This is a genomic window from Cellulosimicrobium sp. NPDC055967 (assembly GCF_042269845.1).
Classification (GTDB): domain Bacteria; phylum Actinomycetota; class Actinomycetes; order Actinomycetales; family Cellulomonadaceae; genus Cellulosimicrobium.
The window spans coordinates 171802-227432 of record NZ_JBHJYJ010000005.1 but is presented as its reverse complement, the minus strand read 5'-3'; the positions used below and the strand labels follow the sequence as shown (position 1 = coordinate 227432).

The window sequence follows — 55631 nt, the reverse complement described above, 5'->3', positions numbered from 1 at the left end:
CCCGCCGAGGATGACGGACACGAACGACCGGTTCATGGCCTGGCACATGATGTAGCTGAGGATCGCACCGGAGGACCCGACGAGCGCTCCGGTGACGATGAGCAGGTCGTTGCCGAGCATGAAGCCCGCCGCGGCGGCGGCCCAGCCGGAGTACGAGTTGAGCATCGACACGACGACGGGCATGTCGCCGCCGCCGATCGACGCGACGAGGTGCCAACCGAGCGCGAGCGACACGACCGTGAGCAGGAGCAGGGGCCAGATCGACGGCGCGACGACGAACCACACCACGAGCCCGAGGCTCACGACGAGCGCCGCGAGGTTGAGCAGGTTGCGGCCCGGGAGCTGGAGCGGGGCCGATCGCGTGCGCCCGGACAGCTTGAGGAACGCGACGACGGATCCGGTGAACGTCACCGCGCCCACGAGCACGCCGAGGGAGACCTCGACGAGGTGGGCGACGTCGTCGGCCCCGGCGGCGTGGGCCGTGAGAAAGGAGTTGAAGCCCACGAGCACGGCCGCGGCCCCGACGAAGCTGTGCAGGATCGCGATGAGCTCCGGCATCTGCGTCATCTCGACGCGGCGCGCGCGCCACGTCCCGACCGCCGCGCCCACGAGGAGCACGAGCGCGATGAGCAGCGCGGTGACGAGCACGGGCCGGGCGCTCGTGCCGAGCGCGAGCACGATCGTCGCGGCCAGCGCGAGGACCATGCCGACCATGCCGAGCACGTTGCCGCGGCGTGCGGACTCCTGCTTCGACAGCCCCGCGAGGCTGAGGACGAACAGGACGGCGGCGAGGACGTAGACCGCCTGGGCGACGGACGTCGCGGTCATCGGGCCACCCCCTGCGCGCGCGCCGGGACGTCCTTGCGGAACATCCGGAGCATCCGGTTCGCCACGAGGAAGCCACCGAAGATGTTGATGCTCGCGACGGTCGCGGCGAGCAGCGCGAGCGTCGTCACGACCCAGTCGTCGGACCCGATCTGCAGGAGCGCGCCGACGAGGATGATGCCGGAGATCGCGTTGGTCTGGGCCATGAGCGGCGTGTGCAGCGAGTGCGTGACGTTCGAGATCACGTAGTACCCGACGATCACCGCGAGCGTGAACACCGTGACGTGCCCGACGAGCGACGGCGGCGCGAACGACAGCGCGAGTGTCACGAGCACCGCGGCGAGCGCGGCGCCCACGGTCCGGCGACGGCGGCGCAGGCTCGCGGCCGACGCCGCCTCCGCGGCGGCCCGCTCGCGCGCGGCGGCCTCCAGCGCGGGGTCGGGTGGTGGCGCGGTCGACCCCGGGGCCGGGGTCGCGCTCACCGCGACGGGCGGCGGCGGCCACAGCACCTCGCCGTCGCGCGCGACGGTCATGCCGCGCTGCACGGGGTCGTCGAGGTCGAGCGCGAGCGTGCCGTCCTTGCCCGGCGTGAGCAGCTCCAGCAGGTGCACGACGTTCGTCCCGAGGAGCTGCGACGTGTGCTGGGGCAGACGCCCGGCGAGGTCGGTCCAGCCGACGACCACGACACCGTTCTCCGTCACGACGCGCTCGCCCGGCACCGTGAGCGCGCAGTTCCCGCCGCCCGAGGCCGCGAGGTCGACGACGACGCTCCCGGGTCGCATCCCGGCGACCGCCTCGGCCGTGAGGGTCCGCGGGGCACGGCCGCGCACGAGCGCCGTCGTGATGACGACGTCGGCCTCGGCGGCCTCGCGCGCGTACACCGCGAGGGCCGCCGCCTCCTGCTCGGGCGTGAGCGGCTTCGCGTAGCCGTCGGCCGACATGCCCTGCTGCGCGGCAGGCTCGCGCACGGCGGTGCCGCCCATGGACTCGATCTGCTCGGCCGCCTCGGAGCGCACGTCGAACGCGCGCACCTGCGCGCCCAGGCTCGCCGCCGCGCCGACCGCGGCGAGGCCCGCGACCCCGCCGCCGATGACGAAGACCTTCGCGGGCGGCGTCTTGCCCGCGGCCGTGACCTGCCCGGCGAACATGCCGCCGTACTCGCCCGCCGCCTCGACGACCGCGCGGTACCCCGCGACGTTGGACAGCGTGCTGAGCACGTCGAGGGCCTGCGCGCGCGAGATGCGGGGCACGGCGTCGAGCGCGAGCGCGGTGACGCCGCGGGTGGCGAGGCGCTGCACGAGGTCGGGGCCGTTCGCGGGGCCGAGCATCGCGACGAGCGTCGCGCCCGGGCGCAGGAGGGCGACCTGCGCGTCGGTGGGCGCGTTCACCGCCGTGACGACGTCGGCGCCCCACGCGGTCGCGGCGTCCACCACGCCCGCCCCGGCCGACTCGTACGCGGCGTCGGAGAACGTGGCCCCCGCACCGGCGTCGTGCTCGACGACCACCTCGTACCCGAGCGCCCGCAGGCGCTTGACCGTGCGCGGAGTCGCGGCGACGAGCCGCTCCCCGTCCCTCACCTCGCGGGGGACACCGATCCTCACGTGCGGGCTCCTCACCTCGTCGAGCGTCGTGGGCGCCCGCGCGACCGGAGACGACGGCGGGTGCGCGGTGAGCCTATCGGGGGCCGCCGTCGTCGTCCCGGGTCCAACGTCCCCGGGCGGGCGCGCCTCGACCCGGCCGGCGCGCGTCGCGACCGTGGAGGGGACCGGCGGGGAGTTCTCACCATCGCGCGAGGTGGCGTCCCGGGCGCCGGGTCCGCGAGGATCGGGGCGCCATCCGCACCGACCTCAGGGGGAACCATGCGCCGCACCACCGTCCGTACCGCCGTCCTCGCGCCCGCCGTCGCGCTGTGCGCCGTCGCGCTCGCCGCGTGCTCGGTCAACGCGAACCTCACCGTGCCGGCCTCGAAGATCGCGCAGGACGCCGAGGGCGCGCTGGCCGAGATCGGCGAGGCGGACGTCGACTGCGGCGAGGAGAACGTCGACCTCGTGGACGGCGAGGTCGTCGAGTGCGAGCTCACCGACCCGGCGTCCGGGAACGTCTACGACACGACCGTCACGCTGTCCGACGTCGACGGGACGAAGTACCACGTCGACGTCAAGGTCGCCGACGCCCCGCAGGGCTGACGACGGCGGACCGACGGTCGGCTACAGGTCGCCCTTCCTCTGCAGGTACCGCATCGCGGCCCAGCCGATCGGGATGCGGGCCCAGTAGGTCGCGACGCGGAAGAGCACCGTCGCGGACGTCGCGAGCGCGGCGGGGACGCCCGCGGTGGTCAGGCCGAAGATGAGGGCGGCCTCGATCGCCCCGAGGCCGCCCGGTGTCGGGACGGCCGCACCCGCGGCGTTCCCGACGAGGTAGATGACCGCGACCTCGACGAGCGAGAGCTCCTGCCCGAACGCGGCGAGCGCGGCGTCGAACGCGAGCACGTAGCCGAGCGTCATGACGACGTTCCCCGCGATGCCCAGCGCGAGCCGCCCGGGCTGACCCAGCATCTCGGACAGCCGGGGCCACACCTGCTGGATCGTCGGGCGGATCTTGGCGAGCACCCAGGCCCGCACGGCCGGGACGAGGAGCGTCGCGAGGACGGCGAGCGCGACGCCGCCGATCGCGAGGAGCACGGTCGTCGAGGGGAGCTGGACGAGCCCGCCGTCGCCGGTCGCCACGGACAGCACGACGAGGAGCAGGATCGTCACGACGAACTGCGACACCTGGACGAGCGCGACCGTCGCGACGGCCACCGGGGTCGAGATCCCGCGCCGGGTCAGGAGCCGGAGGTTGAGCGCCGCCGGGCCGATGCCGGCGGGCGCGGCGAGCGCGACGAACGATCCCGCCGCCTGGGTGAGCGTGACGCGCCAGAGCGGCAGCCGCTTCGACGCGAACGCGACGAGCGTGAGCGCGGCGCCGAACCACGTGACGATCCCGAGCAGGAACGAGACGGCCGCCCACCACGGGTTCGCCGAGGAGACGGCCTCGGTGATCTGGTCGAAGTTGATCGTCGTGACGACGACCGTCACCGCGACGATCGTCAGGGTCAGCGTGAGGATCGTCCGCGCGCCGAACCGGGTGATGCGCTGCGGCTCGATGCTCGCCTCGGGCAGCCGCTCCACCAGGGCGGCGCGCAGCTCCTTGAGCAGCTCCTTGTTCTGCCGGATCTCCTCGCGCGTGCTCGGCGGCAGCGCGACGGGCTGGAGCAGCGGGCCGATCGCGGCGATGTCGTCGTCGGGCAGGACGCTCACCGCGGACTCGACGGCCCGGCGCGCCCCGACGCGCAGCGCGAGGAGCGCGACCATCTGCGCCAGGTCCATGCGGCGCGCGAGCTCGGACGACGCGATGTCGCCCTGCTCCCACCCGGTGAGCCAGACCTGCGGGGCGCCGGTCGCGGGCTCGCGCGAGACGAGCATGACGTCGGAGGTCAGCGCGCGGTGCGCGATGCCCGCCGCGTGCGCGAGCCGGAGCTGGCGCCACGCCTCGTTGAGCACCGAGCCCGTGAGGTCCTCCACGGGGAGGTCGCGCAGCGAGACGGCGCCGGTCGCGTGCTCCTGGACCAGGACCATGGAGTCGGCGGACTCGGCGACGCCGAGCAGCCGCGGGGTGCGGACGCCCGCAGCGCGCGCGGCGTACGACAGCAGCGCGGTGCGCTCGGCCGCCGCGCGCAGCGAGATCGCGGCTCGTCCCTCGCTGCCGCGCAGCCGCAGCGACCGCCAGAACCGGGCGAGGAAGCCGACGACCTGCCGGTCGCCGTCGAGCACGACGAGGTCGCGCCGCACGCCGTCCTCCGCGAGCATCGCGTAGACGCGGTTGTCGCCCGCACGGGTCAGCGCGATGGCGGCCGAGTCGGACGGCGCGTCCTGGGCCTCCGCCGCGGCGGAGCGCCCGTCCGCCGCGTCGGCCCCGTCGGACGCCGGGGTCTCGTCGGGCGTGGCCGACCCGAGGTGCTGCGCGGCGAGCGCGGCGTCCGCGGTGAGGACCGTCCCGGCGTCGTCCGCGGCCCCCGGTGCGCGCAGGACGCCGACGTGCACCTCCGCGGTGATGCGTCCCTCGGCGTCCACCTCGGTGATGGGGTCGTCCGCGGCCTCGGCGAGCTCCTCGTCGTCGGTGACGTCGCGGACGCGCACGAGGGCCGTGGGGGAGAACCCGGCGCGCCGGACGCCGGCCACGAGCTCGGGCCCGTACGCGCGCTCGCTGCGCACGCCCGAGACGTACCGCACGGCGAGCCCGGCGATGCGCCCGAGGAGCAGCGTGATGATGATGCCCGGGAGCGACACCTGGCCGGTGATGAGCACGACGCCGATCGCGATGAACAGCAGGTTCCACGACCACTTGACGGTGCGTCGCCGGGTACGGGTGCCCGCGGCCGTGAGCAGCCCGCCGATCGCGGCGACGTAGCCCGGGATCGTCAGGCGCCACTCGCCCCGCGAGTACACGGAGAGCCCGCGGACGAGGTCGTCCGAGCCCCACGCACGCAGCGCCAGCACGGCCAGCACGCCCAGGAGCAGGCCGAGCGCGGCCGCGACGATCGACTCGACGACCTGGCGCCCCAGCCGGCGGACGCCGAGCTCGGTGAGGACCGCGATCGGCACGAACAGCGTGATGAGACCCTCGAGCACCGCGACCGGGATGAACAGGATGTTGTACAGGAGGTCCGAGAAGCTGCGGACGTCCTCCGCGACGCCGGCCGTGGTGCCGTGCGCGTACACCGACATGAGCAGGACGACGACGACGCCCACCGTGCACAGCACGAGATTGACGAGGTCGATCGGGTGCCGGACGCGCTGCTCGGCCGTGTCGACGACGCGAACCGTCCCCGCGTCGTCGTGCGCCCGACGCGCGAGCAGGGCCTCGAGCGCGCCCGTCTGGGGGCGGGGCTCCGCCTGCTCGGGCCGGGCCAGCGAGCCGACCTCGACGACCGCGCCGACGTGGGGAGCGGCGCGCTCTCTCGGCTCGGGGGCGGGGGAGGCCATGCGAGCGAGTCTAGGTCGGGGCCCTCGGGGAGGCGCGGTATTTGGCCGATTCCTCCGGGTGATTCGCCCCGTTCGCCCGCATGCTGGACGGCTCGCGGCCCCCGCTCGGCGGGCGGGTGTGAGCAAGGCCTCCCTAGCATGGGCGGAAGACCGGACCCGGGAGGTCGGCATGGCACGTGGCACGACGACGGAGCGCGGCACCGCGGACGGGTCCGACCGTCCGGACCGCCCCGCGACGCCCGACGCGAACGGGCAGGAGCGCAACCCCTTCCGCAAGGTGTGGTGGCTGCCCGTGGTCCGGGGGACCCTCCTCGTCGTCCTCGGCCTCCTCCTCATGATCGAGCCGCTGGAGCAGCTCGGGACGCTGCGCGTGGTGCTCGGCGCGTTCCTCGTGGCGGACGGCGTGCTCGTCGCCGTGCAGGGGTTCGTGCACCGCCGGCAGGTCGGGTCGGCGTGGTGGCTCGCGCAGGCGGGCGTCAACGTCGTGTTCGGCGTCGTCGTGGCGCTCTGGCCCGACCTCACCGCGACCGCGCTCTACTACGTGCTCGCGGTGTGGGTGCTCGTGCTGGGCATCACGACGATCGCCGGGGCCGCCGCGCTCGTCCGCAACCGCGACCTGGGGTGGGCCTGGATGCTCGCGGTCGGGATCGTCTCGGTGCTGTTCGGGGTCCTGCTCGTCACGAGGCCGCTCGACTCCTTCGACGTGCTGCGGCTCGTCGCCGTCGTGTTCGCCCTCTACGCGTTCGTGACCGGGGCGATCCACGTGGTGTCGGGCTTCGCCGTCCGCGCCGTCGCGCGCGAGCTCGCGGACCTGCGTGCACAGGCCGTCGCGGCGGGCGTCGTCGTGACGGGCGGGTCCGTGCTCGGCGCGCCCGCCGCCCACCCGGGCGTCGAGCCGCCGTCGGCCACGGGCGGGGCGACGCCGCGCGACCCGAGCGCGGCCCCGTCGCCGTCGCCCTCGCCGGCCCCGTCGCCCTCGCCGGCCCCGTCGCCCTCGCCGGGGCCGGAGTCGGCGCCCGGGCCGTCGCGGGAGTCGGAGCCGGGCGAGCCCGGGGGAGCGGGACGGCTGCCCTAGCATGTGACCGCTGTCCGTCGAGAACGAGGAGCACCGGTGGTCACTGCGTACGACATCCTGTTCGGCCTGACCCCGCAGGACGCGGTGGACGGGTCACCGGTCGGGACGACGGCTCTGCTGCAGCCGCCCGTCGCGCCCTGGGGCGAGGCCGCCTGGGGGTGGATCGGCGACGCGGGGCCGGGGATCGAGCCGCGGACGTGGCCGCGGAGCCCGAGCACCGGGCTGCCGATGCGGCACGCCGTCACGCTGCGGCTGGCGGCCGAGTACCAGCGTCGGGGCCCCGGGTTCCCGGGCGTGGCGTACTTCCTCGGCGGGGGGCAGTTCGCCACCGAGCACGACGCGAGCGACCCGGAGGACCCGTTCGTCGTGGACCTGCGCGCGGCCCGGCAGCACCCGCAGGCGCTCGTGCTCAGCGACATCATCGGCCAGAGCTTCGCCCTGGTCTGGCTGACCGAGCAGGAGCTCGCCGCCGGTCCCACCGCCGCACCGCCCGACACCCGCCGTCCCGGGGAGCACGTCGCGACGGACGAGGGGCAGAACGCGTGGGACCCGCCGCTCGGCACGCGTCGCGGCGAGGACGTGACGGTCACCCGGTGGGCCTACCTCGTCCCGAGGGTCGACGACCCGAACGCGGGTCTCGCCCCGGGCCGGGAGGAGGACGGCTGGGTCTCGCCCTGGGACGAGGACTGGACCGGGCTGCCGGAGGAGGAGCGCCCCTGGGTGGACGACCACCTCGGCGGGACGTCCGAGGCGATGGTCGACTCGCTGGAGGGCGACTTCACGCCGCACTACCTGGAGCTGTCCACGCCGACCTGGGGCGTCGACTACGGCAACCGCGAGACCCACCTGGTCGACCTGGAGACCGGCGCGTTCGGGATCGCCTGACCGCGGCGTCCCAGGAGTCGCGAAGCGGCGCCGCAGCCGTCACGCGAGGCCCAGGGACTGCTTCCACTCCAGGGGGAGGAGCGCGTACCCGACGAACGCGACGACGTCGAGCAGCGTGTGGGCGATCACGAGCGGCATGACGCGGTGCCTGCCCCAGCGCGACGTGTAGAACCACGAGAAGACGACGCCCATGACGACGTTCCCGACGAACGGGCCGAACCCCTGGTACAGGTGGTACGACCCGCGCAGGAGCGAGCTCCACACGACGAACTTCACGCGGCCCCAGCCGAGGTCGCGCGTGCGCTCGAACAGGTAGCCGACGGCGATGACCTCCTCGAGCAGGCCGTTCTGCAGCGCCGAGAGGATCAGCACGGGCACGGTCCACCACGCGGCGTTGAGCGCCGACGCCTGCACCTCGACCGTGATGCCGAGGAGGCGGCCGAGCGCGTAGAAGCCCAGCCCAGGGATGCCGATGGCCGCGGCCAGCGCGAACCCCCACCCGACGTCGCGCAGCGGCCGGGCGCCGTCGAGCCCGATCGCCCGGACGGCCGAGCGGCCGCGCGCGCTGAGCAGGTACAGCGCGAGCGCGACGGGCAGCACCGCGAAGAAGATTCCGACGAGCTGGTAGGTGAGGTCGAGGTAGGGGCGCGCGGACTGGCTGACGTTGAGGCTCGCCGACTGGTCGCGCAGCGGGGTCCCGGCGGTGAGGCGCGCGACGATGTTGATGATCGCGTAGACCGCCGACTTGCCGAGGCTCAGCCCGAGGACGATCCAGATCTCCGCGCCGATGCGTCGTCGCGTCGCGCGGTCCGGGCGGTCGTGCGCGTCGGCGGTGACGGCGTCGGCCGCGCGGGGTGCCGCCGTCGGGCCGGGCGCGGGCGGCGGCTCGGGCGCGGTCGCGGGGGTGGACGCGGTCAGGTCGGGCACCGTCCGGTTATAGCACCGGTCCCCGGGCGCGGGCTCGACGCCGCCTGAGCGTGCGCTGTCCGCCGAGCACGAGCCTGCTCCGCGTCGACCACGAGGTTCTTGTCGTTCTCGGCCCCAGAACGACAGCAACCTCGTGCTCGGCGGGTCCGGGTTGATCGCTCGGCGGGTCAGGGGTTGCGCGGGCGGCCCGGGCCGCGGGGCGGGCGGACGTCGCGGGGGAGGCGGCCGGCGTCGTCGAGCGCGCGGCGCAGCAGCATCTCGATCTGCGCGTTGACGCTGCGCAGGTCGTCGCCGGCCCAGCGCGCGAGCGCGTCGTGCACGGCGGGGTCCAGGCGCAGGAGCACCGACTTGCGCTGCGGCCGCTGCGCGGGGCCCTCGCCCGTGCCCGACGCCGGCTGCTCGGCCTGCGGGGGCGCGTCGCCCTCCGGCGTGGCCGGCTCCCCGCCTGCGGGGACGCCGCGGCCCGACGACGGCTGGTCGCCGTCGTCGGGCGCGTCGCGCTTCTCGGGCGGCGTGGGCCCGACGGGCGTCACTGGTACAGGGACCCCGTGTTGACGACGGGCGTCACGCGGCTGTCGCCGCACAGCACGACGAGGAGGTTGGAGACCATGGTCGCGCGGCGCTCGTCGTCGAGCGTCACGACGTCCTCGGCCTCGAGGCGCGACAGGGCGTCCTCGACCATGGACACCGCGCCCTCGACGATGCGCGACCGCGCCGCGATGATCGCGCCGGCCTGCTGGCGCTGGAGCATCGCCTGGGCGATCTCCGGGGCGTAGGCGAGGTTGGAGATGCGGGCCTCGATGACCTCGACGCCCGCCACGACGACGCGCGCCGCGACCTCGGCGGCGGTCCATCGAGCGACCCCCGCCCCCGCCCCCGCCCCCTGTCGAGCACGACATGAGGGCCGTTATCGGGCGGATAACAACCCTCATGTCGTGTTCGGCGGGTGCGGGTGCGGGTGCGGGTGCGGGTGCGGGTGCGGGGAGGGGTGGGAGGGGGTTGCGCGATCGGTGTCGGGCGTGCCAGGCTACAAACAGGTTTGCAGCGCAAAGTAGTTTTCCCACCTCCCGAGAGGGCACCATGACCACGGACCAGGGCGACGACCGCCGCGACGGGACCGCCGAGCCGGGCGAGCCGGCGCTCGACGTCGCCGAGACGCTGCGCCTCATCCGCGAGCAGCAGGACCGCGCGCGCCGGGCGACCGAGCCCGACTCGCGGCTGCTGTTCCTCGCGTGGGGCGTCGCCTGGCTCGTCGGGTACCTGTGCCTGTGGGCGAGCGCGGTCCGCGTCGTCGACGGGACCGCGACCGTCCGCATCACGACCCGCATGGGTCAGGTCGTGGGCGCGCAGCCCGAGCCGTGGGCGTTCTGGGTCTTCTTCAGCCTCATCGCGGCCGCCGTCGCGTTCACGATCGTCCACAGCGTCACGCGCACCGCGGGGACGCGTGGCGTCAGCGCCCGCACCGGGGCCATGTACGGGTGGTCGTGGATGCTCGGCTTCGTCTGCTACGGGTTCGTGCTCGGCGGGCTCGCCCGCGCGGGAGCGTCGGAGGAGGTCATGTCGCTCGCGAGCAACGCGTTCGCGTGCGTCGTCGTTGGCCTGCTGTACCTCGGCGGTGCCGCGGCGTTCGGCGACCGCGGTCTGTTCGTGCTCGGGGTGTGGATCCTGCTCACGGCCGCCGTCGCGACGTTCGCGGGGCTTCCGCTCACCTACCTCGTCATGGCGCTCGCGGGCGGTGGCGGGTTCCTCGTCATGGCCGCGATCGAGCACGTCCTGCGCGTCCGACGGCGGCGCCTCGCCACCCGAGCAGCGCCCGCCGGGGCGTCGGCGGAGGGCGCGGCCGATGCCTGACGCCGAGCTCGACCCCGTCATCCACGCCCCGGCGCGGCTGCGCGTCGTCGCGACGCTCGCCACCCTCCCGACCGGGGACGAGCTGTCCTTCCCCAAGCTGCAGAAGCTCCTCGACATGACCGCCGGGAACCTCTCCACCCACCTGCGCAAGCTCGAGGACGCCGGTTACGTGTCCGTCACCAAGACCCACGAGGGCCGCACCCCGGCCACCTACCTCGCTCTCACCGCCCGCGGCCGTGTCGCCTTCGAGGACTACACGACCGCCCTGAACACCCTCCTGAAGGGAGCCGCAGGATGAGCACCGACCACGCCCCGCGCAGCGGGGCCTCCCGGGCCGCCCGGACCGACCCCGCGGCGTCGGCCACCGACCCCGCTCGACCGGTCGTCGCCGTCGACCACGTCACGCGCCGCTTCGGCACGGTCGTCGCGCTCGACGACGTGTCCCTGAGCGTCGGGGCGGGCGAGCTCGTCGGCCTGCTCGGCCCCAACGGCGCCGGCAAGTCGACGCTGCTGTCCCTGGTCAGCGGGCAGCGCCGGCCCGACGCCGGGACGGTCCGCCTGCTCGGCGGCGACCCGCGCGACGCGCGGAGCCGCGTCGGCCTGGGCCTCACCCCGCAGGAGACGGGCCTGCCCGCGACGCTCAAGGTGCGCGAGGTCGTCGACTTCGTCGCCGGTCACTACCCGGACCCCGTCCCGACCGTGGAGCTGCTCGACCAGTTCGGCCTCACCGAGCTCGCGGGCCGCCAGACGGGCGCGATGTCCGGCGGGCAGAAGCGCCGCCTCGCCGTGGCGCTCTCGCTCGTCGGCCGCCCGCGCGTCGTCCTGCTCGACGAGCCGACGACGGGCCTCGACGTGAGCGCCCGCCAGGCGCTGTGGGACGCGATCCGCGCGTACCACGCCGACGGGGGGACGGTCCTCCTGACCAGCCACTACCTGGAGGAGGTGCAGGCGCTCGCGCAGCGCGTCGTCGTCATCGACCAGGGCGTGGTCAAGGCCGACGACTCGCTCGACGCGATCCTGCGCCGCGTGTCGCTGCGGCGGGTCGTGGTCGGGTCGCCCTCGGACCTCGCCGACCGGCCCGGCGTCGTGCGGTCCGACCGCCTCGGCGACGGCCGCCAGGAGCTCTACACGCCCGACGCCGACGCCCTCGTGCGCGGGCTCGTCACCTCGGGCGTCGACTTCCACGACCTCGAGATCCGGGGCGCGAGCCTCGAGGAGGCGTTCGAGCAGATGGTCGCGCGCGACGCGGCCCCGACCACGGAGGCACGGGCACGATGACCACCACGACCATCCCCGGCGGCGCCACCGCCGCGACCCTCCCCGGGCCGCTGCGCCTCACCTGGCTGCACCTCAAGTACCAGTTCCTCGAGACCGTGCGCGTGCCGGTCGCCGTGCTGGGCAACCTGCTGTTCCCCGCGCTCGCGATGTTCTTCTTCGTCGTGCCGCAGAAGGAGGTCGCGCAGAACCCGGTGGCCGCGACCACGGCCGTCGCGTCGCTCGGCCTGTTCGCGATCTGCTCGGCGAGCCTGTTCACCTACGGGCTCGGCGTCGCGGAGGACCGGCAGCTCCCGTTCGACCCGTTCGTGCGCTCGCTGCCCGCCGGCCCGACGCCGCGCATGGCGGCGCGCGTGCTCAACGGCGGCATCTTCTCGCTGTTCGGGCTCGTGCCGCTCATCCTCATCGGCTGGCTCTTCACCGACGCGAGCGTCACGTGGAGCCAGCTCCTCGCGGGCGTCGGGACGGTGCTGCTCGTGTCCGTGCCGTTCGTGCTGCTCGGCATGGCGATCGGCTACTCGCTGTCCGCGAAGGCGGCGCTGCCGGTGGTCCAGGTGATCCTCTTCCCGCTCGCGTTCGCCGGCGGCCTGTTCCTCCCGCCGTTCCTCTTCCCCCCGTGGCTGGACGCCATCTCCATGGCCACGCCGACGCGCGCGGGTCGCGACCTGCTCGTCCAGGCGCTCACGGGCGAGCCGGCGTACGGTCTCGCGTGGCCCGTGCTTCTCGGCTGGACGGTGGTCTTCGCCGCCCTCGCGGTCGGCGCCTACCGCCGCGACGAGGGCCGCCGCTTCCGCTGACTCCCCCCGGCGCCGAACACGACATGAGGGTCGTTATCCCCGGGATAACGACCCTCAGGTCGTGTTCGGCAGCGGGTGGTGTCGGGCTCGGCGCCCGGCAAGGCCGGGTCGCGTGGGGTGGGCCCTGGGGTCAGGCGGCGCGGCGCAGGCGCAGCGAGTTCCCGACGACGAGCACCGAGCTCGCGGCCATCGCCGCCCCCGCGATCATGGGGTTGAGCAGGCCCGCCGCCGCGAGGGGGATCGCCGCGACGTTGTAGGCGAACGCCCAGAACAGGTTCTGCTGGATGATCCGCAGGGTCCGGCGCGAGAGCCGGATAGCGGTGGCCGCGCTGCGGAGGTCGCCACGCACGAGCGTCAGGTCACTCGCCTCGATCGCGACGTCCGTCCCCGTGCCCATCGCGAGCCCGAGGTCCGCCGTCGCGAGCGCGGCGGCGTCGTTCACGCCGTCCCCGACCATCGCGACGACGCGCCCCTCGCCTCGGAGCCGCGCGACGACGTCGACCTTCTGGTCGGGGAGCACGCGCGCGACCACGTCGGACTCCGCGATCCCGACGGCGCGCGCCGCCTCGCGGGCCGCGCCCTCGCCGTCGCCCGTCAGCAGGTAGGGCCGCAGGCCGAGGTCGCGCAGCTCGCGCACCGCCTCGGCCGACGTCGGCTTCACCGGGTCGCGCAGCACGAGCACCGCGCGCGCCCGGCCGTCCCACGCGACGACGACGGCGCTCGCCCCTGTCGCCTCGGCGGCCGCGAACGCGTCGTCGAGCGCCGGGTCGGGCGACACGCCCTCGCGCGCGAGCCACGACGGCTGCCCGACGAGCACGCGCCGCGCGGTGAGCCCGCCGCCGTCGCCCAGGGAGAGCCCGGAGTGCGCGGTGCGGACGACGGCCTCGACCCCGCCGCCCGGGGCGCTGCGGAAGTCGAACGCCTGCAGCGAGCCGATCACGACGCCGTCGGCCCCCACCGGTGCGTCCCCGCCGCGCGATGCCGGTGCGGCCACGCGGCGCGCGGCCTCGGTGACCGCCCGGGCGATCGGGTGCTCGCTCAGCGCCTCGACCGCACCTGCGTGCCGCAGGGCGTCGCGCGCGTCGTCGACCTCCCGGCGCGACCTGTCAGCGTCTCGTCGCGCCGGAGCGCGACCGTGCGCGGACAACGTTTCCAGCGGCACGCTGCCCGACGGCGTCACGACCGCCTCGAGCGCCATCGCGCCCTGGGTGACGGTCCCCGTCTTGTCGAGCACGACGGTGTCCACGCGCCGCGTCGACTCGAGGATCTCCGGCCCCTTGATGAGCACGCCGAGCTGCGCGCCGCGTCCGGTGCCGACGAGCAGGGCCGTCGGCGTCGCCAGACCCAGCGCGCACGGGCACGCGATGATGAGCACCGCGACGGCGGCGGTGAACGCGAACTGCGTGCCCGCACCGGCGATCAGCCAGCCCACCAGCGTCGCGACCGCGAGCACCAGCACGACCGGCACGAACACCGCGGAGATCCGGTCCGCGAGCCGCTGCACCGGCGCCTTGCCCGTCTGCGCCTGCGTCACGAGCCGTCCGATCTGCGCGAGCGTCGTCTCCTCGCCCACGCGCGTCGCCCGGACCAGCAGCGCACCCGCCGCGTTGACCGTCGCGCCCGTGACGTCGTCGCCCGGGCCCACGTCCACGGGCACCGGCTCACCCGTGAGCAGCGAGGTGTCGACCGCGCTCGACCCCTCCAGCACCACGCCGTCCGTCGCGACCTTCTCGCCCGGCCGCACGACGAACACGTCATCCACCGCGAGGTCCGCGACCGGGACGCGCTCGGTGACCCGTGCGCCGTCGGCACCCGTGCGAGGGGAACCGTCCGACCCGAGGAGCACCCGCTCGGCGTCCTTCGCGCCCAGCTCCAGCAGCGACCGCAGCGCGTCCCCCGCACGGCGCTTGGACCGGTGCTCCGCGTACCGGCCGGCGAGCAGGAACGTCGTGACGACGGCCGCGACCTCGAAGTACAGCTCGGGCGTGCCCATCGCGTCCCGGGACGGGATCAGCGTCGGCTGCATCCGCATCCCCTGCTCGCCCGCGCCGCCGAGCAGGAGCGCCCACAGCGACCACAGCGTCGCCGCGACCACGCCGAGCGAGACCAGCGTGTCCATCGTCGACGCGCCGTGCCGTGCCGCCCGGAACGCCGCCGTGTGGAACGGCCACGCGCCCCACGTGACGACCGGCAGCGCGAGCGCCGCGACGACCCACTGCCAGCCCGTGAACTGCAGCGCCGGGACCATCGACAGCGCGACGACCGGCACGGTGAGCACCGCCGCGACGCGCAGACGCTGCAGCAGCACGGCGCCCCGGTCGGGTCCGGTGGCGACGCGGCTGGAGGTGCTCGGGCCACCGTCCGGAGCCCTCGTTCCTCGGGCACCTCCCGGCTCTCGGTCGCGATCCCCCTGCGTTCCCACGCTCGCCCCGGAGTCTCGCTCGGTCAGACCCGCCACGCCGTTCGCGTCGTCCCGCCGCTCGGTCGCCTCTGCGCCGGCCTCCCCGCGGTCCGCCGAGGTAGAGCCCTGGTCCGCCGGAGGTGAACCGTGGTGCCGTGAGACAGCACCCTCGTCCACGGGGGTGAGATCACGCCGGGTGGTGACGCGGGCGGTGTAGCCGGCCTTCTCGACGGCGGCGACGAGGTCGGCGTCGGTGACGTCGGCGGCGAGGACGACGTGCGCGCTCTCGAGCGGGAGGTTGACGGTGGCGGTGACGCCGTCGACGCGGTTGAGCCGCTTCTCGACGCGCGCGACGCAGGACGCGCACGTCATGCCCCCGATCGCGAGGTCGACCTCGGCGGACGGTCGACCGTCGGCGGCGCCGCCCGGCGGGGTGGCGGTCGTCGGGGTGGGCGTGGGCTGGGCGGTCATGCGGGTGACTCCTCGACGGGTGCTCGGGTGGAGGTCACCGACGGCGGTCCGGGTGGCGGACGTCGCGGCGTGCGGCCCGTGCCGGTGCGGACGGGCGGCGTGGGTGCGCGTCGCGGTGGCGACGGTCGGCCCGTGGGGTGGTGCCCGACGGCGGAGGCGGCCTCGTGCGCGCGAGGCACGCTCCGGCGTCGGGCACCGTGGCGGTGCGACCTGTCAGCGACCGCTCGCGCGATACGGCGACGACCTGCCGACAGGTCACCCGGGGATGGCGCTGTCAGCAGGAGGTCGCGTCGTGCCGCGACCGGGTGCTGACAGGTCGCGCGCGGGTTAGGAGCGGGGCGGGACCTGGAGGTCGTAGGTCTTCGTCACCGGGGCCGCGGCGTCCGTGGACGTGCTCGGGGCGGTGCCGCAGCCGCACGCGCACGCGTGCGCCTCCTGCTTCTCCGCCGCCTGCTCGGCGTACTGGGCGGCCAGCGCGTCCTCCTGGACCTCGAGCGACGCGACCTCGTAGCCGGCCTCGTCCACGGCCTCGCGGAGCGCGGCCTCGTCGAGCGGGGCGTCGGAGAAGACCGTGACCTCGGACGCGCCGCCGACGCGCAGCTCGACGCTCACGTTCTCGACGCCGGCGACGGCCTCGAGGTCCTTGGTGACGTGCGCGACGCAGTTGCCGCAGGTCATGCCGGTGACGGCCAGGGTGGTGACGGTGCTCATGGTGCTCCTCGGTGGTGGGGTGGGTCAGCTGCGGACGAGGCGGGCGATGGCGTCGGCGGCCTCCTTGACCTTGGCCGCGCCCTCCTCCTCGGACTGGCGCGCTGCGTCGACGACGCAGTGGCCGAGGTGGTCCTCGACGAGGCCGATGCTCACGGCCTGCAGCGCCTTCGTGACGGCGGAGACCTGCGTGAGGATGTCGATGCAGTAGACGTCCTCGTCGATCATGCGCGCGATGCCGCGCACCTGGCCCTCGATGCGGCGCATGCGCTTGAGGTACGCCTCCTTGTCGGACGCGTAGCCGTGCGGACCGGTGTGGGCCGCGTGCTCGTGCTCGACGGCCGGGGCCTCGGTGGTGTCGGTCATGCTCTCCTCCTCGTCCAGGGCGCGGTGCCGCGACCGCGGCGGGTCGATCGTCGTCCTATACCCCACCAGGGTAACCGATCCATACCCCCTAAGGGTACGCGCGCCCCGGGCCGTCCGACGACGACGGCCTGACACGTGTCATGCCCGGGCGGTGACGGGTCCACCTCCTGCGGTGAGAGGGCGCACTGTCGACGCGCCGGTGCCGCCGGGAGGCTGGAGGCACACCCCGACGAGAGGCGCACCATGACCGACATCATCACCGGGCTCCAGGAGCTCACCCAGGGTCTTCCGCCCCTGCTGCGCTGGGTCGGGGTCCTGCTCGCCGGCGCGATCCCCTACGTCGAGGCCGAGGGGGCGGCGATCCTCGGGGTCGTCGCCGGGGTGAACCCCGTCGTCGCGATCGTCGCCGCCGTGGTGGGCAACGCGATCGCGCTCGCCCTCGTCGTCTGGCTCATCGGCGCCGCACGGTCGGGCGTCACGCGGGGGCGCACCGCCGAGCGGTCGCCCCAGCGGCAGCGGATGCGGCAGGTGTTCGACCGCTACGGCGTGCCCGGGGTCAGCCTCCTCGGGCCCCTGCTGCTGCCGAGCCACGTGACCGCGGCCGCCATGGTGGGATTCGGGGCGCCGCGGGCCCGCGTCTTCGCCTGGGGGGTCGTCGCGGTCACGGCATGGGCGGTCGTGCTGGGCACGCTCGTGCACCTCGGCGTCAGCGCGGCGGTCGCCTGACGCGGATCCCGGCTCCCGCCCGACGGCGGCCCGCCGGCCGGTCACGGGCCGCGGGTCACGCTGCTGTCACGGCCTCATCACGATTGCGGCGCTCGTCGCGCGAGGCCCCTGACGCACCACATACCCTCCCAAGCATGGGCAGGGGAGCAGGAGCGGGACGGGCGGTCCGCGCGGTGTCGATCGCGCTCGCGCTCGCGGGGGCGAGCGTCGTCGCGGCGCCCCCGGCGAGCGCGTGCGCGTGCGGCGGCCTCGTCGACGGGCCCGCGTACGACACGTCGGTCTCGCAGGAGACGGCCGTGCTCCAGTGGGACGGGACGACCGAGACGATGCTGCTGGAGCTCGACGCGCTGTCGAACGCCCCGGAGGTCGGGCTGCTGCTGCCGACCCCGGCGCCGGCGGAGGTCGCGCTCGCCGACCCGCAGGTCTTCCGCGAGCTCGACGACCTCACCCGGCCGCGCGCCGTCGTCTCCGACTACCGGTGGTGGCCCGAGCTCGGGTTCGGAGCCGTCGGCAGCGACGGCGCCGGCGCGCCGGCAGGGGTCGCGGTGCTCGACGAGGTGCGGCTCGGCCCGCTCGACGTCACGACGCTCGGCGCGACCGACCCCGGCGCGCTCGGGTCGTGGCTCACCGAACGGGGGTTCCAGCTCCCCGAGTCGGTCCAGACCGCTCTCGCGCCCTACGTGAGCGAAGGCTGGTCGTTCGTCGCGGCCCGGCTCGCGCCGGAGGAGGCGGCCGCGTTCGACGGGACCCTGCAGCCCCTGCGCGTCACGTTCGCGAGCGGCTCGCTCGTCTATCCCATGCGCATGTCCGTCGTCGCCGACGACACCCAGAGCACGCGCACCTACGTCCTGGCCGACCACCGGGTCGACCGCACCGACGCGACCGCCGCCGCGCTCGAGCCCACGCTGCGGTTCGCGGGCCGGGTCGACCCGGCGACGGTGGGCTCCGACGAGCTCGCCGCGCTCCTCGCCGCCGGCAGCTTCGTCACGTCGCACGAGCAGGTCTTCCGCGACCCGGGGACCGAGATCGTCTCGGACTTCACCTTCGAGCCGGCCGGGGCCGACGTCGCGTACGCGACGACGTACGCCGTCGTGGCCGACAAGCGGATCGGCCCGTTCTTCGCGGGCCCCGTCCTCGCGTTCACGGCGGTGCTGACGCTGGCCGCCCTCGTGGTCTGGTCGGGCCGACGCCGGCGCGCACCCGCGCCGGCCCTCGCACCGCGGCCCGCGCGGGCCTGACCGTCCGGCCCGAGCGGGCGAAACGCGCGCTTCGCCGCGACACGCGGGATTTCTGGGTGTTCCATGGAGGCGAAGCGGGAGGCGACACAGGCCCCAGTCCGCCGGTGAGCCGGCCCGTCACCTAGCACGGGGAGTGACCATGACGACGCAGGACCCGATCCTCACCGCATTCTCCAGCACCGCGAAGCAGGTCTGGTACTGGCCAGTGCTCCGCGGGGTGCTCGCCATCCTCTTCGGCATCGTCGCCCTGGCGTGGCCGGACAAGACCGCGGCCGTGATCATCTGGGTGATCGGCATCTTCGCGGTCGTCGACGGGATCGTCGAGATCATCGAGGGCATCCGGCGCCGCGGCACCGGCAGCGGCACCGCGTTCCTCGTGACCATGGGCGTTCTCAGCCTGGCCGTCGGCATCGTGCTGCTCGTCTGGCCGGGCAAGACCGCGATCGTCCTCACGTGGATCGTCGGCTTCTGGGCCGTCGTCTACGGCCTGTTCCAGACCGTCGCGAGCCTCGACCTGCGCAAGGTCCCCGGCAGCGGGTGGGGCTGGGGCGTCTTCGCCGGTCTCCTGGGCCTCGTCTTCGGTCTGCTCGTGCTGTTCAACGTCGACGCCGGGCTGGTGTCGATCGTCTGGATCCTCGCGATCTTCGCGATCCTCTGGGGCGTCATGCTCATCGCCTTCGGCATCCAGGTCCGCTCGCTCGGCCGACGAGCCGGCCAGGCCGCGACATACTGACGCGCCCTGTCCCGCGCGCCCCCGCGCGGCCCCGCGCTGCCGAGCACGCGATCCCGCGCCGTCGAACACGACGTCGGTGTCGTTATCCGCCGGATAACGACACCAACGTCGTGTTCGACGCCTGCCCGGGCGGCGCCCGGGGGCGAGAGGGTCAGGGGGTCAGGCTGGGGTTGACTCCGCGGCGGCTCGGGCCGCGGCGGGGAAGGCGTCGAGGATGCGGGAGACGGCGGCGTCGTCGTGGGCGGCGGAGACGAACCACGCCTCGAACACCGACGGCGGGAGGCTCACGCCGGCGTCGAGCATCGCGTGGAAGAACGCGCGGTACCGGAAGGTCTCCTGCGCCTGGGCCTGCGCGTAGTCGCGCACCCCGGCGCTCGCGGCGAGCTCGCCGAAGAACACGGAGAACAGGGACCCCGCGCGCTGCACGCGGTGCGGGACCCCCGCGGCGTCGAGCGCCGCGCCCACGGCCGACGACAGCACGCCCGCGACCTCGTCCACGCGCGCGTACACCGCGTCGTCGGCGAGACGCAGCGTCGCGAGACCCGCCGCGACGGCGACCGGGTTCCCGGACAGCGTGCCCGCCTGGTAGACGGGCCCGAGCGGCGCGAGCCGGTCCATGACCGTCGCCGGACCGCCGACCGCGGCGACGGGCATCCCGCCGCCCACGACCTTGCCGAACGTGAACAGGTCGGGCGTGTACCCGTCGGCGCCCTGGCCGCGCAGGACGGCGTTCTCGAGCCCCCACCACCCGCTCGGCCCGACGCGGAAGCCCGTGAGCACCTCGTCGAGGACCAGCAGCGCACCGTGCGCGGCGGTGATGCGGCGCAGGCCCTCGTTGAAGCCCTCCGCGGGTGGGACGACGCCCATGTTCGCGGGCGACGCCTCCGTGATGACCGCAGCGATCTCCGACCCGCGCTCCGCGAACGCCGCCTCGACCGCGGCGAGGTCGTTGTACGGCAGGACGAGCGTCTCGGCCGCGGTCGCCTCGGTGACCCCGGCCGAGCCGGGCAGGGCGAGCGTCGCGACGCCGGAGCCCGCCTCCGCGAGCAGCGCGTCCACGTGCCCGTGGTAGCAGCCGGCGAACTTCACGACGACGTCGCGCCCGGTCACGCCGCGCGCGAGCCGGATCGCGGTCATCGTCGCCTCGGTGCCGGTCGACACGAGGCGCACGCGCTCCGCGGCGGGCACCCGACGGCGGATCTCCTCCGCGAGCTCGACCTCGCCGAGCGTCGGCGCGCCGAACGACAGCCCGCGGGCCGCCGCCTCCTGGACCGCCGCGACGACGTCGGGCTGCGCGTGCCCCAGCAGCGCGGGGCCCCACGAGCACACGAGGTCGACGTACTCGCGCCCCGCGACGTCGGTGACGTACGGCCCCCGGGCCGAGGCGAGGAACCGCGGGTCGCCGCCCACCGACCCGTAGGCGCGGACCGGCGAGCTCACGCCGCCCGGGAGCACGCCCTGCGCGCGCACGAACGCGGCGTGGTTGTCCGCCCCGCCTGCGCCCGGGGCGCCGAACAGCGCCGCGTTCTCCGCCTGCACGGCCTCCGCCGTCCCGAAGCCTCCGGTGTCCGTCATGCCCGCGTCCTTCCGTCGTTCTCGTCGAGCCAGCCCGCGAGCTCCGTCGCCCAGTAGGTGAGGATCACGTCTGCGCCGGCGCGCTTGATGCCGAGCACCGACTCCGTGATCGCGCCGCGCCGGTCGATCCACCCGTTCGCGGCAGCGGCCTCGATCATCGCGTACTCGCCCGACACCTGGTACGCCGCGACGGGCACCGCCGACATCTCGGCGACCGCCGCGAGCACGTCGAGGTAGGACCCGGCGGGCTTCACCATGACCATGTCCGCGCCCTCGGCGAGGTCGAGGTCGGCCTCGCGGAGGCCCTCCCGGGCGTTGCCCGCGTCCATCTGGTACGTGCGGCGGTCGCCCTGGAGCGCCGAGTCCACGGCCTCGCGGAACGGCCCGTAGAACGCGCTCGCGTACTTCGCGGAGTACGCGAGGATGCCGACGTCGTCGAACCCCGCGGCGTCCAGCGCCTCCCGGATCACGCCGACCTGGCCGTCCATCATGCCCGACGGCGCGACGACGTCCGCGCCCGCCCGCGCCTGCGCGACGGCCATGGAGGCGTAGCGGTCGAGCGTCGCGTCGTTGTCCACGACCACGGACCCGTCGCGGCCGGTGGTGAGCACGCCGCAGTGCCCGTGGTCGGTGAACTCGTCCAGGCACGTGTCGGCCATGACGACCGGCCCGCCGCCGGCGTGCTCGCGCGCCGCCTCGACCGCGACCCGGATGCCGCACTGCAGGATCCCGTCCTCGGCGTCCGCCTGCGTCCCGGTCGCGTCGCGCTCGGCGGGGATGCCGAACAGCATGACGCCGCCGACGCCGGCACGGGCCGCGTCGCGCACGGCGTCCGCGAGCGTCGCCTCCGTGTGCTGCACGACGCCCGGCATCGACGAGATCGGGCGCGGCGCGTCGAGGCCCTCCTTGACGAACAGCGGCAGCACGAGGTCCGACGCGTGCACGCGCGTCTCGGTGACGAGCCGCCGCACGCGCGGGCTCGTGCGCAGGCGGCGCGGCCGGTGGTGCCCGGCAGGCAGGTGTGTCACGAGGGGTCTCCTTGGTCGGTCGCGCCGGTCGCGTCGGTCGCGTCGGGGTCGTCGGGGGCCGGGGGAGCGGCCGGGCCGTCCGACGGGACGGTGGTCAGGGCCGCGTCGACGGCGGCGGCGAGCGCGGCGTCGGTCGGGCGCTCCGCCACGACGTCGAGCCGCAGCCCGACGGCGCGCGCCGCCCGGGCGGTCGGGTCGCCGATCGCGACGCCCGCCACGTCCTCGCGCGGGCCGAGCTGCCGCGCGACCTCGCGTACGACGCTCCCCGACGTCAGCACGACGGCGTCCACCTCGCCCCCGCGCCACGCCGCCACGACCTCCGGCGCGAGCACGTGCGTCACGGTGCGGTAGACGGTGACGACGTGCGGGACGTACCCGAGGTCGTGCAGGCCGTCGTGCATCGTCGGCGCCGCGAGGTCTCCCTGCGGGAGCAGCACCAGGCCTCTACCTCGCGAGGTAGAGCCCTGGGCAGGCGAGGTAGAGCCCTGGTCGGCCGAGGTAGAGGTTTGGTCTGCCGGGGTAGAGGCGTGGTCGGTCGAGGCGAGGGACGCGAAGGAGGCGACGAGGCCGCGGGCCGAGTTCTCCGACGGCTCGAGGTCGACCTGGACGCCGACGGCTTCGAGGGCGCGGCGGGTCGCGGGGCCGACGGCGGCCCACCGGGACCGGCGGGCGGCGTCGGCCAGGTCGAGGCCCTGGCGGGCGACGGACGCCCGGAGCTCGTCGATCGCGTTGACGCTCGTCACGACGACCCAGGCGAAGTCGCCGTGCGCGAGGCGAGCGACGGCGCCGTCCACGGGGGCGGTGTCCTCGACCCGGGCGCGCTCGATCGCGGGGCTGACGAGGACGCGCGCACCGGCGTCGCGGAGCGTCCCCGCGAGCCCGGCGGCGCGCTCGGGCGCGCGCGGGACGAGGACCGTCCGTCCGGCGAGCGGTGCGCCCGTGGCGTGCGGGACCGTCGCCGGTCCGGCGGTCTCGGTGCCGCCGCGCGGGGTCGGCCGCTCCGGCGGGGTCGGCTGCGGGGTCCGCTCCGGCGGGGGCGGGACGACGGGCGCGGGGCCGCGCGACGGGTCGCGCAGGGGGCCCGGGCTCATTCCGCCTCGCCGCGGTAGCCGCCGTCGCGGAGCTGCTCGCGCGCGGTCTCGACGGCGCGGTCGGGCGACGGGACGGCGTCGGCGTCCGTGGCCTGTCGCGTCGTCGCCTGGGCCGTCCCGGTCACGGTCCCGGAGTCGGACCCAGCCCTGGCTCCGGGCCCGGAGCCGGTCTCGCGGAGCGGGGCGAGGCGGGCGGCGCCGTCGGCGAGGAGCGCGTCGGCGACGCGGACGCCCAGCGCGCGGGCGGCGTCGTCCCGCGCGTCCGGGGACGACGCGCCGACCGGCACGGTGGTGCGGCCCGAGTGCGTGAGCTGCTCGGCGCCGTCGACCCGGGCGACGACGGCGGTCAGCACGACCTCGCCGTCCTCCACCACGGCGTGCGCACCGACCGGGGCCGCGCAGCCGGCCTCGAGGCGCGCGAGCAGCGAGCGCTCGGCGAGCACGGCGAGGCGCGTCGGCTCGTGGTCGAGGTCGTGCAGCGCGCGGGCGAGCACGGGGTCGTCGAGCGACGCCGTGCGCACCTCCACCGCGAGCGCGCCCTGCCCGGCGGCGGGCGCCATGATCGCGGTGTCGACGACCTCGGACACCGCGTCGAGCCGGCCGAGCCGCGCGAGCCCCGCGTAGGCGAGCACGACGGCGTCGAGGTCGGCGTCGGGGCCGAGCGCCCGGGCGAGGCGCGTGTCGACGTTGCCGCGGATGTCGACGACGTCGAGGTCCGGCCGCACGGAGCGGAGCTGCGCGGCGCGGCGTGGCGACCCGGTGCCGACGCGCGCGCCGCGCGGGAGCGTCGTGATGGTGAGGCCGTCGCGGGCGCACAGGACGTCGCGCGGGTTCTCGCGCTCCGGCGTGACCACGGTCAGCCGGGGGGCGGGCTCGGTCGGGAGGTCCTTGAGGGAGTGGACGGCGACGTCGCAGCGCCCGTCGAGCAGCGCCTCGCGCAGCGCGGTGACGAACACGCCGGTGCCGCCCATCTGGGCGAGCGAGCCGGTGAGGACGTCGCCGTCGGTGCGGACGCGGACGAGCTCGACGTCGCGGCCGGTCAGCTCCTCGAGGCGGCGGGCGACGTGGCCGGACTGGGTGGTGGCGAGGGCGCTGCCGCGCGTGCCCACGCGGAGGGGAGGGGTACCTGCAGGGCTCACGGTCCCAGTCTCTCCCCACTTCGGCATTCCACGGAAATGCGCACGTCACGGTGCTGGGAATGCGCGCGGGAGTGACGTGGTCCTGACGCGGGGTCAGGAACTTCCGGACACGATGTCAGGACAATTCGCGAGCGCATTTGACGCCGCATTTCTCGGGATTCCGGTAAGGATTGCCTCAGTCGAGGACGGCGAGGCCCCGGGCGCATTCCTGGGCGTGCCCGACGATCGCCGCGAGGCCCGTGCCGGCGATCCAGCCACCCGTCACGCCGAGCCCGGGGACGGCGTCGACCCGGGCGACGAACGCCGCCACCTCGCGCCGGAACGCGGGGGTGGGCGGGGGCAGCGCGCCGTTCCAGCGCGTCACGACGTGCCCGAGCACACGGCCGTGCAGGTCCACGCCGAACAGCCGCGAGGCGTCGGCGACGACGCGGTCGAGGTCGGGCTCCGTCGTCGCGCCGATGCGTCCGTAGCTGAGCCGCACCACGTGGTGGCCCGGTCCGACGGCGGCGCGCACGCGCTCGCGCAGCCACGGCCACTTCGCCGTCGAGTGCGTCAGGGCCTTCGCCTCGACGTCCGACGGCGGTGCGGCCCGCCCGGCGTCGCGGTGCGGTGGCGCGACGAGCAGGCCGGTGCCGCGCGGCGCGTCGTCGAGCTCGGGCGCGCGCAGCAGGAGCGTCACGAGCCGGACGTCCGCGCCGGGCTCCGGGTCCGGCAGCAGGTCGGCGGCGGTGCCCACGAGCGGGCCGAGCGCGTCCACGAGCGCCGGGGTCGTCACGACGAGGCGCGGCGCCGCGAGCTCGACCGGCCCGTCCGGCGACTGCGCCCGCACGACCCAGGTGCCGGGGCGGGGGGTCGGACCCGCGTCGGGACGGCTCGCGTCCCGGCGGACGACGTCCGTGACCTCGTGGCGCACGCGGACGTCGGTCCCGACGGCGAGCTCCTCGACCAGCCGGTGCATGCCGCCGTCGATCCCGCGCACGGCCGAGCCGGCCGGGGCGAGCGCGCGCAGCGACGCGACGGCGCGCGCGAGCGAGCCCTCGCGCTCGAACGCCTCGCGCAGCCCCGGCGCGACGGCGGCGACGTCCAGCCGGTCGAGCGGGGCCGAGTGCACCCCGGCCGCGACGGGCGCGACGAGCCGCTCCGTGACGCGCGTCCCCATGCGCGAGCGCGCGAACGTCTCGAGCGTGCGCAGGTCGGTGAGGCGGCGGGGCAGGACGCGGTCGAGGCTCGCGCGCAGCGCCCCGCCGACGCCGACCGCGCGGCGGACGTCGCGGGACCACGGGTGGGCGGGGATCCCGAGCACGCCCGCGCGGGGCAGCGGGTAGGCGCGGCCCGCGGCGTAGCCCCAGGCGCCGTCCCCCGACGGCTCGACGACGTCGAGACCGAGCGCGGCGACCAGGTCGCCGACGGCCGTGCCGCGGGCCGCGAAGGACTCGGCGCCGAGGTCGACGCGGACACCGTCGAGGCCGGGCAGGTCGCCGCCGCGGACCGGCCCGCCGGGGACGTCCGCGGCCTCGAGCACGGCGACGCGCAACCCCCGCTCGCGCAGGGTCCGGGCCGCGGTGAGGCCCGCGACCCCCGCGCCGACGACGATCGCGTCCACCCCCTCGGGGACGGCCCCGGGGGAGGTGCGGGACGTCGTCGGCTCGGTGCTCACCGTCGGGTCGCCTCCTCGTGCGCGTCGTCCTGTCCCGTCCAGTCTGCGCCGAGCGCGTGGACCAGGCCGACGACACGCGTGAGGACGTCCGGGTCGGTGTCCGGCGGCACGCCGTGCCCGAGGTTCACCACGTGCCCCGGCGCGGTGCGCCCGCGCCGCACGACGTCGCGCACGTGCGCCTCGAGCACGTCCCACGGCGCGGCGAGCAGGGCGGGGTCGACGTTGCCCTGGACGGGCACCGGGCGGTGACCCGCGGCGAGGAGGCGCGCGGCGTCGTCGAGCGGCGTGCGGTAGTCGACGCCCACGGCGACGTCGCCCACCCCGGCGGCCGTGACGGCGTCGCGCATCGCGGGGAGCAGGTGCTCCGTGCCGGTGCCGAAGTGCACGACCGGCACGCCGAGGTCGGCGACGTGCGTGAGTGCGCGCGTGCTCGCCGGGGCGGCGCCCGCCGCGTAGTCCGCGCGCGAGAGCGAGCCCGCCCACGAGTCGAAGAGCTGGGCCGCGCTCGCGCCCGCCTGCACCTGGGCGCGCAGGAACGTGCCGGTGAGGTCGGCGGCCCAGTCGACGAGGCGCTGCCACGTCTCCGGGTCGCCGCGCAGCAGGGCGCGCGCGGCGAGGTGGTCGCGCGACGGCCGGCCCTCGACGAGGTAGGCCGCGAGCGTGAAAGGCGCCCCGGCGAACCCGATGAGGGGGGTCGTGCCGAGCGCGTCGACGGTCAGCGCGACGGCCTCCCGGATCGGGGTGAGCGACTCCTCGGTGAGCTCGGTCTCCACGAGGCGCGCGACGTCGTCGGGCGTGCGGTACGCCTGGCCCATGACCGGGCCGACGCCCGGCGCGATGTCGACCTCGACGCCCGCGAGGCGCAGCGGCACGACGATGTCCGAGAAGAAGATGCCGGCGTCCACGCCGTGCCGGCGCACGGGCTGCAGCGTGATCTCCGACGCGAGGTCGGGGCGCAGGCACGAGTCGAGCATGCTGACGCCCTCGCGGGCCGCGCGGTACTCGGGCAGCGAGCGGCCCGCCTGGCGCATGAACCACACCGGTGTGATTTCCGGGCGATTTCCCGTCGTGCCCGCGCGCAGGGCCTGCACGAGCGGCGAACGGTCCGTGCGGCCGTCGGTCAGGGGATGGCCCGGGGAAAGGGCGACAGGAATCACAGCTACCGATTCTGCCCCGCCCCCGGCGGAATGATTAAATCGGAGGCACTGTGGCTCTTCTCTCCCTCACGGCCAGCCACCACGAGCTCGACCTCGACGCCCTGGAACGACTCTCCACCGGGGCCCACTCGATCGGCGGCTCCGCGGTCGCGGCGTGCGACGTGATCACCGGTGCCGTCGTCCTCGCGACGTGCAACCGGTTCGAGCTGTACCTCGACGTGGACGCGCCCCTCCACGGGGCCGGCGTGCAGCACGCGACCGAGCACGTCGCGCGGATGGTCGCCGACGCCTCGGGCGTCGCGCCGGACGAGGCGCTCGCGTCGTTCCGCACGCGGGCAGGGACCGAGGTCGCCGAGCACCTGTTCGCGGTCGCGTCGGGCCTGGACTCGATGGTCGTGGGCGAGCGCGAGATCGCCGGCCAGGTGAAGCGCGCCCTGGAGACCGCGCACGCGGACGGCGTGACCTCCTCGACGCTCGAGCTGCTGTTCCAGACGGCGTCGCGCACGTCCAAGAAGGTCAGCACGTCCACGACGCTCGGCGGCGCGGGCCGCTCCGTCGTCGCGCTGGGCCTCGACCTCGCGGCGGCCGAGCTGCCGCCGTGGCACCAGGTGCGGGCCGTGCTCATCGGGACGGGGTCGTACGCGGGCGCGAGCCTCGCGGCGCTGCGCGCGCTCGGGTGCGACGACGTGCGCGTCTACTCGCAGTCCGGCCGCGCCGAGGAGTTCGCCGCCGCGCGCGGCGTGGAGGCCGTGACGGACCTCGTCGCGGCGCTGGAGGACGCGGACCTCGTCGTGTCGTGCAGCGGCGCGCGCGGGCGGGTGCCGGCCGACGACGTCGCGCGGCCGGGACGGGCCGCCGACCGCCGCGAGCAGGCCATCGAGCACGTGCTCGACGCCGCCGCGGTGGTGCGGGCGCGCGAGCGCGCCGCCGTCCGGGCCGGGGACGAGCCGCTGACCCGCCCGACCGTCGTGCTGGACCTCGCGCTGCACCGCGACGTCGACCCGCGCGTCGCGGACGTCGAGGGCGTGCTGCTCTACGACCTCGCGACGCTCGCGGCACACTCGCCGTCGATCGCGTCGGAGCTCGTCGCGCAGGCCCGCGCGATCGTGGACGACGCGACGCGCGCGTTCGAGGAGACGAGGCTCGGCCGCGCGGCGGACACGGCGGTCGTCGCGCTGCTCGCCGACGCGGAGCGGCGCATCGCGCTCGAGGTGGCCGACGTCGTCGCGCTGCGCGAGGCGGACGGCGACCCGGTCGAGCAGGAGGAGGCCGACGAGATTGCGTGCGACGTGCGCCGTCGTGTCCACGCCGACCTGCACCGCGCGATCGTCGAGGCCCGCGCGGAGGCCGTCGCGGCCGCCCAGGCGGAGGAGCGCGCCGTCGTCGCGGACGCGCAGGCGCTGCTCGACGCCGGCGCGCCGGCCTCGGAGACCTTCCCCCACCACGCGCCCGATCCAGGCTCGGCCAGCTCGGCGGGCACGCCGGACCAGCTCGGGTTCAGGAACGTCCCGGCCGCTGCGGGATCTCCGACCACGACGACGTCGAGCAGGGGACCTGCCCGCGCCTGACGAGAGAGCTCGTCAAGAGCTCGGAACCACACTGTGCGATCCCGTCCTCGATCACTGGCTCCAGCACCGTCCCGTGTTCTGCGAGCGTGCGCTGTCGTCGTGATGCTCGGTACGGTCCTGACCCTGCTGGCAGTGCCGTCCGGCGCCGTGTCCTGGACCGGCCCGGGCCGAGTCGGTCGCCTTGGCGCGTGCGGAGCGGCGCGTGGTGGTCGCCGACGACGAGAGCCTGGTCGGGGGCGTGACCTCCGAGACCTGACCGGGTGAGATGGTGACCGGATACCGGGCGAAGGCTTCCGGCGCGCGCCCGAGGCGCTACGCTCCCCGCGAAGGCGGGGGGCGGTCCCCGCCGGGACGAAGCAGGTCACGAGCGGCACGACCGCCCGAGTCGACGGAGAGCACGATGGGATTCATCAAGGCCTTTGCCGGTGCGCTGGGCGGCACGCTCGCGGACCAGTGGAAGGACTTCCTCACCCCGCCGAGCGGCCTCGCGCCGACGGCGGCGCTGTTCCCTGCGGTCGCGCAGGGTCAGAACGCGGGTCGCGGGTCCAACACCAAGGGCTCCTCGAACATCATCACCAACGGGAGCCGGTTCGTGGTCCCCGAGGGGTACGCGCTGCTCACGTTCCAGGACGGTGCGCTCACGGGCCTCGTGGCCGAGCCGGGCGGATACGTCTTCACCTCGACGGACCAGAACTCGCAGTCGATCTTCGCCGGTGACGGGATCCTCAGCCCGCTCGTCACGACGACCTGGGAGCGCTTCAAGTTCGGCGGCCAGCCGGGCTCGCAGCAGCTCGGGTTCTACGTGAACCTCAAGGAGCTGCCGAACAACCGGTTCGGGACGCAGTCGGAGATCTACTGGAACGACGCGTACCTCGGCGCGCAGGTCGGCGCCGTGACGCGCGGGACCTACTCGATGCGGATCGTGGACCCGATCCTCTTCGTCAAGCAGTTCGTGCCGCTCACCTACCTGAGCGCCGACGCCCGGGTCTTCGACTTCTCCGACCTCGAGAACGACGCCGCGAGCCAGCTCTTCACCGAGGTGGTCGGCTCGCTCGCCGCCGCGTTCTCGAGCTACACGAACGACCCGGACAAGGGCAACCGCATCACGCGGATCCAGAGCGACTCCGTCGGCTTCGCGCAGTCCCTCGCGGGCGCGGTCGAGGAGGGGTACCAGTGGATCTCGCAGCGCGGCCTCATGATCGTCAAGGTCGCGCTCGCCGCGATCGAGTACGACGAGGACACGCGCGCCCTGCTCAGCGACGTCAAGAAGGCCGACGCGCTCGCCGGCGCCCGCGGGAACTCGTTCCTCCAGCAGGCCGCCGCACGCGGCATCCAGGCCGCCGGGGAGAACCCGGGCGGTGCTGGGGGCGGCGCCAACCTCGCCTTCCTCGGCATGGGGATGAACGCCGCGGGCGGTGCCATGGCCGGGCTGCAGCAGCCGGTCCAGCAGGTCGCGCCGCAGGCCCCTGCGGCCGCGCCTGCCGAGGACCCGGTCGCGAAGCTCACGCAGCTCAAGGCGATGCTCGACCAGGGCCTCATCACGGACGCCGACTACGAGGCCGCCAAGGCCAAGGTCCTCGGGCTCTGAGGTCCCCACGATGACCAGCCACCCCACCGGGCCGGTACCGGACGGTGTCCCCCTCCCCGGATCCGGCCCCGCAGTACCCGCCGACGGCGGCCCGAGCGTCGTCCGCACCGACACGGGCGCCAAGGACGGGCTCGTCCGCTGCTCGCGCTGCGGGGCTACCGACGTCTCCTACGACGTCGCGCGCGGCACCCTGACGTGCGTGTTCTGCCGGTTCACGTGGTCGGGCACGGAGACGCTCGCCGACCTCGGCCTCGACGGCAACATCGGGGCGCTGCAGGGCATGGTGATCGGCTCGGGCAGCGCGGACATCGTGCCTGACGTCGACGAGGTCCTCACGTTCCGCTGCGGCGGGTGCGGCGCGGACGTGGTCATCGACACGGCGCACGGCACGCAGGCCCGGTGCCACTGGTGCCGCAGCGTGCTGTCGATGAACCAGCAGGTCGCGAACGGTGCGGTGCCCGACGTGCTGCTGCCCTTCAGCGTCCCGAAGGAGCACGCGGTCGGGCACATCCGGGACTTCGTGCGCCGGCGCCGCTTCTACGCCCACCCCCGGTTCCGTGAGGAGTTCGCCCCGGAGACGGTCGTCGGCGTGTACATGCCGTACCTCGTCACCGACCTCAACACCTCGGCGCGGCTCGCGGGGCAGGGCGAGCACCTCGTCCGCAAGTACACGGTGACCGTCCGCAACAGCGACGGCGAGTCGACGCAGGAGACCCGCTACGACTTCGACGTGTTCGACGTGGTGCGCGAGTTCACCCTGCACGTGGACGACCTCACGGTCGAGTCCTCCGCCGACCGCCGCGACCACGAGAACGAGGACCGCACGAACAACGTCATCAACACGATCCTGCCGTTCGACGTCGAGAACGCGGTCCGCTACGACTCCCGCTACCTCTCCGGCTTCACCGCAGAGAAGCGGGACACGGACATCGCGGAGGTCCGCGACCTCGCGCTGAACCAGACGCGGGACATCGCGCGGCTGCGCGCGCGGGAGATGATCGAGTTCTACGACCGCGGCGTGCGCTGGGACGACCAGAGGCTCGACGTCGTGGGCGAGCGCTGGGTGGCCGCCTACCTGCCGGTCTGGCTGTACTCCTACCACGAGAAGGACGACAAGGGCCGCTCCCTGCTCCACTACGTCGCCGTCAACGGGCGTACGGGGGAGACGATGGGCTCGGTCCCGATCAACCACCGGCGGCTCTTCGCCGTGTCCTGCCTCGTCGAGCTGGTCGCCGCGGTGTCCGCGCTCGCCTTCTGGATCGGAACCTGATGCTGGCCCTCTCCTCCGAGCTGATCCTCCTCGCGGCCGAGTCGTCGGGCGACGACACCGGCGCCAAGGTGTTCTTCACCTGCGTGCTGCTGTTCGCCGGCCCGGTCTTCTACGGCCTCATGGCTGCGCGGTACCGCAACGCCGAGAAGCGGCACGACCACCGCCGCGACACCAAGTCCGTCGCGTTCGACGTCCGCGCGCAGGACACGCACGTGCGGCGGGTCATCGGGAGCTCGAGCAGCAAGATGTCGGGCGCGAACCACAGGTCGTGACCACCGAGGACACTCCGGGCGACGTGCGCCGCTAGGCTCGGCGGGTGAGCACCACGACGCGCCTCGGCGTCCTCGACATCGGCTCGAACACCGTGCACCTCGCGGTCGTGGACGCCGCGTACACGGCACGGCCCGTCCAGACGGCGGGGGCGCGTACGGTCGTGCGCATCATGCGCTACCTCCAGCCCGACGGGTCGTTGTCGCCCGACGGCGTGGCCGCGATGCTCGCCGCGGTCGACGACGCGATGGTGCTCGCCCGGGAGTCTGCGGTCGACGAGATGCTGCCCATGGCGACGTCCGCCCTGCGCGACGCGACGAACGGCCCCGAGGTGCTCGCCGCGATCGGCGAGCGCGTCGGCCAGCCGGTGCGCGTGCTGTCCGGGGAGGACGAGTCGCGCCTGACGTTCCTCGCCGCGCGCCGGTGGCACGGCTGGGCGGCGGGGCGTCTCCTCGTCCTCGACATCGGTGGCGGGTCGCTCGAGATCGCGTCCGGCGTCGACGAGGAGCCCGACCTCGCGGCGTCCCTCCCGCTCGGTGCGGGCCGCACGACGATGGCGTTCCTGCCCGACGACCCGCCCGCCCCCGAGCACGTCGAGGCGCTGCGCGAGCACGTGCGTGCGACGCTCGCTCCCACCGTCGCGGCGTTCCAGGCCCTCCCTGCGCCGGACCACGTCGTCGCGACGTCCAAGACGTTCCGCTCGCTCGCGCGTCTCACCGGCATGCAGGTCGAGTCCGTCGGTCCCGACGACCGGTGGCGCATGCGGCGCGCACAGCTCGCCGACTGGGTGCCGCGCCTCGCGCGCATCACGGCGGAGGGCCGCACCGCGCTGCCCGGCATCACGCCCGAGCGCACGTTCCAGATCGTCGCCGGCGGCGTCGTCGCCGTCGAGACGATGCGCGCGCTCGACGTCGACGAGGTCGAGATCTGCCCCTGGGCCCTGCGTGAGGGTGCGATCCTGCACCGCCTCGACCACTTCTGACCGCGACGACCGGCGCGACCGCGCGGTCCGGGAGCGGCAGCGTCGCGGCCAGGAACGGCTCGGTGCCCAGCCCGCGACGAGACGTGGTCGACGGGAGCTCGACGCGTCAGCGGCGCGTGACCGTCCCCGGGAACGCCGCGACGTCGTCGTTCGCGTAGTCGCCGTCGGCGCCCTGGTTGATGTCGGAGATCAGCTGGACCAGCTCGAGGTCGCTGCGGGGGCCGCGGGCCAGGTTGAACGCGATCTGCTCGGAGCTGAGCGGCTTGCCGTCCGAGTCCGTGGTGAAGGCCTGGCCCGGGGGCGGCCCGACGGACTCGTAGTTCTTGACGGTGTCGATCGAGGTCGACCGGAACTGGTCCATCTGGTCCTGCGTCAGCGAGATGGTCACGGTGTCGCCGGGGCGGATCGTCTGGGGGGAGTCGATGCCGGAGAACTCGCGCATGTTCAGGTACTGGGCCGACATGTCGTCGGCCGTGATGTCGTACGAGTACGTGCGCGCCGAGAGGTCCTCGTTGCCCGAGGCGTCGAACGCCTGCGACATGCGGAAGTCGCCGCGGTCGCCGTACGTCGCGGTGAGGAGCTGCTCCGTGCTGCCGTCGGGGTTGGTCGTCGCGACGAGCGACCCCGTGTTCTGGCCGATCTCCCACTCCGCGCCCCCGACGGGCGTGTCGAAGCCGACGGTCGACGTCGAGTCGAACTCGACGCGCTCGATCTTCGTGGTGCCGGAGATGCCGGTCGACGGGTCCGCCGGGATCTCGCCGGTGACGAGGTACGTGTCGTACGCGGCCTGGCCCTGCGGCGTCGACAGGTCGAACTCGGCGCTGCGCAGCGACGCGCCGTCGAGGGACGTCGTGTTGCCGAGCATGACCTTCACGGCGTCGAAGTCGAGGCCGAACCCCGCGTGGTTCGCGACGGCCTCGGTGGGGCCCGCGGTCACGCGCACCGTGTCGTCGCCCGTGCGCTCGATGAGGCTCGTGACGCCGCTCGCGTCCTTGACGGAGGACTCGACCGCGATGTGGCGGAACGCCGCGTTGAGCTCGGTCTCCGAGTAGCTGCCGCCGTCCATCGTGACCGACGAGCCCACTGGCATGCTCCGGGGGTCGAACGGGTTGATGCTCCCGGGGTCGGTGACGCCCGCGCCGTCGGGCACCTTGACCGTGTACTCGGACGTGACGCCGGTCGTGTACCCGCCGCTGACGCCCGTGCCGCCCTTGTCCACGCCGCCCTCGACGCCGATCGACACGTCGGACTTCGACGTGTACGTGGTGAAGCCGTCCTCCGACTTCTCGCCGACCGTGTACTCCGCGCCGCCGTTGACGCCGAACGAGATCTTCGACCCGTTCGTCGTCTTCATCCAGTCGGAGAGCGAGCCGCTGCCCGAGTACGTGGTCTCGCCGCTCTCCGGGTCGTGGGTCACGCCGAACCCGACCTTCGCGTCGGTGCCCTCGGTCGCCGGGTTGCCCAGGCTCCCGTTGTCGGTGCCGGACTCGTGGTCCCCCTTCACGGTGACCTTGGGGCCGCCCGGGCTGTCGTCGCCCGAGGCGCCGCCCCCGCCACCGCCGGGCCCGCCGCCGGAGCCCGGGCCGCCCCCGGAGCCGGGCCCGCCGCCTGGCCCGCCACCCGGACCGCCGCTGCCGCCCGTACCGTCGGAGCTCGCGCTCTCCTGCTGGTCGGCGTTCTTGCGGACCTTGTCCGCGGCGTCCCGGAGGGTCGCGGTCGCGGCGGCCAGCGCGGGGCCCAGCTCGGCGGACCAGCGGCCGCGGAGCTCGTCGCCGTCCGGGCCGGCCCAGCGCGCACCGCTCACGGTCGAGTCCAGCGTGCTGCGCGTCGTGGTGAGCGCCTCGGACGCCGTCGTGAGGCTCTGCGCGAGCGCGCGCAGCTCGCCGATGTCGGCACCGTAGAACCCCATGGTCGTCCCTCTGTCGCTGCGGATCGTGCCTCCGGAGCGTACGCGGGCGGGCGCCTCGGCGTCTCGCCCGGCTCATGGTGCGAGGTCCCCATGGGGCTGCACGGCTCTGCGCGGCGACCACCGTCGCCGACGGTCGCGGCGCCGGCCGCCCGCCGTCAGGCGGAGAGGACCCCGGTGAGCCGGTCGAGGACGATCCGGCCCGCCGGCGGGACGCGGTGCGCGTCGGCCGGAGTCAGCCACGCGAGCTCGGCGATCTCGGCGTTCGGCGCCGGCTCGGGGGACCCGGGAACCGGCTCCGCGTACATGCAGTGCATGCGCACGACCCGTCCGCCGAGCCCGTGCCCGGGCGCCTCGGCGACGAAGCCGGGCCGGACCGACGTCGGGTCGAGGCGCACGCCCAGCTCCTCGCGGATCTCGCGCACCAGCGCCTCGGCGTCCGACTCGCCGGGCTCGACCTTGCCGCCCGGCATGAAGAAGCGGTCCTTGCCGGTCGTGCGGACGGCGAGCAGGCGCCCGTCGCGGACGTTCACCCAGCCGACGGTGCGCAGCGGCGGCAGGGCGGCGGGGTCGGGGGAGGGCGGGTCGGTGCGGGGAAGGTCGTGCGGGGTCACGCCCCCACTGTGCCATCGGCTCGCGATGTCCGAGGACCCCCGACGGCGCGTGGCGCACCCAGCGAGCCACGCGCCGTCGGGCCTGCCCCTCGCGCGGCCCCAGTTCCGGCGAAGGGCGATCGTGCCGGGCCAGGCCCGGCACAGACGATCGTCACACCGACCGGCGAACCCTGCTCGTCGCAGCCCGTTCCCGCCCCGTTCTAACGCCGAACACGACATTGCTGCCGTTATCCGGGCGATAACGGCAGCAATGTCGTGTTCGAGGGCGAGCAGGGTCATGCTCGACCGCGTCGGGTCACCAGGACGCGTTACGCGCCAGCTCGAGCGCGACCTCCTGCCACCACTGTCCGGCGGGCGGCCCGCCGTTGCACGACCCGTCGCTCTCGCCCGGCAGCTTGACCCACAGCAGGGCGTCGAGGTGCGTGCCGTCGTCGACCGCGCGCGGCTGGTCGCCGAGCGCGCGACCGCGCGGGTTGCACCACTCGCCGTTGCTGCCGTTGCCGTTGCGCGACGTGTCGACGACGAACGACACGTCACCGCCGAGCAGCGCGGCGACCTGCTCGCCGTACGCTCGCGACTCGGCCGTCGTGCGGTAGTTCGACGTGTTGAGCGCGAACCCGACGGCGTCGTCGAGGCCCACCTGCTGGAGGCGGGCCGCGGCGGTCGCCGGGCTCAGCCACGCGGAGTGGCCCGCGTCGACGTAGACGCGCGCACCGGCGTCGGTCAGGATGCGCGCCGCGTCGCGCAGCATGCCTACGCGGTCGCCCTGGCCGGAGCAGTCGCCGAGCTGGGCGAGGGCGTCGGGCTCGAGGACGACCCACGGCTCGCCGACGATGCCCGACGAGACCGTCTCGACCCAGCTCCGGTACGCCGCCTCGGCGGTGCCGCCGCCCGAGTGCGAGCCGCAGTCGCGGCCGGGGATCGCGTAGATCGTCAGGAGCGGCGTCGCCCCCTCGGCCGCGGCCGCGCTCGTGAACGCGGCGACCTTGGCCCGCGACACCTGCGCGTCCGCGTCCGTGATCCACGTCGACTGCGGCGTGCGAGCGATCTTCGCGAGCAGGTCCCGGTCCGTGCCCGACGCCGCCTGCCAGGCCTCCCACGCCTGGTTCGTCTCGTCCACGTGGAACGTCACGTCGCCCGGCGTCTCGGGCGGGTCGGTGGGGTCGGTGGGGTCGGTGGGGTCGGGCGGGGCGTCGCCGCCGCACGCGACGCCGTCGAGCGTGAAGCTCGCGGGCACGGCCGGAGCGGACGCGGCCGTGCCCACGAGGCCGAACGAGGCGCTGCCGCCCGTGGCGAGGGACGCGTTCCAGCCCACGTCGCCCACGGTGACCCGGCCGCGGTCGTGCCCGAGCGTGCCGTTCCAGAGCTGGCTGATGCTCTCGCCCGCCGGCAGGTCCCAGGCGAGCTCCCAGCCCGAGCGCGGGGCGCCGAGGTTCGTGACCGTGACGTCGGCCTGGAAGCCGCCGGACCAGGAGCTCGTGATGCGGTAGTCGACCGTGCAGGCGGCCGAGGACACGGCCGCGCCGGTCGTCGCGAGCGCCGCGCCGGCGGTCGCCGTGGCGCCCAGCGTCGCGAGGGTCGCGACGGCGGCGACCAGCGTCGCCGCACGGGGTCGTCGGGTGGGGGAGGTCGGTCTCATGCTCGGGGCTCCGTCGCCTCGGGGTCAGGACACCGCCACGGTAGGGACTGTCGGGGAGCGGCCGGGAGGGTGCGAAACGTTTCGCGCTACGGCGCGTCGTACTCCATAGGTTTGCCGCGAGGGTATGGTCGTCGCCATGGCATCCAGACCGCTCCAGGAACCCGCGTTCCTCGTCCTGTCCGCGCTCGCGGCCGGTCCGCTGCACGGGTACGGCATCGCGCAGGACGTCGAGTCCAGCTCCGACGGCCGCGTGACGCTGCGCGCCGGGACGCTCTACGGCGCGATCGACCGGCTCGTCGCCGCCGGGCTGGTCGAGGTCGACCACGAGGAGGTCGTCGACTCGCGCCTGCGCCGCTACTACCGGCTCACCACGGACGGCGGGACGCGCCTCGCCGCCGAGGCCGAGCGCGCCGAGGCCCAGGCGCGCCGCGCGCTCGAACGCCTCGGTGCCCGGCGTCGCGCGTCCGCGGTGGCGCGCGACGGCGCCGCGGCGCGCCCCGCCCGCGGCGTCGCGGGAGGCCTCGCCGACGGCGGGGCGGTGCCGGCATGAGCGGGGACCGCGAGCGCCACCTCCGCGCCGCGGGCGACGGGACCGACGTGCCGGGCGCCGCGAGCCCGACGACGGAGCCCGGCGCGACCGTGCTCGTCGCCCCCGTGCTCGTGCGGGACTACCGCCGCCACCTGCGGCTCTTCCCGTCCACCTACCGGCGGGCGCACGAGGCCGAGATGCTCGGTCACCTGCTCGACGGCGCGCGGCCGGGAGAGTCGCGCCCGACCCGCGCCGAGCGGTGGGACCTGCTGCGCGCCGCCGCGCGCGAGTGGACCCTCGCGCCCCTGGGCCCGACCGAGCGGCAGCGTGCCGCGGCGGCCGTCGTCGTGCTTGTCGCGCTGACGGCGGTGCTCGCCGCCCCCGCGTCGCAGGACCTCCTGCGCGTCGGTCTCGCACTGGGGGACGAGTCGGCGGGGCAGGTGGTACCGGCGTGGCTGGCCGTCGCGACGGCGCTCGTCGCGGTGCCCCTCGCCCCGGCGTGGCTGCTCTGGGCCGGATCGGTCGTGGCCCTGGCCGCGCGCCTGCGACGAACAGGGCTCGTGCTCGCCGCGCTCGCCGCCGCGGCGGGGGTCGTCGCGGTCGGCTCGCTCGTCGCGGCGGAGCGCGCGTTCGACGCGTTCCGGGAGGTCGGGTGGGTTGTCGCCCTCCTGGCTTCCCTCGGGGCCGTCGCCGCTCGGGCGCGGCAGACGGGGCCCATCCTGGGCGCGCGTGCGGGTGTCGCCGCGCTCTGGCTGACGGCGGTGTCGCTCGCGGTCTCCGTGCCACGCAGCGCGACGGTCGTCGCGGAGGAGGGCGTCTGGGTCACCGCCCCGGGCCATCCCTTCACGCTGGCGGCGGAGGTCGTGATCCTCGTGGGGGTGGCGGTGCTGCTGGTGGCGGTCCGCCCCGTGCGGCAGGCCGCTCCGGTGCTGGCCGGCGTCTTCACCGCACTGTCCCTCAGCGGTTCGGACGTCTTCTGGTCCGGCGCGCTCGACACCACGGCCGTGAACCTGGGCAACGTGCTCGGGGCGGTCGCGCTGTCGGCCGCCGCCACGATCGTGGCCCGGTGGGTGGTCAACCGCCTCGACGAGCTCGCCGCGTCGCGGGCCGCGCACCGCGCGCTCCTGGCCGCGTCGGGCTCCGGCACGGCGGTCGCCGCATGACCGCGGCAGACGCCCCGGCCTCGGTCGCGGAGCCGCTGGTCCCTCCCGTGCTCGTACGGGACTACCGCCGCCTCCTGCGGCTCTTCCCGTACACCTACCGGCGGGCGCACGAGGCCGAGATGCTCGGCCACCTGCTCGACGGCGCGCGCCCGGGGCAGTCGCGCCCGACCCGCGCCGAGCGGGCGGACCTGGTGCGTGCCGCCGCCCGGGAGTGGCTGCTCGCGCCGCTGGGGTCGACGCCGCGCCAACGACGGGCGGCGACCGGGCTGCTGTTCGTGCTGATCCCGGCCGTGCTCGTGGTCATGGCGTCGCGGGTCGTCGCGTTCGCCGCCGCGATCGTCCGGGCGATGCTGGGCACGGAGGGCCACGCGCCGCTCGTGGCGACCGTCCCGACGGCGCTGATGTGGGCCCTGTGGGTCGTCGCGGTCGCCCTCACGCTCGTCGGCGCGCGACGCGTCGGCCTCGTGGTCGCGGTGCTCGCCGCCGGGGCGGGTGTGGCGGCGCTCGTCGTGTCGGTCGCGGCGGGCAGCGTCTATGCCGCGTACCTCGACGCACCGTGGGTTCTCGCGCTCGTCGCGTACGCGGGAGTGCTCGCCGCGCGGCGGACGTGCCGGGTCGGCGCCGAGCCGGTGGCGCTCCGGGCAGCGACGGTCGGCGCCATGGCGCTCGTCCTCGGCGCCTTCGTCGCTGCGACCTACTCCGACGCGGCGCACCTCGGGACGCCGTGGTGGTCGGGCGGCGCCCTGGCCTCGTGGACGCTCCAGGCGCTCGCCGCACCGGTCGTCCTGCTCCTCGGCGCCGCCCTCCTGTGGCGCCGGACGCGCCAGGCGGTCCCGGTGCTCGGCGGGCTTGCGCTCGCGATGGTGCTGAGCCGCTCGACCTTCTTCTGGTCCGGCACCGTGAGCATCCAGACGGCGGACCTCGGCAACGTCCTCTGCCTGCTCGGGCTCGCGACCGCCGCGACGCTCGTGCTGCGCTGGGCCGTCAACCGTCTCGACGAGCTCTCCGAGGCGCGCGCCTCGCACCGTGCGCTGCTCGCCGCGACGGGAGGGACACCGGGGCCGGACGCGCCGCGCCCGGGCGAGCCGACCGCCGTCTGACCCGTCCGCCGCCGACCACGACGCTGCGCGCTCACGAGAACGACATGAGGGCCGTTATCCATCGGATAACGGCCCTCATGTCGTGTTCGGCGTCGGTCTTGTCAGTCCAGGTAGGCCGACACCAAGTCGGCCGCCAGGCCCGTGTAGGTGGCCGGGGTGAGGTTCGCGAGGCGCTGGGCTACGTCGTCCGGAAGGCCGAGGCCCGCGACGAACTCGCGCAGGCGCGCCGCGTCGACGCGCTGGCCGCGCGTGAGGTCCTTGAGGCGCTCGTACGGGTTCTCCATGCCGGGGACGCCCGCGACGGACGCCGCACGCATCGCCGACTGGATGGGCTCGCCGAGCACCTCCCAGTTCTCGTCGAGGTCCGCCGCCATGAGGCCGGCGTTGGCGGCGAGGGCCTTGAGGCCGCGGCGCACGTTGTCGATCGCGAGCAGCGAGTGGCCGAACGCCGGGCCGACGTTGCGCTGCGTCGTGGAGTCCGTGAGGTCGCGCTGGAGGCGGGAGGTGACGAGCGTCGCGCCGAGCGTGTCGAGCAGCGCGGAGGAGATCTCGAGGTTCGCCTCGGCGTTCTCGAACCGGATCGGGTTGACCTTGTGCGGCATGGTCGACGACCCGGTGGCGCCGGGGACGGGGATCTGCGTGAAGAACCCGAGGGAGATGTAGGTCCACACGTCGGTCGCGAGGTTGTGGAGGATCCGGTTGAACCGCGCGACGTCCGCGTACAGCTCGGCCTGCCAGTCGTGCGACTCGATCTGCGTCGTCAGCGGGTTCCACGTGAGCCCCAGGCCCTCGACGAAGTGCTTCGACACCGACGGCCAGTCCACGCCCGGGACGGCGACGGTGTGCGCGCCGTACGTGCCCGTCGCGCCGTTGAGCTTGCCCAGGTACTCCGCGGCGCCGATGCGGCGGAGCTGGCGGCGCAGGCGGTGCGCGAGGACGGCGAGCTCCTTGCCGAGCGTCGTCGGCGTCGCGGGCTGGCCGTGCGTGCGCGAGAGCATCGGCACGTCCGCGTGCTCGCGCGCCATGTCCGCGAGCTGGTCGGCGAGCGCCGTCGCGGCGGGCAGCCACACGTGCTCGACGGCGCCGCGCACCATGAGCGCGTAGGACAGGTTGTTGACGTCCTCGCTCGTGCACGCGAAGTGCACGAGCTCGCCGACGCCGGGCAGCACCGTGTCGGGGCCCAGCGCGTCGGGGGCCGCGGCGAGGCGGCGCTTGACGAAGTACTCGACGGCCTTGACGTCGTGCACCGTCTCGCGCTCGATCGCGGCGAGCTCGGCGATCTCGTCGCCGCCGAACGTCGCGGGGATGCGGCGCAGGTAGGCGACCTCGGCGTCGGAGAGCTGGGGCGCGCCGGGCACGACCGGGCGGACCGCGTTCTCGTCGACCGCCTGGACGCCGTTGCACAGCGTGATCAGCCACTCGACCTCCACGTGGACGCGCTCACGGTTGAGCGCGGCCTCACTGAGGTGGTCGACGAGCGGGGCGACCGCGGCGCGGTAGCGGCCGTCGAGCGGTCCGAGCGCGACGGGCGGGGTCACCTCGGCGAGCGACACGCGGGCAGGGGCGTCTGCGGCAGGGTTCTCGGGCACGCCCCTGATTCTCCCACGCGTGCCCGACGGCGGCCCGCGCCTCCCGCAGTCCGGGCACGCGGTCCTGGGCGGGCGAGCGATCCGGTGGGCGTCGCGCGGGGTGTGGCCGTCCCCAGGGACGTTGCGCCGTGGTCCCGTCCACAGGGGCATGCTCGATCGTGACGGGCGCCGCGCGGCGCTGCGTACGGTCCCCGCCATGTCCTCGTCACCTCCGCCGCCCCCGCCGTGCGTCGCCGCGCCGTTCGGCGTCACGCTCGCCCGGACCCGGGTCCTCACCGCCCAGGACGACGTCGCGCGGGCCGGTGCCGCGCTCGTAGCACCGGGCCTGCCGTGGGCGGGCCACGCGCGCGCGTCGTACGACGACGCGGCCGCCGAGCGGCGCGCCGGTCTGCTGCGCCTCGGCATGCTGCTCGACAGCTGCCTCGTGCGCCTCGACACGCTCACCGTCCTCGCGGAGGCCGAGGCGGAACGGATCCGGGCGGAGCTCGCCGCGACGGGCGCGCTGTGAGCGGCCCCCGCCCGGCCCCCGTGGTCGTGGTGCGCGGCGGGACCGAGCCGACCGCGGTCGAGACGGCGGCGGTCGTCGCGCAGGCGGTGGCGCTGGGCGCGCGGGCGGACCTCGTCGCCGCGACCGTGACCGCGCTCCGGGACGCGCGGGACTCCGTGGACGTGACGACCGCGAGCCCCACGTCGTTCGCGGGTCGCCTCGCGGCACCGGCGCCGCTCCAGGCCACGTCGGGCTGGGACGTCCACGCCACGCCGTGCTGGTCGGCCGAGGTGCGTGCGGCGCGCGCCGCCGCGCTCGAGGCCTTCGACCTCGCGATCGGTGTCGCGGAGCAGCAGGCGGGAGGTCTTCGGTTCCTCGCGGCGCGACTGCACCAAGCCGTCCGCGTGTACGACGACGGGGACGCCGCCGCGGCTGCGCTGTGGCAGGACCTCGCCCTCCTGGTCGGGGGCGGCATGAGCCCGATCGGTGCCGCCGCGACGGGGCTCGGCCTCGTCCTGAGCGCGGGATCCGTCGGGTTCCTGCGCTCCGTCCTCCTCGGTCGGCCCTCGTTGGGCGCGTTCGGCTCCACCGGAGGGGCGTACCACGCGGCCACGATCCGTGCGCTGAGCCGCGTGATCGGTCTAGCCGACAAGGACCGTGCCTGGTACCAGATGCCCACCACCGGCAACGCGGCGTCCGTGCTGCGCGGGTTCATGCAGCCGCTGCGGGACAGATTCCTCCCCGACCCCGAGGTCCGCCTGGTCGACACGGGCCGCGCGCTGCCGACGCCCACCGACATGCGCTCGGCACTCGGAGCGGTGTCGGCGCTCGACACGGACTCGACGCTGAGCATCCAGAGGATCGTCAAGGACGACGGGACACCGACCTGGGTCGTCGCCATCCCTGGCACGCAGATCTCAAGGACCAATCTCCGCACCGTCTTCAACATGACGTCCAACTACGACCTCGCGGACGACGACCTCGCGGTGCGGGCCCGGGCCGACAGCGTGCGCGCCACGATCGAGGCGATGCGGCAGGCCGGGATCGAACCGGGTGACGACGTCGTGCTCGTGGGGCACAGCCAGGGCGGCATGGTCGCGACGACGGTCGCGGCGGCGACCGTCGGCACGTACACCGTGCGCCATGTCGTGACAGCGGGGTCGCCCGTGTCCAACCACGGGCTGCCTCCAGGGATCAAGGCCACGCACATCGAGACGCAGGGTGAGGGCGTCTCCGACACCGACGGTGCCGAGAACCCCACGACGCCCGACCAGGTCACGGTCACCGGCGTCCTGCCGGCTCCGGACGGCGGCCCCCCGATCGAGGTTCCGCACAGCGTGCACTTCCACCAGGACGTGCTGGGCGCCGCGGTCGAGGTGGGCGACCGGGGGCTCGAGGAGCACCTGTCCGACATCGAGCGGCTGCTCGACGGGGTGGCCGACGCGCCCCTCGTCTACGAGGCGCGCCTGGTGCCCGACCCCGACACCACCTTCTGCATCGGGGACCTGGCGGTCCCGCGGTCGCTGACGCCCCCGTGGGCGCCGGGCACGCCGTTCCCGGGCGCGCCCGGAGTGCCGTTCCCGGGGTCGTCGGGCCTGACGCTGCCCGGCACGCCGGAGCCTCCGGCAGGCGGGGGTTCGACGCGAGGAGAGCTCGTCGCGCCGGGGACGGACGGCGGCGAGCCGACGCCGGTGCGGTAGGGCGCCCGGCGCAGCGGCCGGCGTGGCGACGCGCGCTGTCAGAGAGTTCTGTGAGAGATCAATCTTTGAATAGAAAACAATATACGGGGCTATGACAGACATCTGCTACTCTCCTCGACGGACCGACCGCGCTGGTCGGTCGCCGGGGGACACGTGAGGAGTGGGCGATGGGGAACGTCGTGCTGGGTGACGGTGGACCGACGATCGGGCGGGTCGGTCTGGGATGCATGGGGATGTCGTGGGCGTACGACGAGCCGGGTCGTGACGACCGCGAGTCCGTGCGGGTGATCCGGACGGCGGTCGACCTGGGCGTGGACCTGCTCGACACGTCGGACCAGTACGGCCCCTTCACCAACGAGTCGCTCGTCGGGGCGGCGCTCGACGGCATCCGCGACCGGGTCGTCCTCGCGACCAAGGGCGGGCTGGTCGTGCGGCCCGACGGCACGACCGCCCGCGACGGCCGCCCGGGGCACCTGCGTGCCGCGCTCGACGAGAGCCTGCACCGGCTCCGCACCGATCGCGTCGACCTCTACCAGCTGCACCGGGTGGACCCGTCCGTGCCGATCGAGGAGAGCTGGGGTGCGCTCGCGGAGGCGGTCGTGGCAGGGAAGGCCCTGCGGATCGGTCTCTCCGAGGTGACGGTCGACGAGATCCGCCGAGCCCAGGCCGTCCACCCGGTCGCGAGCGTCCAGACCGAGCTGTCCCTCTGGAGCCGGGAGGCCCTCGACGAGGTGCTGCCGTTCTGCGAGGCCGAGGGCATCGCCTTCATCGCCTACTCGCCCCTGGGCCGCGGGTTCCTCGGGGGGCGGCTCCGTACCGCCGCGGACCTTCCCGAGGGGGACTGGCGCCGCCGCAACCCGCGCTTCCTCCCGACGGCGATCGAGGAGAACCGGGCGCTGCTCGGGCCGCTCACGTCGGTCGCGGACGAGCTCGACGTCTCGCCCGCGCAGGTCGCCCTCGCGTGGGTCCTCGCGCAGGGCGACCGGGTCGTCGCGATCCCGGGCACCAAGACCGCGGCGTACCTCGTGGAGAACGTCGAGGCGGCGGAGCTGCGCCTGAGCCCGGAGCACCTGCGCCTCCTCGACGCGGCGCCCGAGCCCGTCGGCGCGCGCTACTGAGCCGCCCGGTCGTCCGACGAGGAGAAGCGCATGAACCCGAGCCCCGCCCGCGTCGTCGACGGGACGCCGCACGACACCGGCCCGCCTCCGGCCGCCGGGGCGTCGCCCACCGAGAGCGACCTGCCCGCGCTCCTGGGCACCAGCCGCACGGTCGACCGACGCCTCGTCCACCGGGACGCGGTGGCCGAGGTCCTCCTCACGGACGTCGTGCCCCACCCGGACGACGCGACCGCCGACCCCCGGGCGGAGGGCGCCCGGTTCGTCGTCGCCGTCCACGTCCCCCGCGCGCACACGTACTACGGCGACCACCCCGACCCGGTCGTCGACCCGGTCCTCCTCGTCGAGGCGGTCCGGCAGGCCGCGGAGGCGGTCTCCCACGGGCACCTGGGTGTCGGGGACACCGACCGGTTCGTCGTGCGGGACCTGCTCGTGGACCTGGTGCGGCCGCTGGCCGTCGCCTCCTCGTCCGACGGCGTCGTCCACGCGGTGCTGACGCTCCGGGACGTCGTCCGGGTCCGCGGCGCGCTCCGCTCCGTGCGCGTCACCGCCGACGTCCGGCACGCGCGTCCCGGCGAGTTGCCCACCCGCCTCGGCACCGTCGAGCTGGCGGTCGCGGTGCTCACCGACGAGGGCTACGCCTACCTCCGGGGGCCGCGGAGCACGCGGGGCGGGGCCGCCGAGCTCGGCCGAGCGGCCGCGCCCCGGCAGGGCCTCGTGGACGCGGTCGCCGTGGCGCGCTCCCGGGCGGAGAACGTCGTCGTCGCAGACCCGCGCCACGGTGCGGACGGCTCGACGGCGAGGCTGGAGCCCGCGTTCGCGAACGCGAGCATGTTCGACCACCCTCAGGACCACGTGCCCGCCATGGTGCTCGTCGAGGCCGTGCGCCAGCTGGTCGTCCACCGGGCGCTGGCCGGCCACGACGTGCCCCCGGCGCCCGGTGCGCTGAGCCTCGCGGCACGGTTCCTCGCGTTCGTCGAGCTCGACGCCGTGGCGGAGCTGCGGCTCACCGCCGTGGGGACCGGGCGCTCGGTCGTCCGGGTGCTCGACCAGGCCGCCGGCACCGAGCTCGCCGAGCTCCGCATGGTGGCCGGAGCATGAGGCTCGACCCGCCCGTGGCCGTGCTCGCGGCGACCACCGAGCTCCCGACGACCCGGGTGCTGGCGGACGACGCGGTGGCGTCCGGCGCGATCTCGCGGGCCGACGCCGACGCCGCGGGCGTCGTCGCGCTCCCGGTGGAGCCGACGCGCGCGGCACCCGAGCTCGCCGTCGACGCGGCCCGACGAGCGCTCCGGGAAGCGCGGCGGTCCACCGCGGACGTGGACCTCGTGGTGCACGCGTGGACGCACTACCAGGGGCACGACTTCTGGTCCCCGACCCACTACCTCGCCGACACGCTCGGTGCGCACCACGCCGAGTGCCTGGGGGTCCAGCAGATGTGCCACGGCGGCGTGGCGGCCCTCCAGGTGGCCGCGACGCGGATCGCGACCGACCCGGGCGTCGCCCTCGCCCTCGTCACGACGGCGGACCGCTTCGACGACGCGTGGTTCGACCGGTGGTCGGGGGACTACGGGGTGCTGTACGGAGACGGCGGGACCGCCTGCGTCCTCGCGCGCGCCGCGGACGCCGTCGACCCCCGGGCGCTCGTCCACGGCGTCGTGGGCGCGTCGCTGCCCGGCCTCGAGTCGATGCACCGGCGGGTCGGAGGGTTCGGGGCACGCCCGGACGCCGACCGACCGATCGACGTGCGGGCGACCAAGAAGGCCTACCTGGAGCGCCACGGTTCCACCGCGCTCCAGGACGGGTTCGGTCGCGCCCTCCGGTCCGTCGTGCCGCGGGTCCTCGAGGAGACGGGGACGAAGCCCGACGAGGTCGACGCCGTCGTGCTGCCACGCGTCGGCGCGGGAGTCGTCGCCGACCTGTACGCGCCGGTGCTCGCCGAGATCCTCCCCGCGAGGACGGTCCACGACGTCGCGACGACGGGCCACCTCGGCGCGGGCGACCTCGCCGCCGGCATCGCCGACGCCGACCGCGAGTCCGGGCACGACCGGCGGCTGCGCCTCTACGTCACCGCGGGAGCGGGCTTCACGGTGAGCGCGTGCCTCGTCGAGCACCTGCCCGCGAGAGAGGAGCTGTCATGACGCTCGACGTCCTCGTCGTCGGAGCCGGCCCGGTCGGGCTGCTCACGGCGGTCGAGCTGCGCGACCACGGGCTCACCGTCCGCGTGGTGGACCGTGCGACGAGCCGGTCGACACGGTCGAAGGCCACGACCCTGTGGCCCCGCCAGCTCGAGCTCCTCGACCGCGCCGGGATCACCGCCGAGCTGCTGCGGCGGGGGCACCGGATCGACCACGTCACGTTCGGGAACGGCCGCCGCGAGATCGGCCGGGTCTCCCTGGCGGCGCTCCGCGACACCCCGCACCCGTACGGTCTGATCGTCCCGCAGCCGGTGACGGAGGAGGTGCTCGAGACGGCGCTCGCGACGCGCGGCGTCGTGGTGGAGCGAGGGGTGTCGCACGAGTCGGTCGAGCAGGACGACCGGCGCACCGTCTCCAGGGTCGTCCGGGCCGACGGGACCCAGGAGTCGATCGAGGCAGCGTGGCTCGTCGCGTGCGACGGCGCGCACAGCCCGACGCGCGGGCGCCTCGGCATCCCGTTCGAGGACGACAACCCGCCGGTGACGTTCGCCATCACGGACGTCGAGATCGAGGGCCCCGTCCCGACGGACGCTCTCGCCTACCACTACGGCGCCGCGGGCGCGCTCGGGCTCGTCCCGCTCGGCGGGTCCGTCTTCCGCGTCGCGATCGGCGTCCCTCCGGACACCCCGGCGGAGCCGTCGCGCGAGCTGTTCGACGACGCGCTGGCCCGACGCACCGGCCTTCCCGCCGTCGTCGGGACGCCCGACTGGTCCGCGACCTTCACCGTGCGGTTCCGCACCGCCGCCCGCCTGCGTCACGGTCGCGTGCTGCTGGCGGGGGACGCGGGCCACATCATGAGCCCGGCCGGCGGGCAGGGGATGAACACCGGGATCCAGGACGCGGTCGCGGTGGCGTGGCGCCTCGCCGCCGCGCGGTCCGCGAGCGCTCGGCGTGCCGCAGACCTGCTCGAGGAGTACGAGGCCGAGCGGCTCGGTGACGCGCGGCGGGTCGCGCGCCTCACCGCGACGCTCACGAGGGTCGGCCTCCTCCGGTCGCCCGCGTCCCGGTGGGTGCGGGACCGGCTGGCCCGCGGAGCGGGCCTGATGGGGCTCCTCGACCGGTCGCTCGGGCCGCGGTTGTGCCAGCTGGACACGCGCTACGGAGACGCCGGGCGCCGACGGTCCCGTGCCGTCCGGGTCGGGGACCGCTTCCCGGGGTCCTTCGCGCCCGGCGACCACGGGTTCCCCGTGCTCGCGACCGGTTCGAGCACCCTCGTCGTGTGGCCCGGGCGGCGCGCCGTCGGGGTGGACCTCGGGGCGGCGGACGTCGGTGCGCGACTGCGGGCACGCCACGGGCCCGGGACGAGCGTCGTCGTGCTCGATCCCCGCCGGGTGGCGCGGGACGTCGCGCGACGCCTCGGTCGCCGGTCCCGGGTCTTCGTCGTCCGGCCCGACGGCCACGTCGCCGCGGTGCACCCGACCGCCGGCGACTCCCCGACCGAGGCGACGGCGCGCGCGACCGCGCGCCCGCCCCGCACGAGAGAACGGATCCTCCGATGAACCGCGCCGCCCGAGTCGTCGGTGTCGGCGGCTACCTGCCGCCCGACGTCGTGACGAACGAGATGCTCGCCGCGCGCCTGGAGACGACCGACGAGTGGATCCGGTCGCGGACCGGCATCGCGAGCCGGCACGTCGCGTCCCCGGGGACCACCACGAGCGACCTGGCCCACGAGGCGGCGCGGCACGCGCTCGCGTCCGCCGGCCTGAGCCACGTCGACCTGGTGGTGCTCGCGACGACCACGCCGGACAACGTGTGCCCGTCGACGGCCCCGTACGTCGCGGCCCGGCTCGGGCTCGACGGCGTGACCGCGTTCGACGTCTCCGCCGTCTGCAGCGGCTTCGTGTACGCGCTCGACGTCGCGTCCGGGCTCGTCGAGTGCGGGCGCTACGACTCGGCGCTCGTGATCGGGGCCGAGACGTTCACCCACCTCCTCGACCCCGAGGACCGCACGACCGCGGCCATCTTCGGGGACGGGGCGGGCGCCGTCGTGCTCCGTGCGGGCGAGCGCGACGCACCCGGTGCCGTCCTGGCGACCGACCTCGGGTCGGACGGCGCCAAGCGCGACCTGATCGCCGTCCCGGGGGGAGGCTCGCGCGACCGGGCGGTCCCCGAGCGCCTCGACCCCTACTTCCGCATGGACGGGAGCGCCGTCTTCCTCGACGCCGTGCTGCGCATGGAGGAGTCGGTCCGGGCCGTCGCCCGCAAGGCGGGCTGGGAGGTCGCCGAGATCGACCGGGTGGTCGCGCACCAGGCCAACGCCCGGATCCTCCTGGCGCTCGCGCGGCGCCTCGACCTCCCGGCGACCTCGCTCGTGTCGAACATCGACACCGTCGGCAACACCTCCGCCGCCTCGATCCCGCTGGCGCTGCGTCACGGGCTCGACGCGGGTCAGCTCCTCGAGGGCCACAAGGTCGTCCTGCCGGCGTTCGGCGGCGGGATCACCTGGGGAGCGGTCGCGCTCACCTGGCCCGCGCTCGCGCCCGCCGCGGGCGACCACGAGCCGTCACGTCCCGCAACGTCACCGACCACCATGGGAGTACCGTCATGAATCCTGTGCACACCCCGGCGCCCGCGGCGCCCCTCGTCGGCCAGGAGGAGGTCGTCCGGGTCGTCACGACCCTCCTGGGCGCGATCCTCGGCACCGACCCGGGCTCCGTCCGCCCCGACGAGAGCCTCGAGGCGCTCGACATCGACTCGATCGTCATCGTCGAGCTGATCCTCGGGATCCAGAAGGAGCTGGGCGTCCGCGTCGAGCTGGGCCGGATCACCCCGCAGGACACCGTCACGTCGGCCGCGGTCGTCGTCGCCGGCCTGCTCGCCGCGCGCGAGGAGGCCGTCGCGTGAACGCCGTGACCGCGATCAAGGACCGTCCCGGCGTGCTCGTCGCCGCCTGTCTCGCGGCCGTGCTGCTCCCGACGTCGATCACGGGCGCGGGCGTCGCGCTCCCCGCGATCGCCGAGGACCTGCCCGGAGGGATCGGGCCGCTCCAGTGGGTCGTGCACGCCTACGACCTGACGTTCGCGAGCTTCATGCTCGCGATGGGCTGCCTGTCGGACATCTTCGGCCGGCGGCGCGTCTTCGTCTCCGGGGCGCTCGTCTACGCCGCGTGCGCGCTGCTCGCGAGCCTCAGCCAGTCGCTCGTGCTGCTCGACCTCGTCCGGGCCGTCACGGGGATCGCCGCCGCGGCGGTCATGACGAGCGCCGCCGCGTCGCTCGCCCAGACGTACTCCGGTGCCGCCGGCGCGCGGGCCTTCGGCCTCTTCGGGACGAGCTTCGGCATCGGCCTCGCGTTCGGGCCCCTCCTGGCGGGTGGTCTGACGAGCGCGTTCGGGTGGCGCTGGTTCTTCGGCACCCAGGTCGTCATCGCGCTCGCGGCCGTGCTGTGCGCGCGCTCGATGCCCGTCGCGCCCGCCGACGACCGGCCGTCCGTCGACTGGGCCGGGACCACGACGTTCGTGGTGGCGCTGTTCGCCTTCATCCTCGCGCTCGTCGAGGGGCCGCAGCTCGGGTGGACCCACCCGGCCGTCCTCGGGATGTACGCGGTCACGGTGCTCGGCATCGTGGCGTTCGGGGTCGTGGAGTCGCGGCAGGAACGGCCGATGTTCGACCTCGCGCTGCTCCGCCAGCGGGCGTACCTCGCGGTGTGCGCGGCCCCGGTCGCGCTGGCGTTCGGCTTCGTCACGCTCCTCGTCTTCCTCCCGACCTACTTCATGACGGTCTACGGGATGTCGGCCTGGACGGCGGGGCTCTCGATGCTGGCCCTGACGGTCGGGACGCTCGTCATGCCCGCGGTGGCGGGTGCGCTCGTGGCGCGCGGGGCCTCGGCCCGTGCCCTGCTGGTGCTGTGCATGGTCCTCGTGGGCGGCGGCTGCCTCTGGCTCACCGTCATGACGCCGGAGAGCTCGCTCCTGGAGATCGCGCTGCCGATGCTGACGATCGGCATCGGGTTCGGCATCTCGAACGGGATCCTCGACGCCGCCGCCGCGACCTCGGTGCCGCCCGCACGGGCGGGCATGGCAGTGGGGATGTTCAACACGACGCGCATCGCGGGGGAGGTCGTGGCGATCGCGGTCGTCGGGTCGATGATCGTCGGGTTCCTGCGCTCGACCCTCCCGACGACGGTGCCGGGCTGGGACGGCACCTCGGGCGAGCTGGCCAACCGGATCGCCGAGGGCGGGCTCGCGGCGACGGCGGAGAGCGTCCCGGCACCTGACGCGGCCGAGCTCGTGGCGACGAGCCTCGGCGCGTACACGACCGCGATGCACCTCGTGCTCGTCGTCCTCGGCGTGGTGTGCCTGGCCATGGCGCCCGCCATGGCGATCCTCCTGCGGCGCCCCGCGACGCCCGGCGCGGCGTCGGACGAGCCTGCCGAGGAGCTCCAGCCGGACGGTGCGCGTGCCTGACGCCGCACGCTTGGCCCCGGCCCCGGCCCCGGCCCCGGCCCCGGCCCCGGCCCCGGCCCCGTCCCCCGGCCCGGCGCAGGAGCGCCGCGCCGGGGTGGCTGCCGGGGGGCCGCGTCGCGCCGCCTTCTTCGACGTCGACGAGACGCTCGTCGGGATGAAGACGATGGCCGCGTTCCTGGACCACGCGATGCCCGCCGACGGCGGGCGCTGGGACGGGTTCGTCGGGTCGCTGCCGACGGGGCTCCCGCGCGAGGAGGTCAACCGCCGCTACTACCGGCTGTGGCGCGGCCGGCGCGCCGACGACCTGCTCGCCGAGGGGCGGAGGTGGTGGGCCTCGGTCGTCGACCGGCCGGGCCTCTTCCTCCCGGACGCCTGCGCGGCGTTGGCGGCGCACGCGCGCGCAGGCGACCTCGTCGTGCTGGTCTCGGGGTCCTTCCCGGCCCCCCTGCGACCCGTCGCGGACCACCTGGGCGCCGACGCCGTCCTGTGCACGGAGCCCGCGAGCGAGGGCGGCGTGCTCACGGGGGAGATCGGGACGCCCATGATCGGCGCCGGGAAGGCGGAGGCCGTCCGGGCCTTCGCCGCGGCCCGCGGGCTGGACACGTCCGCCTGCTCGGCGTACGGCGACCACGTCACGGACGTCCCCATGCTCGCCGCGGTCGGCAGGCCGCGCCCCGTCGGGGACGACCCCTCCCTCCGCGAGGAGGCCCGCCGCCGTGGCTGGATCTGATCGACGACGACGCGTGGGGCCCCGACCCCGCACCCCAGCATCCCGAGACCGGAGGACGACCATGACCGACGCCACGACGACCACGACCGACGCCACGACGACCACGAGCCGCCCGGCGGCACCCCGACCCGGTGGTGCCGTCGGGGGACCGGCCCCCCGGACGATGCGGGCGGCGGTGTTCCACGAGCACGGCGGACCGGAGGTCCTCCGGGTCGCGGAGGTGCCCGTCCCGACGCCGTCCCCGGACCAGGTCCTGATCCAGGTGTCCCACGCGGGCGTGAACTTCGCGGAGGTGATGTTCCGGCGCGGGCAGATCGGCGTCGGTCTCCCGCACGTCCCCGGCCTCGAGGTGGCCGGGACCGTCCTCGAGGTCGGCGCCGAGGTGACCTCGGTGGTGCCGGGCGACCGGGTCGCGGCGCTCACGCTCGCGGGCGGTGGCGGCGCCGAGCTGGCGGTGGCGGAGGCGCGCCACGTCGTCGTCCTCGACGGCCCGCTCGCGGGCCTGTCGTCCGCGGTCGCGGCGGGCGCGGTGTGCAACGTGACGACCGCGTGGGGCGCGGTCCGGCTCGCGGGCCGCCCGGTCGCGGGCGAGCGCGTCGTGGTCCTCGCCGCCGCCGGGGGCGTCGGCTCGGCGGTCGCGGCGCTCTGCGCGGCGGCAGGGGCGCAGGTCGTCGGGGTCGTGGGCAGCGCGGACAAGCGCGCGGCCCTGCCGACCGACGTCTTCGCCGAGCGGTGGACGTACGACGAGCTGCTCGCGTCCGGCGAGTCGTTCGACGTCGTGTTCGACGCGGTGGGAGGCCCGGCGCGGGCCGCGCTCGTCTCCCGGGTCGCGGTGCTCGGCCGCTACGTCGTCTTCGGTGACGCGGCCCGGGCGGACACGAGCGTCGCGCTCGACGACGTCTGGTTCTCGGGAGCCGCCTTCGTGGGCTACAACCTCGGCGCGGTCGCGTTCGGGAGCTCCGTGCCGCTGGCCGACCACATGGGGGCCGCGCTCCGTTCCGTCGCCGACGGGACGGTCCCGGTCGAGCCCGTCGTCCTCCGGCTCGAGGACGTCGCCGAGGCGCACCGTCGTCTGGAGGGCCGCGAGACGACCGGCAAGATCGTCCTCGACCTCGGGGGCGTGCCGGCCTGATGGACGTCCTCCACGTCGGCGGGCTCGTGGTCGAGCGCGAGGTGTTCGGGGAGCACTTCGCGACGAGCTGCTACCTCGTCCATCCGCTCGACGGTGCGGCGTCGATCCTCGTCGACCCCGGCCAGGGCGCCGCGGGGTGGGTCGAGGACCGCCTCTCGGCCACCGGGCGCGAGCTCGCCGCGGTGCTCGTGACGCACGGGCACATGGACCACACCTGGGACGCCCGCGCCGTCACGCTGGCGCGCCCGGCTCCCGTCTACGTCCATCCGCTCGACCGGCCGTACCTGGAGCGACCCGAGGCGGCCCTCGCGGCGCACTTCCCGGGCGCCCTCCTCGACGGGCATCCCCGCCGGGTGCCCGACGACTGCCGGGACGTCCCGCCGGACGGGCTCGAGCTGGCGGGCGTCCCGGTCTCCGTCCACCACACCCCCGGGCACACGCCCGGGTCGGTGTGCTTCGGGATCGGCCGCGGCCCCGTGGTCGTGGCGACCGGCGACACGGTCCTCGAGAGCGGTCCGGGGCCCGTGTTCCCGCCGCTCGGCGACGTGCGGGACCACGAGCGGTCGCTCGCGGCGCTCGCGGTCGTGCTCCGTGGCGCCCGCGCGGTCCTCCCCGGGCACGGCCGGTGCGTGCCCCTGAGGGACGGCAGTGACAATGGGCATATAGACGACAGAACGCTGTGATAGCCTGACGAGAAGTTTCCCAATATCTGAGACGCGGTCCCTGCATGAACCCACTAGACGACGAGCTCGATCGTCGGATCGGCACCCGCATCAAGCGAGCAGAGCAGCTCCTGATGGCCACGAAGGCGCGAGCCCTGAAGCCCTTCGACATCACGGTCCCCCAGTACGCGACGCTGCTCTACCTGCGGTACGTCCCGGCGGCGTCGGCCGCGCAGCTCGCTCGTGCGAGCCTCGTGAGCCCGCAGACCATGGCGACCATCCTCGGCAACCTGGAGGGCAAGGGCCTGGTCGAGCGGACGGCGTCCCTGTTCCACCAGAAGGTCCTGGAGACCCGGTTGACGGAGGCGGGCCGCCGGGTCGTCGACGAGGCGGACCTCGCCGCGCGGGCGATCGAGGACCGGATGCTCGACGCGGTGACGGCGGACGAGGCCGCGCAGCTCAAGTCGCTCCTCGACCGGGTCATGGCGGCGATCGACGAGGCGCCGGACGTGCGGGACGCCTCCGCGTGAGCCGGGTCCGCGGTCGTCCGCGGGCGACCGCGTGGATCAGGTCGAGCACCGTGCTCGGCGCGGGTTCCCGGCGGTTCGCCGTGCTCGGCGACGGGGACCGCGCCCACCTCGAGACGCTCGCCCCGGTCCGGCGCGCGCGGAGCGCGACCGCGCTCGTCCTCGTCCGCGAGCTGCTCAGGACGTACGTGCCCGACCACCGGCAGGCCGAGGTGCGGCGTGACCGGGGCCGACCGGAGGTGGCGGCCGCGGGAGTGGACCTGTCGGTCTCCCACTCGGGCGACCTGGTCGTCGCGGTCGTGGGCGCCGGGCTGCGCGTCGGCGTCGACGTCCAGCGGGTGGAGCCGCGCTGGGACGTGGCCGGCCTGAGCGGGAGGGTGCTGCACGAGCGCGAGACCCGGCTCGTCGGCGGCGCGCCGGACGACGCGGCGGCACGCTTCGCGGAGATGTGGGCCCGCAAGGAGGCGTACGTCAAGCTCACGGGGACCGGGATCGACGAGGCCGTGACGCGCCTGGACACGTCGCGCCTCGGGCCGTCGCGCTCGGCGCGCGACGCGAGCGGGCCGACGGAGGTCGCGACGGCCCCGCAGGGGTCGCCGACCGTGACGTCGACGTGGGTCGGCGGGTACGCGCTCGCCGTCGCGCTCGCGCCCGGCGTGCAGGGGTGACGCCGGTCAGCGGTCCTGGGCCTTGGGCACGACGGCCGAGACGGCGAAGTTGATAAGCCCGATGATGAGGGCCGCGAGCAGGGCCCACCAGAACCCGCCGACGATGCGGATGCCCCAGTCCGTCTGCTCCGTGATCCACGCGGTGAGCATGAGCATGAGCGCGTTGACGACGAGCGAGAACAGCCCCAGCGTGAGGATGTAGAGGGGGATGGACAGGATCTGGACGATCGGCTTGATGACGGCGTTCACCAGCGAGTAGAGCAGCGCCACCACGAGGATGATGACGACCTGCCCGCCGGCGGTGTCGGAGCCGACGATCTGGAAGTGCTCGTCGATGAACAGGCTCGTGAGCCAGATCGCGAGACCGGTGACGAGGACGCGGACGACGAAGCTCATGCCGCCATCCAACCATCAACCGCCGACGATCACCGTGGGACATCCCGGTCCGACGACGTTCCCGCCGTGGACGGTCGTGTCGCCGACGCGGGCGGCGGGGAGGCCGCCGAGCAGCACGGTCGCGCTGCCGACCGCGATGCCGTTGGGCGCGGGCGACGCGCACACCACGCCGGTCCCGTTGGCGACCGCCGCCGGGCGCCCGCCGACGAGCACGGTCGGCACGCAGGCGGCGGGCGTCACCGGGCCGCCGACGTGCGGCTTGGGTCCGTCGGACAGCGGGCAGACGACCTGGTCGCCGGCGCACGCCGCGGGTCCGGTCGGCATCAGGGGGCGGCGGCCGGCTCGGCGGCCTCGTCGGGGGTGAACATCGTGCCGCCGAAGTACATGGACGTGTCGCAGGCCGTGGGGGCCGGGTCCTCGCCGAGCGGCGCGCCCGGCTGGCGGCA

The 55631-nt window shown here is 75.1% G+C and carries 53 protein-coding genes and 1 pseudogene (2 of these 54 only partly in view); 32 read left to right on the top strand and 22 right to left on the bottom strand.

Annotation, left to right across the window (positions count from 1 at the left end):
- Positions 1-828 carry the 5' portion of a Re/Si-specific NAD(P)(+) transhydrogenase subunit beta gene (pntB, locus tag ACFC2L_RS09390; protein WP_375824029.1) on the bottom strand. The gene continues 585 nt to the left of window position 1, outside the view, so the window shows 828 of its 1413 coding nt (coding positions 1-828); it begins with the start codon at positions 826-828; the stop codon falls past the left edge of the window.
- Complete coding sequence (locus tag ACFC2L_RS09385) at positions 825-2426, bottom strand: Re/Si-specific NAD(P)(+) transhydrogenase subunit alpha (RefSeq protein WP_375824027.1); 1602 nt, start codon at positions 2424-2426, stop codon at positions 825-827. Before ACFC2L_RS09385 ends, pntB begins: the two co-directional genes overlap by 4 nt.
- Positions 2427-2684: 258 nt before the next feature.
- Here ACFC2L_RS09385 and ACFC2L_RS09380 point away from each other — a divergent pair, with 258 nt between their 5' ends.
- Entirely contained in the window at positions 2685-3011 is a 327-nt protein-coding gene (locus ACFC2L_RS09380) for a hypothetical protein (RefSeq protein WP_375824024.1), read from the top strand.
- Between the two features lie 21 nt (positions 3012-3032).
- On the opposite strand, the gene ACFC2L_RS09375 is transcribed toward ACFC2L_RS09380, so the two are convergent.
- Positions 3033-5849, bottom strand: a complete 2817-nt coding sequence (locus tag ACFC2L_RS09375; protein WP_375824023.1) for a flippase-like domain-containing protein — start codon at positions 5847-5849, stop codon at positions 3033-3035.
- A gap of 169 nt (positions 5850-6018) precedes the next feature.
- Here ACFC2L_RS09375 and ACFC2L_RS09370 point away from each other — a divergent pair, with 169 nt between their 5' ends.
- Together ACFC2L_RS09370 and ACFC2L_RS09365 are read left to right on the top strand one after the other, a co-directional pair.
- A complete protein-coding gene (locus ACFC2L_RS09370; RefSeq protein ID WP_375824021.1) occupies positions 6019-6924 on the top strand; it encodes an HdeD family acid-resistance protein in 906 nt (301 codons plus the stop codon).
- A 36-nt stretch (positions 6925-6960) separates the two neighbouring features.
- Entirely contained in the window at positions 6961-7809 is an 849-nt protein-coding gene (locus tag ACFC2L_RS09365; protein WP_375824020.1) for a hypothetical protein, read from the top strand.
- Between the two features lie 39 nt (positions 7810-7848).
- Here the strand turns inward: ACFC2L_RS09365 and ACFC2L_RS09360 are convergent, their stop codons facing one another.
- The 3 genes and pseudogenes from ACFC2L_RS09360 to ACFC2L_RS09350 form a co-directional block, all read right to left on the bottom strand.
- Positions 7849-8736 carry a CPBP family intramembrane glutamic endopeptidase gene (locus tag ACFC2L_RS09360; RefSeq protein WP_375824019.1) on the bottom strand — a complete coding sequence of 296 codons (888 nt, stop codon included), beginning with the start codon at positions 8734-8736 and terminating at the stop codon, positions 7849-7851.
- A 167-nt stretch (positions 8737-8903) separates the two neighbouring features.
- Complete coding sequence (locus ACFC2L_RS09355; RefSeq protein ID WP_375824018.1) at positions 8904-9269, bottom strand: hypothetical protein; 366 nt, start codon at positions 9267-9269, stop codon at positions 8904-8906.
- Positions 9266-9583, bottom strand: a pseudogene (locus tag ACFC2L_RS09350) (SPFH domain-containing protein); the annotation flags it as partial. The gene ACFC2L_RS09355 and the pseudogene ACFC2L_RS09350, both read right to left, overlap by 4 nt.
- 233 nt (positions 9584-9816) lie before the next feature.
- On the opposite strand from ACFC2L_RS09350, the gene ACFC2L_RS09345 reads away from it, so the two are divergent.
- Genes ACFC2L_RS09345 through ACFC2L_RS09330 form a run of 4 tightly spaced genes read left to right on the top strand, consistent with a single transcriptional unit; the run spans position 9817 to position 12659 of the window.
- Positions 9817-10587 carry a hypothetical protein gene (locus tag ACFC2L_RS09345; RefSeq protein ID WP_375824017.1) on the top strand — a complete coding sequence of 257 codons (771 nt, stop codon included), beginning with the start codon at positions 9817-9819 and terminating at the stop codon, positions 10585-10587.
- Complete coding sequence (locus tag ACFC2L_RS09340; protein ID WP_375824016.1) at positions 10580-10885, top strand: transcriptional regulator; 306 nt, start codon at positions 10580-10582, stop codon at positions 10883-10885. Before ACFC2L_RS09345 ends, ACFC2L_RS09340 begins: the two co-directional genes overlap by 8 nt.
- Positions 10882-11865: an ABC transporter ATP-binding protein gene (locus ACFC2L_RS09335; protein ID WP_375824014.1), complete on the top strand. Its 984-nt coding sequence runs from the start codon at positions 10882-10884 to the stop codon at positions 11863-11865. The genes ACFC2L_RS09340 and ACFC2L_RS09335 overlap by 4 nt, the downstream gene beginning before the upstream one ends.
- Entirely contained in the window at positions 11862-12659 is a 798-nt protein-coding gene (locus ACFC2L_RS09330; protein WP_375824013.1) for an ABC transporter permease, read from the top strand. Before ACFC2L_RS09335 ends, ACFC2L_RS09330 begins: the two co-directional genes overlap by 4 nt.
- Positions 12660-12789: 130 nt before the next feature.
- On the opposite strand, the gene ACFC2L_RS09325 is transcribed toward ACFC2L_RS09330, so the two are convergent.
- The 3 genes from ACFC2L_RS09325 to ACFC2L_RS09315 all read right to left on the bottom strand — a co-directional run bounded on the left by ACFC2L_RS09325 (position 12790) and on the right by ACFC2L_RS09315 (position 16605).
- Positions 12790-15531, bottom strand: a complete 2742-nt coding sequence (locus ACFC2L_RS09325) for a heavy metal translocating P-type ATPase (RefSeq protein ID WP_375824012.1) — start codon at positions 15529-15531, stop codon at positions 12790-12792.
- Positions 15532-15858: 327 nt separating this feature from the next.
- Entirely contained in the window at positions 15859-16242 is a 384-nt protein-coding gene (locus ACFC2L_RS09320; RefSeq protein ID WP_375824011.1) for a heavy-metal-associated domain-containing protein, read from the bottom strand.
- A 24-nt stretch (positions 16243-16266) separates the two neighbouring features.
- Positions 16267-16605, bottom strand: coding sequence for a metal-sensitive transcriptional regulator (locus tag ACFC2L_RS09315; RefSeq protein ID WP_375824010.1), 339 nt, complete (start codon positions 16603-16605; stop codon positions 16267-16269).
- Between the two features lie 243 nt (positions 16606-16848).
- Between ACFC2L_RS09315 and ACFC2L_RS09310 the strand changes: the two genes are divergently transcribed.
- The 3 genes from ACFC2L_RS09310 to ACFC2L_RS09300 all read left to right on the top strand — a co-directional run bounded on the left by ACFC2L_RS09310 (position 16849) and on the right by ACFC2L_RS09300 (position 19302).
- Positions 16849-17331: a hypothetical protein gene (locus tag ACFC2L_RS09310; RefSeq protein ID WP_375824009.1), complete on the top strand. Its 483-nt coding sequence runs from the start codon at positions 16849-16851 to the stop codon at positions 17329-17331.
- Positions 17332-17465: 134 nt separating this feature from the next.
- Positions 17466-18569 (top strand): DUF2330 domain-containing protein, encoded by a 1104-nt coding sequence (locus tag ACFC2L_RS09305; RefSeq protein WP_375824008.1) that lies wholly within the window; start codon positions 17466-17468, stop codon positions 18567-18569.
- 139 nt (positions 18570-18708) lie between these two features.
- Positions 18709-19302, top strand: a complete 594-nt coding sequence (locus tag ACFC2L_RS09300; protein WP_375824007.1) for an HdeD family acid-resistance protein — start codon at positions 18709-18711, stop codon at positions 19300-19302.
- Between the two features lie 159 nt (positions 19303-19461).
- Here ACFC2L_RS09300 and hemL read toward each other — a convergent pair whose 3' ends face one another.
- From hemL to hemE, 6 genes are all read right to left on the bottom strand, one after another.
- Positions 19462-20877: a glutamate-1-semialdehyde 2,1-aminomutase gene (gene hemL / locus ACFC2L_RS09295; protein ID WP_375824006.1), complete on the bottom strand. Its 1416-nt coding sequence runs from the start codon at positions 20875-20877 to the stop codon at positions 19462-19464.
- Positions 20874-21905 (bottom strand): porphobilinogen synthase, encoded by a 1032-nt coding sequence (gene hemB / locus ACFC2L_RS09290; protein WP_375824005.1) that lies wholly within the window; start codon positions 21903-21905, stop codon positions 20874-20876. Before hemB ends, hemL begins: the two co-directional genes overlap by 4 nt.
- Positions 21902-22996 (bottom strand): uroporphyrinogen-III synthase, encoded by a 1095-nt coding sequence (locus ACFC2L_RS09285; RefSeq protein WP_375824004.1) that lies wholly within the window; start codon positions 22994-22996, stop codon positions 21902-21904. Before ACFC2L_RS09285 ends, hemB begins: the two co-directional genes overlap by 4 nt.
- The gene (gene hemC / locus ACFC2L_RS09280; protein ID WP_375824003.1) at positions 22993-24162 is read right to left on the bottom strand and encodes a hydroxymethylbilane synthase; all 1170 of its coding nucleotides are present in this window, start codon (positions 24160-24162) and stop codon (positions 22993-22995) included. The genes ACFC2L_RS09285 and hemC overlap by 4 nt, the downstream gene beginning before the upstream one ends.
- 148 nt (positions 24163-24310) lie before the next feature.
- Positions 24311-25792: a protoporphyrinogen/coproporphyrinogen oxidase gene (locus ACFC2L_RS09275; RefSeq protein WP_375824002.1), complete on the bottom strand. Its 1482-nt coding sequence runs from the start codon at positions 25790-25792 to the stop codon at positions 24311-24313.
- Positions 25789-26823, bottom strand: a complete 1035-nt coding sequence (hemE, locus tag ACFC2L_RS09270) for a uroporphyrinogen decarboxylase (protein WP_375824133.1) — start codon at positions 26821-26823, stop codon at positions 25789-25791. The genes ACFC2L_RS09275 and hemE overlap by 4 nt, the downstream gene beginning before the upstream one ends.
- A 176-nt stretch (positions 26824-26999) precedes the next feature.
- Here hemE and ACFC2L_RS09265 point away from each other — a divergent pair, with 176 nt between their 5' ends.
- From ACFC2L_RS09265 to ACFC2L_RS09245, 5 genes are all read left to right on the top strand, one after another.
- Positions 27000-28517, top strand: a complete 1518-nt coding sequence (locus ACFC2L_RS09265) for a glutamyl-tRNA reductase (protein WP_375824001.1) — start codon at positions 27000-27002, stop codon at positions 28515-28517.
- A 400-nt stretch (positions 28518-28917) separates the two neighbouring features.
- Complete coding sequence (locus tag ACFC2L_RS09260; protein WP_375824000.1) at positions 28918-30105, top strand: SHOCT domain-containing protein; 1188 nt, start codon at positions 28918-28920, stop codon at positions 30103-30105.
- A gap of 10 nt (positions 30106-30115) precedes the next feature.
- Positions 30116-31375, top strand: a complete 1260-nt coding sequence (locus ACFC2L_RS09255; protein WP_375823999.1) for a TFIIB-type zinc ribbon-containing protein — start codon at positions 30116-30118, stop codon at positions 31373-31375.
- Complete coding sequence (locus ACFC2L_RS09250) at positions 31375-31647, top strand: hypothetical protein (protein ID WP_375823998.1); 273 nt, start codon at positions 31375-31377, stop codon at positions 31645-31647. Before ACFC2L_RS09255 ends, ACFC2L_RS09250 begins: the two co-directional genes overlap by 1 nt.
- A 44-nt stretch (positions 31648-31691) precedes the next feature.
- Entirely contained in the window at positions 31692-32627 is a 936-nt protein-coding gene (locus tag ACFC2L_RS09245; protein ID WP_375823997.1) for a Ppx/GppA family phosphatase, read from the top strand.
- Between the two features lie 106 nt (positions 32628-32733).
- Here the strand turns inward: ACFC2L_RS09245 and ACFC2L_RS09240 are convergent, their stop codons facing one another.
- From ACFC2L_RS09240 to ACFC2L_RS09230, 3 genes are all read right to left on the bottom strand, one after another.
- Positions 32734-34536, bottom strand: a complete 1803-nt coding sequence (locus ACFC2L_RS09240) for a hypothetical protein (RefSeq protein WP_375823995.1) — start codon at positions 34534-34536, stop codon at positions 32734-32736.
- Positions 34537-34691: 155 nt separating this feature from the next.
- The gene (locus ACFC2L_RS09235) at positions 34692-35147 is read right to left on the bottom strand and encodes an NUDIX domain-containing protein (protein ID WP_375823994.1); all 456 of its coding nucleotides are present in this window, start codon (positions 35145-35147) and stop codon (positions 34692-34694) included.
- Between the two features lie 295 nt (positions 35148-35442).
- Complete coding sequence (locus tag ACFC2L_RS09230) at positions 35443-36786, bottom strand: glycoside hydrolase family 6 protein (protein ID WP_375823993.1); 1344 nt, start codon at positions 36784-36786, stop codon at positions 35443-35445.
- 136 nt (positions 36787-36922) lie between these two features.
- Here ACFC2L_RS09230 and ACFC2L_RS09225 point away from each other — a divergent pair, with 136 nt between their 5' ends.
- The 3 genes from ACFC2L_RS09225 to ACFC2L_RS09215 are packed head-to-tail and all read left to right on the top strand — an operon-like array spanning position 36923 to position 39578.
- Positions 36923-37336, top strand: a complete 414-nt coding sequence (locus ACFC2L_RS09225; protein WP_375823991.1) for a PadR family transcriptional regulator — start codon at positions 36923-36925, stop codon at positions 37334-37336.
- Entirely contained in the window at positions 37333-38478 is a 1146-nt protein-coding gene (locus tag ACFC2L_RS09220) for a hypothetical protein (protein ID WP_375823990.1), read from the top strand. The genes ACFC2L_RS09225 and ACFC2L_RS09220 overlap by 4 nt, the downstream gene beginning before the upstream one ends.
- Positions 38475-39578 carry a hypothetical protein gene (locus tag ACFC2L_RS09215; protein ID WP_375823989.1) on the top strand — a complete coding sequence of 368 codons (1104 nt, stop codon included), beginning with the start codon at positions 38475-38477 and terminating at the stop codon, positions 39576-39578. The genes ACFC2L_RS09220 and ACFC2L_RS09215 overlap by 4 nt, the downstream gene beginning before the upstream one ends.
- Before the next feature lie 101 nt (positions 39579-39679).
- Here ACFC2L_RS09215 and purB read toward each other — a convergent pair whose 3' ends face one another.
- Complete coding sequence (purB, locus tag ACFC2L_RS09210) at positions 39680-41167, bottom strand: adenylosuccinate lyase (protein ID WP_375823988.1); 1488 nt, start codon at positions 41165-41167, stop codon at positions 39680-39682.
- Positions 41168-41363: 196 nt separating this feature from the next.
- Between purB and ACFC2L_RS09205 the strand changes: the two genes are divergently transcribed.
- The 14 genes from ACFC2L_RS09205 to ACFC2L_RS09140 all read left to right on the top strand — a co-directional run bounded on the left by ACFC2L_RS09205 (position 41364) and on the right by ACFC2L_RS09140 (position 54789).
- On the top strand, positions 41364-41675 hold the full coding sequence (locus tag ACFC2L_RS09205; RefSeq protein WP_375823986.1) for a hypothetical protein: 312 nt from the start codon (positions 41364-41366) through the stop codon (positions 41673-41675).
- Entirely contained in the window at positions 41672-43354 is a 1683-nt protein-coding gene (locus ACFC2L_RS09200; protein ID WP_375823985.1) for a hypothetical protein, read from the top strand. The genes ACFC2L_RS09205 and ACFC2L_RS09200 overlap by 4 nt, the downstream gene beginning before the upstream one ends.
- A gap of 167 nt (positions 43355-43521) precedes the next feature.
- The gene (locus ACFC2L_RS09195) at positions 43522-44472 is read left to right on the top strand and encodes an aldo/keto reductase (protein ID WP_375823983.1); all 951 of its coding nucleotides are present in this window, start codon (positions 43522-43524) and stop codon (positions 44470-44472) included.
- Between the two features lie 30 nt (positions 44473-44502).
- Positions 44503-45570, top strand: a complete 1068-nt coding sequence (locus tag ACFC2L_RS09190) for an AfsA-related hotdog domain-containing protein (RefSeq protein WP_375823981.1) — start codon at positions 44503-44505, stop codon at positions 45568-45570.
- The gene (locus ACFC2L_RS09185) at positions 45567-46610 is read left to right on the top strand and encodes a hypothetical protein (RefSeq protein WP_375823979.1); all 1044 of its coding nucleotides are present in this window, start codon (positions 45567-45569) and stop codon (positions 46608-46610) included. Before ACFC2L_RS09190 ends, ACFC2L_RS09185 begins: the two co-directional genes overlap by 4 nt.
- Positions 46607-48166 carry an FAD-dependent monooxygenase gene (locus ACFC2L_RS09180; RefSeq protein ID WP_375823977.1) on the top strand — a complete coding sequence of 520 codons (1560 nt, stop codon included), beginning with the start codon at positions 46607-46609 and terminating at the stop codon, positions 48164-48166. The genes ACFC2L_RS09185 and ACFC2L_RS09180 overlap by 4 nt, the downstream gene beginning before the upstream one ends.
- Entirely contained in the window at positions 48163-49215 is a 1053-nt protein-coding gene (locus ACFC2L_RS09175; RefSeq protein ID WP_375823976.1) for a beta-ketoacyl-ACP synthase III, read from the top strand. The genes ACFC2L_RS09180 and ACFC2L_RS09175 overlap by 4 nt, the downstream gene beginning before the upstream one ends.
- Positions 49212-49511: an acyl carrier protein gene (locus tag ACFC2L_RS09170; protein WP_375823975.1), complete on the top strand. Its 300-nt coding sequence runs from the start codon at positions 49212-49214 to the stop codon at positions 49509-49511. Before ACFC2L_RS09175 ends, ACFC2L_RS09170 begins: the two co-directional genes overlap by 4 nt.
- On the top strand, positions 49508-51070 hold the full coding sequence (locus tag ACFC2L_RS09165; RefSeq protein WP_375823973.1) for an MFS transporter: 1563 nt from the start codon (positions 49508-49510) through the stop codon (positions 51068-51070). Before ACFC2L_RS09170 ends, ACFC2L_RS09165 begins: the two co-directional genes overlap by 4 nt.
- The gene (locus ACFC2L_RS09160) at positions 51063-51800 is read left to right on the top strand and encodes an HAD family hydrolase (protein ID WP_375823972.1); all 738 of its coding nucleotides are present in this window, start codon (positions 51063-51065) and stop codon (positions 51798-51800) included. Before ACFC2L_RS09165 ends, ACFC2L_RS09160 begins: the two co-directional genes overlap by 8 nt.
- A 61-nt stretch (positions 51801-51861) precedes the next feature.
- Entirely contained in the window at positions 51862-52932 is a 1071-nt protein-coding gene (locus ACFC2L_RS09155; protein ID WP_375823971.1) for a zinc-binding alcohol dehydrogenase family protein, read from the top strand.
- The gene (locus ACFC2L_RS09150; RefSeq protein ID WP_375823970.1) at positions 52932-53615 is read left to right on the top strand and encodes an MBL fold metallo-hydrolase; all 684 of its coding nucleotides are present in this window, start codon (positions 52932-52934) and stop codon (positions 53613-53615) included. The genes ACFC2L_RS09155 and ACFC2L_RS09150 overlap by 1 nt, the downstream gene beginning before the upstream one ends.
- Positions 53616-53659: 44 nt before the next feature.
- Positions 53660-54124 (top strand): MarR family winged helix-turn-helix transcriptional regulator, encoded by a 465-nt coding sequence (locus ACFC2L_RS09145; RefSeq protein ID WP_375823969.1) that lies wholly within the window; start codon positions 53660-53662, stop codon positions 54122-54124.
- Positions 54121-54789, top strand: coding sequence for a 4'-phosphopantetheinyl transferase family protein (locus ACFC2L_RS09140; protein WP_375823968.1), 669 nt, complete (start codon positions 54121-54123; stop codon positions 54787-54789). Before ACFC2L_RS09145 ends, ACFC2L_RS09140 begins: the two co-directional genes overlap by 4 nt.
- A gap of 6 nt (positions 54790-54795) precedes the next feature.
- Here the strand turns inward: ACFC2L_RS09140 and ACFC2L_RS09135 are convergent, their stop codons facing one another.
- The 3 genes in view from ACFC2L_RS09135 to ACFC2L_RS09125 are tightly spaced (at most 15 nt apart) and all read right to left on the bottom strand, a layout consistent with a single transcriptional unit that may run on beyond the window.
- Positions 54796-55185 (bottom strand): phage holin family protein, encoded by a 390-nt coding sequence (locus ACFC2L_RS09135; RefSeq protein ID WP_141389947.1) that lies wholly within the window; start codon positions 55183-55185, stop codon positions 54796-54798.
- A 15-nt stretch (positions 55186-55200) separates the two neighbouring features.
- A complete protein-coding gene (locus ACFC2L_RS09130; protein ID WP_375823967.1) occupies positions 55201-55509 on the bottom strand; it encodes a PAAR domain-containing protein in 309 nt (102 codons plus the stop codon).
- Positions 55509-55631: the 3' end of a hypothetical protein gene (locus ACFC2L_RS09125; protein ID WP_375823966.1), read on the bottom strand. It continues 1017 nt past the right edge of the window; the window shows 123 of its 1140 coding nt (coding positions 1018-1140); its start codon lies beyond the right edge, outside the window; its stop codon occupies positions 55509-55511. The genes ACFC2L_RS09130 and ACFC2L_RS09125 overlap by 1 nt, the downstream gene beginning before the upstream one ends.

Bases quoted from the DNA above. Each gene is read 5' to 3' on its own strand.
- ACFC2L_RS09380 (WP_375824024.1), top strand. From the start codon at position 2,685: ATGCGCCGCACCACCGTCCGTACCGCCGTCCTCGCGCCCGCCGTCGCG.
- ACFC2L_RS09375 (WP_375824023.1), bottom strand. From the start codon at position 5,849: ATGGCCTCCCCCGCCCCCGAGCCGAGAGAGCGCGCCGCTCCCCACGTC.
- ACFC2L_RS09370 (WP_375824021.1), top strand. From the start codon at position 6,019: ATGGCACGTGGCACGACGACGGAGCGCGGCACCGCGGACGGGTCCGAC.
- ACFC2L_RS09345 (WP_375824017.1), top strand. From the start codon at position 9,817: ATGACCACGGACCAGGGCGACGACCGCCGCGACGGGACCGCCGAGCCG.
- ACFC2L_RS09340 (WP_375824016.1), top strand. From the start codon at position 10,580: ATGCCTGACGCCGAGCTCGACCCCGTCATCCACGCCCCGGCGCGGCTG.
- ACFC2L_RS09335 (WP_375824014.1), top strand. From the start codon at position 10,882: ATGAGCACCGACCACGCCCCGCGCAGCGGGGCCTCCCGGGCCGCCCGG.
- ACFC2L_RS09330 (WP_375824013.1), top strand. From the start codon at position 11,862: ATGACCACCACGACCATCCCCGGCGGCGCCACCGCCGCGACCCTCCCC.
- ACFC2L_RS09325 (WP_375824012.1), bottom strand. From the start codon at position 15,531: ATGACCGCCCAGCCCACGCCCACCCCGACGACCGCCACCCCGCCGGGC.
- ACFC2L_RS09320 (WP_375824011.1), bottom strand. From the start codon at position 16,242: ATGAGCACCGTCACCACCCTGGCCGTCACCGGCATGACCTGCGGCAAC.
- ACFC2L_RS09315 (WP_375824010.1), bottom strand. From the start codon at position 16,605: ATGACCGACACCACCGAGGCCCCGGCCGTCGAGCACGAGCACGCGGCC.
- ACFC2L_RS09310 (WP_375824009.1), top strand. From the start codon at position 16,849: ATGACCGACATCATCACCGGGCTCCAGGAGCTCACCCAGGGTCTTCCG.
- ACFC2L_RS09305 (WP_375824008.1), top strand. From the start codon at position 17,466: ATGGGCAGGGGAGCAGGAGCGGGACGGGCGGTCCGCGCGGTGTCGATC.
- ACFC2L_RS09300 (WP_375824007.1), top strand. From the start codon at position 18,709: ATGACGACGCAGGACCCGATCCTCACCGCATTCTCCAGCACCGCGAAG.
- hemL (WP_375824006.1), bottom strand. From the start codon at position 20,877: ATGACGGACACCGGAGGCTTCGGGACGGCGGAGGCCGTGCAGGCGGAG.
- ACFC2L_RS09285 (WP_375824004.1), bottom strand. From the start codon at position 22,996: ATGAGCCCGGGCCCCCTGCGCGACCCGTCGCGCGGCCCCGCGCCCGTC.
- hemC (WP_375824003.1), bottom strand. From the start codon at position 24,162: ATGCCGAAGTGGGGAGAGACTGGGACCGTGAGCCCTGCAGGTACCCCT.
- hemE (WP_375824133.1), bottom strand. From the start codon at position 26,823: ATGCGCCAGGCGGGCCGCTCGCTGCCCGAGTACCGCGCGGCCCGCGAG.
- ACFC2L_RS09260 (WP_375824000.1), top strand. From the start codon at position 28,918: ATGGGATTCATCAAGGCCTTTGCCGGTGCGCTGGGCGGCACGCTCGCG.
- ACFC2L_RS09255 (WP_375823999.1), top strand. From the start codon at position 30,116: ATGACCAGCCACCCCACCGGGCCGGTACCGGACGGTGTCCCCCTCCCC.
- ACFC2L_RS09250 (WP_375823998.1), top strand. From the start codon at position 31,375: ATGCTGGCCCTCTCCTCCGAGCTGATCCTCCTCGCGGCCGAGTCGTCG.
- ACFC2L_RS09240 (WP_375823995.1), bottom strand. From the start codon at position 34,536: ATGGGGTTCTACGGTGCCGACATCGGCGAGCTGCGCGCGCTCGCGCAG.
- ACFC2L_RS09230 (WP_375823993.1), bottom strand. From the start codon at position 36,786: ATGAGACCGACCTCCCCCACCCGACGACCCCGTGCGGCGACGCTGGTC.
- ACFC2L_RS09225 (WP_375823991.1), top strand. From the start codon at position 36,923: ATGGCATCCAGACCGCTCCAGGAACCCGCGTTCCTCGTCCTGTCCGCG.
- ACFC2L_RS09220 (WP_375823990.1), top strand. From the start codon at position 37,333: ATGAGCGGGGACCGCGAGCGCCACCTCCGCGCCGCGGGCGACGGGACC.
- ACFC2L_RS09215 (WP_375823989.1), top strand. From the start codon at position 38,475: ATGACCGCGGCAGACGCCCCGGCCTCGGTCGCGGAGCCGCTGGTCCCT.
- ACFC2L_RS09205 (WP_375823986.1), top strand. From the start codon at position 41,364: ATGTCCTCGTCACCTCCGCCGCCCCCGCCGTGCGTCGCCGCGCCGTTC.
- ACFC2L_RS09195 (WP_375823983.1), top strand. From the start codon at position 43,522: ATGGGGAACGTCGTGCTGGGTGACGGTGGACCGACGATCGGGCGGGTC.
- ACFC2L_RS09190 (WP_375823981.1), top strand. From the start codon at position 44,503: ATGAACCCGAGCCCCGCCCGCGTCGTCGACGGGACGCCGCACGACACC.
- ACFC2L_RS09185 (WP_375823979.1), top strand. From the start codon at position 45,567: ATGAGGCTCGACCCGCCCGTGGCCGTGCTCGCGGCGACCACCGAGCTC.
- ACFC2L_RS09180 (WP_375823977.1), top strand. From the start codon at position 46,607: ATGACGCTCGACGTCCTCGTCGTCGGAGCCGGCCCGGTCGGGCTGCTC.
- ACFC2L_RS09175 (WP_375823976.1), top strand. From the start codon at position 48,163: ATGAACCGCGCCGCCCGAGTCGTCGGTGTCGGCGGCTACCTGCCGCCC.
- ACFC2L_RS09170 (WP_375823975.1), top strand. From the start codon at position 49,212: ATGAATCCTGTGCACACCCCGGCGCCCGCGGCGCCCCTCGTCGGCCAG.
- ACFC2L_RS09155 (WP_375823971.1), top strand. From the start codon at position 51,862: ATGACCGACGCCACGACGACCACGACCGACGCCACGACGACCACGAGC.
- ACFC2L_RS09150 (WP_375823970.1), top strand. From the start codon at position 52,932: ATGGACGTCCTCCACGTCGGCGGGCTCGTGGTCGAGCGCGAGGTGTTC.
- ACFC2L_RS09145 (WP_375823969.1), top strand. From the start codon at position 53,660: ATGAACCCACTAGACGACGAGCTCGATCGTCGGATCGGCACCCGCATC.
- ACFC2L_RS09135 (WP_141389947.1), bottom strand. From the start codon at position 55,185: ATGAGCTTCGTCGTCCGCGTCCTCGTCACCGGTCTCGCGATCTGGCTC.
- ACFC2L_RS09130 (WP_375823967.1), bottom strand. From the start codon at position 55,509: ATGCCGACCGGACCCGCGGCGTGCGCCGGCGACCAGGTCGTCTGCCCG.